This is a genomic window from uncultured Shewanella sp., from assembly GCF_947491715.1.
In the GTDB taxonomy this organism is placed as follows: domain Bacteria; phylum Pseudomonadota; class Gammaproteobacteria; order Enterobacterales; family Shewanellaceae; genus Shewanella.
On sequence record NZ_CANLKR010000041.1, the window covers coordinates 1 to 44,869 of the forward strand.

At 41.7% G+C, this 44,869-nt stretch carries 34 protein-coding genes and 4 tRNA genes; 7 read left to right on the forward strand and 31 right to left on the reverse strand.

What is annotated here, in order from left to right:
* The 26 genes from Q0779_RS20005 to tssB form a co-directional block, all read right to left on the reverse strand.
* Positions 1-77 (reverse strand) — tRNA-Met (locus Q0779_RS20005).
* A gap of 269 nt (positions 78-346) precedes the next feature.
* Positions 347-423: transfer RNA gene (locus Q0779_RS20010), tRNA-Met, on the reverse strand.
* A gap of 280 nt (positions 424-703) precedes the next feature.
* A tRNA-Met gene (locus Q0779_RS20015) sits at positions 704-780 on the reverse strand.
* A gap of 337 nt (positions 781-1,117) precedes the next feature.
* Positions 1,118-1,564 (reverse strand): Hsp20 family protein, encoded by a 447-nt coding sequence (locus tag Q0779_RS20020; RefSeq protein WP_298775410.1) that lies wholly within the window; start codon positions 1,562-1,564, stop codon positions 1,118-1,120.
* 409 nt (positions 1,565-1,973) lie between these two features.
* The gene (locus Q0779_RS20025; RefSeq protein WP_298775411.1) at positions 1,974-3,368 is read right to left on the reverse strand and encodes a sugar porter family MFS transporter; all 1,395 of its coding nucleotides are present in this window, start codon (positions 3,366-3,368) and stop codon (positions 1,974-1,976) included.
* A 442-nt stretch (positions 3,369-3,810) separates the two neighbouring features.
* The gene (locus Q0779_RS20030) at positions 3,811-4,782 is read right to left on the reverse strand and encodes a hypothetical protein (RefSeq protein WP_298775412.1); all 972 of its coding nucleotides are present in this window, start codon (positions 4,780-4,782) and stop codon (positions 3,811-3,813) included.
* Between the two features lie 57 nt (positions 4,783-4,839).
* A complete protein-coding gene (locus Q0779_RS20035) occupies positions 4,840-8,415 on the reverse strand; it encodes a hypothetical protein (RefSeq protein WP_298775413.1) in 3,576 nt (1,191 codons plus the stop codon).
* Between the two features lie 15 nt (positions 8,416-8,430).
* Complete coding sequence (locus Q0779_RS20040) at positions 8,431-9,138, reverse strand: DUF4123 domain-containing protein (RefSeq protein WP_298775414.1); 708 nt, start codon at positions 9,136-9,138, stop codon at positions 8,431-8,433.
* Positions 9,135-11,264: a type VI secretion system Vgr family protein gene (locus tag Q0779_RS20045; protein ID WP_298775415.1), complete on the reverse strand. Its 2,130-nt coding sequence runs from the start codon at positions 11,262-11,264 to the stop codon at positions 9,135-9,137. Before Q0779_RS20045 ends, Q0779_RS20040 begins: the two co-directional genes overlap by 4 nt.
* Positions 11,265-11,575: 311 nt before the next feature.
* Complete coding sequence (locus Q0779_RS20050; protein ID WP_298775416.1) at positions 11,576-12,124, reverse strand: Hcp family type VI secretion system effector; 549 nt, start codon at positions 12,122-12,124, stop codon at positions 11,576-11,578.
* A 435-nt stretch (positions 12,125-12,559) separates the two neighbouring features.
* Positions 12,560-13,867: a type VI secretion system ImpA family N-terminal domain-containing protein gene (locus tag Q0779_RS20055; RefSeq protein WP_298775417.1), complete on the reverse strand. Its 1,308-nt coding sequence runs from the start codon at positions 13,865-13,867 to the stop codon at positions 12,560-12,562.
* A gap of 94 nt (positions 13,868-13,961) precedes the next feature.
* On the reverse strand, positions 13,962-17,552 hold the full coding sequence (gene tssM, locus Q0779_RS20060; protein WP_298775418.1) for a type VI secretion system membrane subunit TssM: 3,591 nt from the start codon (positions 17,550-17,552) through the stop codon (positions 13,962-13,964).
* 9 nt (positions 17,553-17,561) lie between these two features.
* Positions 17,562-18,992: a type VI secretion system protein TssA gene (gene tssA / locus Q0779_RS20065; protein WP_298775419.1), complete on the reverse strand. Its 1,431-nt coding sequence runs from the start codon at positions 18,990-18,992 to the stop codon at positions 17,562-17,564.
* A gap of 108 nt (positions 18,993-19,100) precedes the next feature.
* Complete coding sequence (vasI, locus tag Q0779_RS20070) at positions 19,101-19,787, reverse strand: type VI secretion system-associated protein VasI (protein WP_298775421.1); 687 nt, start codon at positions 19,785-19,787, stop codon at positions 19,101-19,103.
* Positions 19,763-21,361, reverse strand: a complete 1,599-nt coding sequence (locus Q0779_RS20075; protein ID WP_298775422.1) for a sigma-54-dependent Fis family transcriptional regulator — start codon at positions 21,359-21,361, stop codon at positions 19,763-19,765. The genes vasI and Q0779_RS20075 overlap by 25 nt, the downstream gene beginning before the upstream one ends.
* Positions 21,361-23,952, reverse strand: a complete 2,592-nt coding sequence (gene tssH, locus Q0779_RS20080; RefSeq protein WP_298775423.1) for a type VI secretion system ATPase TssH — start codon at positions 23,950-23,952, stop codon at positions 21,361-21,363. Before tssH ends, Q0779_RS20075 begins: the two co-directional genes overlap by 1 nt.
* Positions 23,953-23,961: 9 nt before the next feature.
* Positions 23,962-24,750 (reverse strand): type IVB secretion system protein IcmH/DotU, encoded by a 789-nt coding sequence (gene icmH, locus Q0779_RS20085; protein WP_298775425.1) that lies wholly within the window; start codon positions 24,748-24,750, stop codon positions 23,962-23,964.
* The gene (locus tag Q0779_RS20090) at positions 24,743-24,904 is read right to left on the reverse strand and encodes a hypothetical protein (RefSeq protein WP_298775426.1); all 162 of its coding nucleotides are present in this window, start codon (positions 24,902-24,904) and stop codon (positions 24,743-24,745) included. The genes icmH and Q0779_RS20090 overlap by 8 nt, the downstream gene beginning before the upstream one ends.
* 105 nt (positions 24,905-25,009) lie before the next feature.
* A complete protein-coding gene (gene tssK, locus Q0779_RS20095; RefSeq protein WP_298775427.1) occupies positions 25,010-26,344 on the reverse strand; it encodes a type VI secretion system baseplate subunit TssK in 1,335 nt (444 codons plus the stop codon).
* 2 nt (positions 26,345-26,346) lie between these two features.
* Positions 26,347-26,877, reverse strand: a complete 531-nt coding sequence (gene tssJ, locus Q0779_RS20100; RefSeq protein WP_298775430.1) for a type VI secretion system lipoprotein TssJ — start codon at positions 26,875-26,877, stop codon at positions 26,347-26,349.
* The gene (gene tagH, locus Q0779_RS20105; RefSeq protein ID WP_298775432.1) at positions 26,877-28,238 is read right to left on the reverse strand and encodes a type VI secretion system-associated FHA domain protein TagH; all 1,362 of its coding nucleotides are present in this window, start codon (positions 28,236-28,238) and stop codon (positions 26,877-26,879) included. Before tagH ends, tssJ begins: the two co-directional genes overlap by 1 nt.
* A 15-nt stretch (positions 28,239-28,253) precedes the next feature.
* Positions 28,254-29,261 (reverse strand): type VI secretion system baseplate subunit TssG, encoded by a 1,008-nt coding sequence (gene tssG / locus Q0779_RS20110; protein WP_298775433.1) that lies wholly within the window; start codon positions 29,259-29,261, stop codon positions 28,254-28,256.
* The gene (gene tssF, locus Q0779_RS20115; RefSeq protein WP_298775434.1) at positions 29,225-30,988 is read right to left on the reverse strand and encodes a type VI secretion system baseplate subunit TssF; all 1,764 of its coding nucleotides are present in this window, start codon (positions 30,986-30,988) and stop codon (positions 29,225-29,227) included. Before tssF ends, tssG begins: the two co-directional genes overlap by 37 nt.
* Before the next feature lie 2 nt (positions 30,989-30,990).
* Complete coding sequence (tssE, locus tag Q0779_RS20120; RefSeq protein WP_298775435.1) at positions 30,991-31,422, reverse strand: type VI secretion system baseplate subunit TssE; 432 nt, start codon at positions 31,420-31,422, stop codon at positions 30,991-30,993.
* A 6-nt stretch (positions 31,423-31,428) separates the two neighbouring features.
* On the reverse strand, positions 31,429-32,904 hold the full coding sequence (gene tssC, locus Q0779_RS20125) for a type VI secretion system contractile sheath large subunit (RefSeq protein WP_298775437.1): 1,476 nt from the start codon (positions 32,902-32,904) through the stop codon (positions 31,429-31,431).
* A gap of 79 nt (positions 32,905-32,983) precedes the next feature.
* A complete protein-coding gene (gene tssB / locus Q0779_RS20130) occupies positions 32,984-33,472 on the reverse strand; it encodes a type VI secretion system contractile sheath small subunit (RefSeq protein WP_298775439.1) in 489 nt (162 codons plus the stop codon).
* 1,142 nt (positions 33,473-34,614) lie between these two features.
* Between tssB and Q0779_RS20135 the strand changes: the two genes are divergently transcribed.
* The 5 genes from Q0779_RS20135 to Q0779_RS20155 all read left to right on the forward strand — a co-directional run bounded on the left by Q0779_RS20135 (position 34,615) and on the right by Q0779_RS20155 (position 38,766).
* The gene (locus Q0779_RS20135) at positions 34,615-35,445 is read left to right on the forward strand and encodes a type II CAAX endopeptidase family protein (RefSeq protein WP_298775441.1); all 831 of its coding nucleotides are present in this window, start codon (positions 34,615-34,617) and stop codon (positions 35,443-35,445) included.
* A gap of 214 nt (positions 35,446-35,659) precedes the next feature.
* Positions 35,660-36,514: an alpha/beta hydrolase gene (locus tag Q0779_RS20140; protein WP_298775455.1), complete on the forward strand. Its 855-nt coding sequence runs from the start codon at positions 35,660-35,662 to the stop codon at positions 36,512-36,514.
* A gap of 269 nt (positions 36,515-36,783) precedes the next feature.
* Positions 36,784-37,635, forward strand: coding sequence for an alpha/beta hydrolase (locus tag Q0779_RS20145; protein WP_298775443.1), 852 nt, complete (start codon positions 36,784-36,786; stop codon positions 37,633-37,635).
* A 266-nt stretch (positions 37,636-37,901) separates the two neighbouring features.
* Positions 37,902-38,300 (forward strand): hypothetical protein, encoded by a 399-nt coding sequence (locus Q0779_RS20150; protein WP_298775445.1) that lies wholly within the window; start codon positions 37,902-37,904, stop codon positions 38,298-38,300.
* Between the two features lie 67 nt (positions 38,301-38,367).
* Positions 38,368-38,766, forward strand: coding sequence for a hypothetical protein (locus Q0779_RS20155; protein ID WP_298775446.1), 399 nt, complete (start codon positions 38,368-38,370; stop codon positions 38,764-38,766).
* 519 nt (positions 38,767-39,285) lie between these two features.
* On the opposite strand, the gene Q0779_RS20160 is transcribed toward Q0779_RS20155, so the two are convergent.
* The 5 genes from Q0779_RS20160 to Q0779_RS20180 form a co-directional block, all read right to left on the reverse strand.
* A tRNA-Ser gene (locus Q0779_RS20160) sits at positions 39,286-39,376 on the reverse strand.
* Positions 39,377-39,503: 127 nt separating this feature from the next.
* Positions 39,504-40,250 carry a pyrimidine 5'-nucleotidase gene (gene yjjG / locus Q0779_RS20165; protein ID WP_298775447.1) on the reverse strand — a complete coding sequence of 249 codons (747 nt, stop codon included), beginning with the start codon at positions 40,248-40,250 and terminating at the stop codon, positions 39,504-39,506.
* A gap of 117 nt (positions 40,251-40,367) precedes the next feature.
* On the reverse strand, positions 40,368-40,748 hold the full coding sequence (locus Q0779_RS20170; protein WP_298775448.1) for a hypothetical protein: 381 nt from the start codon (positions 40,746-40,748) through the stop codon (positions 40,368-40,370).
* A gap of 185 nt (positions 40,749-40,933) precedes the next feature.
* Positions 40,934-41,566, reverse strand: a complete 633-nt coding sequence (locus Q0779_RS20175) for a CatB-related O-acetyltransferase (protein ID WP_298775449.1) — start codon at positions 41,564-41,566, stop codon at positions 40,934-40,936.
* A gap of 11 nt (positions 41,567-41,577) precedes the next feature.
* Positions 41,578-42,198 (reverse strand): hypothetical protein, encoded by a 621-nt coding sequence (locus Q0779_RS20180; protein ID WP_298775450.1) that lies wholly within the window; start codon positions 42,196-42,198, stop codon positions 41,578-41,580.
* 265 nt (positions 42,199-42,463) lie between these two features.
* Between Q0779_RS20180 and ubiD the strand changes: the two genes are divergently transcribed.
* On the forward strand, positions 42,464-43,957 hold the full coding sequence (gene ubiD, locus Q0779_RS20185) for a 4-hydroxy-3-polyprenylbenzoate decarboxylase (RefSeq protein WP_298775452.1): 1,494 nt from the start codon (positions 42,464-42,466) through the stop codon (positions 43,955-43,957).
* 61 nt (positions 43,958-44,018) lie between these two features.
* The gene (fre, locus tag Q0779_RS20190) at positions 44,019-44,729 is read left to right on the forward strand and encodes an NAD(P)H-flavin reductase (protein ID WP_298775453.1); all 711 of its coding nucleotides are present in this window, start codon (positions 44,019-44,021) and stop codon (positions 44,727-44,729) included.
* The last annotated feature ends 140 nt before the right edge of the window (positions 44,730-44,869 follow it).

The following is a 44,869-nucleotide window of genomic DNA, read 5'->3' on the forward strand; positions in this document are numbered from 1 at the left end:
TGGTTGCGGGAGCTGGATTTGAACCAACGACCTTCGGGTTATGAGCCCGACGAGCTACCAAACTGCTCCATCCCGCGTCCGATTTTTATTTTTACTTTTTGTTATCTAGTTTCATAACCGACATAGAGATATGAGTAAGATAAGTGGTTGCGTGAAGCTGGATTACTCTCTATAAAGTGCTTAGCAACGACCTTCGCCACTTTCTTTATAGATAGTTGAGCCCGACGACTTATTCGTTAATAAATAGTCAAACTGCTCCATTCACACGTCCGATTTTTATTCTAATATTGCTATTTTACTTTCATTCTCTTACTGGTTTGCTAATAGCAAGTAAGAGTTAAGAAAGTGGTTGCGGGAGCTGGATTTGAACCAACGACCTTCGGGTTATGAGCCCGACGAGCTACCAAACTGCTCCATCCCGCGTCCGATTTTTATTCTAATATTGCTATTTTACTTTCATTCTCTTACTGGTTTGCTAATAGCAAGTAAGAGTTAAGAAAGTGGTTGCGTGAAGCTGGATTACTCTCTATAAAGTGCTTAGCAACGACCTTCGCCACTTTCTTTATAGATAGTTGAGTCCGACGACTTATTCGTTAATAAATAGTCAAACTGCTCCATTCACACGTCCGATTTTTATTCTAATATTGCTATTTTACTTTCATTCTCTTACTGGTTTGCTAATAGTAAGTAAGAGTTAAGAAAGTGGTTGCGGGAGCTGGATTTGAACCAACGACCTTCGGGTTATGAGCCCGACGAGCTACCAAACTGCTCCATCCCGCGTCCGATTTTTATTTCTATGTTTTACAACCTTATTAAATGACTTATATAAAGAGTTGAGTTCGACTAACTTGCTACCAAACTGCTCCATTCACACGTCCGATTGTAAAACTGAATCCGTTGTTCTCATTAAGTTAATGAGGTTGCCTTTGAATTCGTGCTGCAATATAACCATCTCCCCCCCAATTGACAAGCGATAATTATAAAAAAACGTGTGACTGCTGCTATATTAATCGTTAACAGCCTCTTTGTAGGTTAATCATACTAAATTAACGTTTTGAAAAACTAAAAAGGGAGCCATCGGCTCCCTTACATATGCATGTAAATGTCATTCTATTGACTATTTCTCGCTTGAATTCACTATTTTGCCTTGGTTAATGGCAATTTTTCTCGGCTTTAACGCCTCAGGAATTTCACGTTCAAGATCGATATCCAGTAACCCATTTTCAAGATTTGCTCCCACAACTTTGACGTGATCAGCGAGTTGGAAAGTCCGCTCGAACTCTCGCTCAGCAATACCTTGATATAAATAGTTACGCTCAGTACTGGCCTCAGGTTTAGTGCCTTTAATCAGTAATTTATCACCTTCATTGGTAATATCGAGTTCATTCATATTGAATCCTGCTACCGCCATAGTGATGCGATAATGATTTTCATCAATTAATTCAATATTATAAGGGGGATAACCTGAATTCGCTTTTTTCGATGCCGCATGCTCAGCCAATTGAGCGAAACGGTCAAAACCAATGGCACTACGGTATAGGGGGGTTAAGTCATAATTACGCATAATAATATCCTCATGAATAAGCAATATTTAAATTGTTAAGCCGACATTTGCCGCACTTAATGGCTTACCCTTGCACTCACTATCACTAATATGACACTAACACAGTAACAACATAGCAATCATAATAACAACTGGAATGCTTGCAGCCCTTTCGGCACTGCTTGGTAAGTGGAAGCCTCTCATCGGCCTCATTACTGATATAGGGACAGCTCAAATAAAGTTCAAGGGGAAAAGATGAAAATTTTTATAGCACCATAAAGAGAAACACCTAAAATCATGATTATGAATTAAAAATTTAAAGGTCGGTTACCAATCACTTGTTTTCACAAAGTAGACAAGAAATACGCTAGCCCAAAAACACAAATTCCTGAGTGCCAACACCATGAGTCATACCTATACATTTGATTTATCATGACATATCGATTGAACTGCGACTCTTATCCTGTAGTGCCGTAGAAGGTGTCGTGCCTAACTTCTTCTGTATTTCCTCTAAAGAGATCCCTTTCGTTTCTGGCACTATAGTAAACACCCAGATAAGTTGCAGTACCATCATCACGCAGAAAAAACCAAAAACATAACTGGGAGGGAAAGTCGTGATAATAGCAGGAAAAACTAATGTTAACAGTGCTGCGCACACCCAATGCACTGATGCTCCTAAGGTCTGGCCTTCTGTTCGATGTTCAATAGGAAATATCTCGGATATAAAAACCCAAATAACCGTTCCTTGCCCAATAGCATGCGCTGCGATAAAAAGGAAAATACAAAAAGGAACAATAGAGTAGATATTATTAGCAAACGCCCAAGAACAAGTCCCCAGAGCCACAATATAGCCAAACGAACCAATGTAAAGTAACATTCGACGGCCAATTCTATCAATAAGCCAAAGGCCTATAAAAGTCCCTATAAGGTTGGTCACACCGATACCCGCAGATTGCAATAAAGCAGCATGAGCGCCTAACCCTGTCATTTCAAAAATGCGAGGCGCAAAATAAAGAATCGCATTAATTCCAGACAATTGGTTAAAAAAAGCAATGAAAAATGCCAAAAAGATAGGATACTTGAGTCTATTACTCCAAAAAGGCGTTCTAATACCAGTGACCGAAGCCGCATCGATAAGATTATCACTCATCTTATTAATCATATCAGCAGACATATTAGGGTTAATAATCCCAAGAACTTTCCTACCTTCAGAAACACGATTACATTTACCAATAAGCCAGCGTGGACTTTCTGGAAGATAAAAACACAATAAGCAATAAATAGTCGCTGGCAAAACTTGAACACCAAGCATCCAACGCCAGGCATCTTCTCCGATATTAGCTAATAGCGCATTAGATATAAAGGCAATAAGAATGCCAAACACAACATTAAATTGAAATAAACCCGTTAATCTTCCTCGCTTGTTAGCGGGGGAAATTTCAGAAATATAGAGGGGTACGGCAATAGTAGACACTCCGATAGCCAAACCACCAATAAAACGTGCAATGATAAAAGTATAAGGGTCGTGAGCGAGCGCAGACCATAGTGCAGAAATAAAATAAAGAAAACCGATCATAATTAAGGTTTTTACCCGCCCAAAACGATCAGTAGGCCAACCACCAATAAGGGCACCTAACACTGTACCCCACAACGCTGAGCTCATCGCTACACCATGCAGGCTTGGAGACAACCCCCATAATGCTTGAATCGTTATTTCAGCCCCAGAGATAACAACTGTATCAAAACCAAAAAGAAATCCAGCAAGCGCCGAGGTCAGTGCCCACAAAAATAGTTTGTTATTAGACTTTGTTGTACTGTTCGCCATTTACACTATCCCTCATTACAGTAGGATCTCTGCTCAAAAGATTACGCTCTGCCAAATTTGCGTGCATACATCAAATTTGATCAAAACTAAAAACGATACTGTTTGAAGATAGAGTCTATAACAAGCCAAATCAAATTAAATCGCTTCATATCAAGGAGCACATTTTGTAATTGATTAATGGATTGCACTCTATATCTAAGACATAGCTACCCTTCTTCACCTGCGGCTAATCGAGCGATACGGGCTTGCATGTCCATGGCTTTATTCTGGATTTCACTATCTTGTGTATCGCTCATGTCCCGCCAGATGGGTATTATGCTAAAACTACACCTCTTCACCTGCGGCTAATCGAGCGATACGGGCTTGCATTTCCATGGCTTTATTCTGGATTTCACTATCTTGTGTATCGCTCATGTCCCGCCAGATGGGTATTATGCTAAAACTACCCTTCTTCACCTGCGGCTAATCGAGCTATGCGTGATTGCATGTCCAAAGCTTTGACTTGGATTTCATCGTGAGTCATGTCCCGCCAGTAGCGCTCTGGGCGGCCACTTTGTTTGTCATGCTCACGGGTGACAGGATCTTGCTGACGATAAGCTTCCAGCAGCGGGCTGTCAGGCAAAGGTTGACTAATGTCCATGTAACACTGAATAAAATCCCAAAAAGCCATGGCATCACCGCGAGAAATCACATTCACCATACCAAAGGAACCAAAACTTAAACGACGAGAGTCTTTATGCATCATGATCATATTCCAACCCGCATTGGTTCCCGCTCCTGTTGTAATACTTTGCAGGTAAGGCACAAACTCACTAAAGGGCTTAGAGATAGTGCGGCGCTTAATGCCCGTCAGAGGAATATACTTCCAGCGGGTCAACATGCCCGTGCGGCGATTAAACTCAAAATCCCTGACTCCACTGCCAAAAATGATTAATCCGATGGACATGGGAAGTTTTGTTAAAGCGACCAGTAATCCGCCTACTAGCAATCCTCCACCGCCAAAAAGAACAGTAAATTCAATTAAATATTCGAAAAGTTCATTATCATTTCTAAAAACCAACATTAACAACAAACACACGGCAGTAACCCCCGCTCCAAAAATCAATGTCAGATAGCCACCCAGCGTACAAATTATCCTAAATAAATCTCGTGTTCCTTTGACGGTACAGATTTTTTCATGATCGAAACTAAAGGGAATGTGGGCCTCATCAGGGTGCATTGGGGCATGGATGATCTCATGGGTATCATTAATATAGCCATGAGGGATCACATGGCGTATATCACTAAAAGACATAGCAAACATGCCCGAGAAAGTATGACTTTTATTGGGTGATTGCTGCTTCCACATCTGACTGCTATAGGCCGTATTGGCATAATATTTTCGATATTCTTCTGTGGCACTAAGCATACTCATCTGCTCTCCCTTTTATTTTAATTGTTCTTATATTTATTCTTATAGCGTGATCAAGCATTAGGTCCATTCTTCAAATAGCCAAAAGTCTTGATCAGCTTGTTCAAAATCAACAACCCGATCGGCTAACGTAAATTCACCATCCGTGCCAATCGGCGGCGCTGGAAACACCCACGCTTGTTGCTCACTCTTTCGCGCGATTAATTGCAGCTTCAATTGCAGGCGATATTTAAACATCTTAGGGCCACTGAACCTACTGGGATCTTGCGTTATGATATTGGGCTTTTGAACAAAAATATCCAAGCCTTGAGGTGTCTGTTGATAATATGGATCAAAGCTTGCTTCTTCAGTTTGATCAGCCTTATAAAAATAACTATCTTTTTGACGATAATGATAAATATCCTTAATTAAGCGGACCTTCACTCTGAAATCATTGAGACGAAACCAGCTGGGAAATTGAGTCGTGACACTCACTTTACGATTCACCACATTGCCTGCATCAGCAATAGCACTATTTGTCGGCACATGTTGTTGTATTAATGGTGTTAAGTGGCGTAGTTCATTATCTGATAATTGGCTGAAAGTCAGTTGTGGCTGAGTTAAATAACTCACTAAACGATAGTAAGCTTCGTTAGGCTGATGTAAATAGCCATAGCGAGCTTTATTAGGCTCCAAACCTAACGGGCCATTGATAAGCAGTAACTCAATATCATCATCATCGAGCCAAGCGGCAATGCCGGCAGCAATGCCGCCCAACACCAAAAATACCCAAAAGACAGGCATGGCAAACCCTACACTAAACATACCTAAAAATAAGGCGCTCGTTGAGGTGGCGGCGCAAAAGGCCGCAATCCCATTGGCAATCGCCGCATCAGTATCGCCTTGTTTGATATCATTAGCCATATCGGCTAAGTACACTCCCACGGTGATCACCCCAGATACAATCCCGAGTGCATAAGAGGCCGCCACGCGGCCCACCATACGTCCAGCGACACGGTTAAAGAGACTACCGCTTCTGGTATTAGCCTCTAGCCAAGCTTTGCCTGTTGGGATCACTCTGGGCGATAATGAACGGGTTAACACATTTTTTTGATTAATTAAGCCCAACACTTGCTCAAAGGTTAATAGAGTATCAAAGGTAGCACCAACAGTTGAAAATATATGTCGGCCTCTTCTAGTTTTATCTGTTTGTAATCCCTCCACTGCAGCCTGTAAATTCCACAATTCCAATATTAATAAGCCGGGCATGATTTTTTGTAAACCCACTTCAAATCGACCCGCAGCATGCATGTCTTTAATGACTTGTTGCTGGGACATTTTTGCCACATCAGAATCAGCGGGCGCAGTAAATATCGCAATGTGCTGTCTGGGTGGATGCTTGAGGCTATTCGAGCTATTTTGCTTTAGGGTTTGTTTATGGTTAGCCGCGGCCAGATTATCACTACTCTCGCCTATGCCATCCACTTTGACATTATTTAAGGTTGTGATCTGTTTGCTGCTGGCCGTTATCCCAAAATCTTGCTGCTGAAAACTTGCTCCCACTAACACATGACCGCTAGGAATATCGCCTGAGATAAAATGAATGTCGGCAAAGGCTTTTGCGCTCAAGACTTTTTGCAATTCAAGCGTATGCACAAACACTTTAGCATCACTTTTGATCAGTTCATTACTCCCTTTTAATGTCGTCATGTAAGCCTGCCCCGCCACGGCTAAGCCACCCATAAAGCCACCGAGATCATTAAAAAACCGCTTCATGCCCGATAACACACCTGTTGCTGTATCAACTTGCTTTGCTTCTGCTTCAGCGAAACTATTATCAACACTGGCGGCAAAAATGACATCCAGCGTCTGCAGCGGTTTATCGCTAAGCTGATCCCCTTGAGCCAATGTTAATAACTCATAAATTCGACAATGACCATCGCCCTTATTTTCACTCGGGCCTTGCTGTAAACAGGCTTGATAATCCCATACACCATCCGCAGGTACTTCTCCCTCAGCAGGATATAACATGGGTGTCAGCTCATGGTCATTACTTAGTGCCTTTAAAAACCAGAATATTTGACGAGTATATTTGGATTTATTGGCTTTTTTAACAAAACTGTCTTTACCCTCTGCGCTATAGAGCAAGCTGTCGGCAAAACGGCTAATAAGTAAGTGGCCAGCGAGATAATCTTCATTATTGAGGGTAAATAAATCCAGCAATGCGGCATGACCATAATCACGATTAACCAGTTTATTGCTCATATACTGAGCTTGTTCAATGGCATCACGGGCCACCTTACGCAATTCGGGCAGGATAATGCGGGTTAACGGCGCGTTATCTTTCACTGACACCTTATCGCCGTAATCGTCATACAATTGCCTCAATTTGGGCTCATGTTTAGCTAAAATCACATGATGGACAAAATTGGCTAAATTAAAATGTTCATGTCTGCCAATGTATTCTTGCAGCTCAGTTAAATAGGTTAATCCTTGGGTCGTCTGCTCAATTTGGTGACGCAAGTCAAATAAGGGATCGCTTAAAATAAGACCCACATACTGGTTTTCACGACTGGCTTCGAAAATATCACTTTCGCTACCATGGCTTTGCCATAACTCATCATCATTAGGGATCACCGCATTATCTGGCACGGGTCGATGTTTGCTTAAATGCAGCGCCCTGAGTCTTGGTGCCATATCATAACGACCTAAACTTATCTCACCCGGCTCAGGTGTTTTTTGATGCCTTAAGCTATCGGAATGGAATCGACCAAAGGGGCCATCGGTTTCTAATTGAGTTAATTCCTCAACGGCTAAATCGGCAATGCCTTTAGCGTAATCACCGCTTAAGTCTTGTAAATAAGCAACGGGATCGGCGTACATCATCTCACCTACCGACTGCTTACTGCGGGCTCGTTGTGGCGCAACTTTATCTAATTTATAGAAACGGCCAAAACTGGCATGATCGCTGGGCAGGTTAAATGAAATACGCTCGCAATGATCGCTTAATTGCTTTTTATCCGCCTCTAATACCCTTAAACGCTCGGCGCTGAGTTGCACCTCACTGTAAAACACTTGAGGCTTTTCACTCTCAAGCAAACCGCCCCAAGAGCGATAGTTTTTAATGGGAAGATAAATCGCCTCCATGGGCTGACCAATGGCAGGCCTATCATATTCTGATGGAATGTCGGCGTTTTCATCTTCCGCTCGTAATTTGGTTAATAAAGTGTCTTTGTAAATGGGGGTGCAATCATCCTCAAAGCTGATCAAGATTTCACGCCAAATCTTTTGCCCCATAAAGATATACAAAAAACCGTCTCTGGCATGAATAACCCCAGTTCGATTATTCTCAAGCTTAACCAGAGGCACTATGGGTGCAACCACATAATCATGGCTACCTTGGCAGCGATCGGACGTCCAAAAGCTGTCAAATAAGGGCAGCTCTACTGGGCCTTTCTCGGTTTCAATTAATAATGTGGCCTTGTCTCGCACCCCATCGGCCTGCCACACATGTAGCTGGCTGTTATTCTTGGTATCAATGACTTCATCAGCAGGTTTTTGCCCTGTGATGACGACTTTTTGCGTATCTGACTCTTTTATCCCTAAAATTTCAACAAGATATTCTTTTTTCTTACATGTTTCTAATTCACTCGCCATGATGAGTTCCCTTTATCATTGACTGAATACGGATGGAATTAACTGTTTGGGAGCTTGCACAAATTCTGGCTGTGCTATTTTTGATGCTCGCAAAAGAGCCTGCTTATCTTGTTGCATTCGATTTAAGCGCTGCATTTGCCCTTGGTTTAACCTGACGATTGGCCTTGCTGGCAATGCCCCGTCAAGATGGCTCGTTGAGTGCACAAACTCAGGATTATGACTATCGCTATCGTTAAAGCAGCCCCACCAGCGATGACCTTGTGTTTCTAATTGCCCATAGGTGTTGCCAAACCAATAAATTGCCGAAAAACCATGAAACAAATTGTTTAAGTTTTCATGCTGAAAAAAATAACTGGCAACACGTTTATCGAAATAGCGAAAAATGCCTTTTCTATTTTCAGCGAACATCACAATAGTATTCGCTCGCAGCTTAGCCAGTACTTGCTCAGTGGTTAATGAGGATGAAATAATCATTAGACTCATTTTGTCATCACTTTGGGCTTTTTCATTGAGCCAGACTAGATCCGCATCATTGTTTAATGCCAGCACTATCGGCCCCACTTGCATGACATCAATCAGCTCAGTGTCATCAAACAAGTACTCGTAATTCGGCGCAGGATTATTTTCATAAAGCCATTTAAGGTAATGATCGGCTCTGTCTATCATCGCCCAACGCTTTTCATTTGGAGCCAATGCTATTTGATCAAAATCGATTGGTGTCATGCTTGCGCCCCCAAACAAGGGCAGTCTTCCCTTGGGCAAGAGCCATCACTTTGACGTTGGCAGAGGGTAATAATCGGCAACTCCTCCGCTGCCGCGCTCACCAAACTTTGCTCAACAATCGCAGGTTCCACTTCTTCTGCCACTACCGCTTCCATTACCTCTTTGGGCAATATGGGTTTCTTGCCGCCATAGCCGCTACCGCTGCCTGCGCTACCGCCTGAATTTAAATTAATGACCGAACCGTTGATATGCACGCCAGCGGGGTCGATTTTGACAAAATTGCCCCCCACTTTTAACGTGACTTCGGCGCCCGCGTCGATAACCATTTTACCGCCGGACTTAAGATGAACATCGCCGCCCGCTTCCAGTAGATATTTTTTACCGACTTTTTGGTGTTGGCTGCCTTTGATTTGAACGGACTGGTTTTTAGCAATTAAGGTGCGGCTTTCCCCTTTAACGGTAAGGTGATCATGCCCCTGTACTAAACCAATGCGATCGTTGGCCACGCTCAAATGTTGGGCATTACGAATGACATTGCGCTGAGTGTCAGTGACTTTGATGTTCATGTCTTTTTGGGCATGGAAATAAATGGCTTCCTCCCCCGCTTCATCATCAAAATACAGCTCGTTGCTGCCTTCGCCTCTGTGAGTTTTGGTTTTCAATACCGTGCGCGCTTGATGCTCAGGTAAGCTATAGGCAGGGGAATTGACCGCATCATGGCTGCGACCTGTGATAATGGGCTGATCCGGATCCCCTTCAAAATAAGACACTATCACTTGATTGCCAATGCGCGGCACCGACATCATGCCATATTGCCCGCCCGCCCATCCTTGACTGACTCTTACCCAACCACTGGATAGATCATCGCCATTGCTGTATCTGTCCCATGCAAATTGCACTTTCACTCGGCCAAATTCATCACAATAAATCTCTTCCCCCTCTGGCCCCACAACCGTGGCGATTTGCTCACCATTAATAAGGGGTTTAGGGTTGGGCTTGGCTTGCCATGGGCTATTAGCTGGAATAAAAGCAAACTCATTATGATAAGTGGTAGGCGTGGTGGTGTTGGTCTCTTCGCTCGCCGCCCCTTGGACACCAAAGTGCGTCACGCGCGTTAACAGCCAATCACGGTTACACTCCACCTCTAAGTGATCCACTAAATCAAATTTATACCCACTGCTGGCCGCCATGATATGACTCTTGGCTTGGCCCTGTTTGGCGTCACGACGTAAATAATCTAATCTGGCCTGAGTATAAGGCATGCCCGTATCATCACTTTTATAACGCCCAGGAAAATCAAAATGCTCATAGCGCCCTTGATCACCTTGGTCTTGCTGATGCTCACAATCGCTGGCCATCGCCTGTTGTAAAAAACTGTACTCGGGCTGCTTAAAACTGCTGTCTTTGAGAGTGACGACTGCTGGACGCACTTTGTGGGTGAAAGAAAACTGGCGCACAAAAGGCATGTCAGACACGCCGCCATTGGTGGCATTATAGGGAAAAGGCTCACTTAATTTCGCCAGCTTTAGGGGGCTGTCACTCAAGATGAGAGTGTGACTGGTTGCAGTATGCTCAAAATGATAAAACAGCCCTTCTTCGGCTGCTAATCGCTGAATGAAGTCCAGATCCGTTTCACGATATTGAACGCAATATTCCCGCACTCGCTCGCTTAAGCTTGGTTCACAGTTAAAGGCGAAATCAGTGATCCCCATCTCAGTCAGTAAGGTTTGAATAATGGCAAGGGCACTTTGCTCTTGGAAAATACGGCTATTATGCCGCAGGGATAAACGCGAAAAAGCAGGCACTAAGGTGAGATAATATCGAGTATGATGATGGCCCGTATCCCCCTTTGTAAAACGGCTCACGATACCGTGTACTTGGCGCTGAACCACCCCATTAACCGCCCATTGCATTAAACCGCTTAAGTCCACCACATCATTGGGGTTAATATCACTTCGACGGCTCACTAAACTGAGTTTGACTTCAAAGGGGGTGGATAAGCTCTCGCTAAAGCGAAAGTCCACTAAATCGAAATCGCTTTCATCGAGCCCTTCTGCGCTAAAATGATAACGTAAGCCTGAGCCACTTAATACTTCACTGGCCGAGCTCCCTGTTTGTGACGACATGATAAATTCCTTTTTGTATTTTATACCTTAGCATTTTGATACCTCAGTACGTTAGCTAACGTGTTCGCTTGGCTCACTTTATTGCTTTGCTATAGGCCCTTAACAGACAAGGCACATAGCGAAACAGATATAAGCTGACGTCACCACATCGCATAAGAAAGGCGATATGGTGACGTGCTTATTTAAAGAGCTGCTCAGGGTCATTTGTTTAAAAAACCGCTCAGGGTCATTTGTTTAAAAAACCGCCCAGGGCTGTTCTCTTAACCCAATAAAGTAAAAGCCGCTCAGGGCGATTTATTAGCTCAGGGCTGTTAGCTCGCAGCGCCCGTCACCGCATCCAGCAATGACTCATTGGGTTTACGCCAATCATCACCACCTGTTGTCCCTGCCGTCAGGTGATCCCAATTGATCTTACGATAAGCAAGCGACACTTTAATCAATTGAGTGAAATTAGATTGCTTAGGATCTTGGCAATGAGGCATTTGACACTCAATATTGACTATCGTCGCCCCCTCCAATGAAGTCACAAAAAACTGCTCTTGCTTGCCTTCAGTGGAAGTGCGATACCATTTAAGCACTACGTTGGTTAACTTTTCCCCTGTCGACAAGGCGTTGTACATTAACGGTACGGCTTTATTCAAGGCGACAGTGAAAGTAAAAGGTCGATGTACTCGCTGCCCCGAAGGCTGACCCGATTGCGGATCCGTCGGTACATTCACAACATGGCTAAATTCTTGTACTAGCATTTCATTTTCATGGCCTTCAACAAAAATATCACCCACTGAATCGGCAGTAAATGCACCTGCAGTGATGAGTCCCTGAGTTTGGCCTAAGATAGAGATATAACATGGTGTTGGCACAGCTTGATTCCTTAACTATGTTTGTAAGTAATGACTTACTTGAGTCCCTAGAGCTAACATCATTTCAATATTCATAAAGGCTGTTCATACATTCTCTTCATAAAGGCTATTCATAAAGAGGATGCCCTTTGAAACTAGAATATTGATAAGTGTTATCAGTGTGTTAGTGACATTTTGCCATTATTATTTTTCATAATGATGTCACTAACCGCCTTAGAAGAATGCAACTCACATGCCAAGTTTTAATACACTGTTTTTAAAGAATAATGTTTTCACCTTATTACAGATTGAGCAATAACTTGCTCAAATTAGGCAAGTTATTGCTCGGTTCGGGCAACTTTTTGCTCGACTCAGGCTCAGAGCTGGCCCAAGAAAAGGCTTTTCTGATTGCGCAGCTAAAGGCTGCCCCCAATAACAAGGCACTCAAGGCTTCTGTTATAACTGCTCAAGGCTCTCATTACTCTCAAGGCCCTCATTGCGCTCAGGGCTGCTATCCACAAGACGATCAGCGTCCTTTATCCGCTCAAGGCTGTCATTGTGCTCAAGACGCTCAAGGCTGTTCTGGGTGAGTGCTTTATTAGCCCATTCTTGCTTTAATAACATACGCTTGATGAGTAAAGACTTTAATTGCCCATCCAATAACATCAACTCTTGCTCAGCGCGATCCAGTTGCGCCGTATTTAACATCTCATCAATATAGTAAGCCCTTCCTAACACTGGCGATAAACTACTGGCATACTGATCCAGCTCGGTCGACATCTGTTTTAACTGAGTAATTTTTGAATTATTACTCGATAGCTGATTAATTTGCTGGCGAATGTTTGCCATACGTGTACGGGCTTTGGAAAAGCGCTGATAATATTTATCTAAATCAATTAAAAACTCAATTTGCTGAGGATAAATCAACATATCTTTATTCGCAGGCGGCACAGCTGAAAATAACGCATCAATTTGGGTATTGATAGGTGTAACCTCTCGCGGCTTTGGATCGACTAACACCTTAGTTGCTGAGGTTTGTACCACTAAAAAATCCACAACATTCTGTGGCGCTTTATATAAGGTGCCTATCAAGAAGACAAAAGTGAAACCCAACACTGCCAGACAAGAAAAAGACAAGCCTCGCCAAAATAATAATTTACGTTGTGAGTCCTTACTCTTGCTCTTGAGGTTATTCAAGGTAGGGACAACGTTATGAACTTGATTCACCGCATCAAGCTTTTCAAAAATTAAAAAACCTAAAGTATCCAGATTCGGCACTAAATTCGGTGACGCATCTTGCTGATAAGATTGCACCAATTCAAATAACTGCTGACAAGCATATTCACAGCGATACAAGTCACGCACATTATCCATGGTGCCCAGCAGTTCTTTCAGATCCGGCGTCACCCGCGTCACCATCCAATTGATGATCTCGGTGGTTTTTTCCAGCGACGGACTCGACTCTTTACTGGCATGAGCCAGCACCGCTAACATTAATTCCAAACCTGTCGCTAAACCCGATACACCATCGGTTTTACACACCGCCACACAATAATAGGCTGAGGTTAATAAGTCCGCTCCAGCATCTGTCGCAATACTTTCAGCCAAGCTTTTGATTTTATCCCAATCAACACGACCACTTAACGGACTATAACGCCGATTTATTTCTGTACGCATCGCTTGATAACGACTGTCATCTCTGAGCAAGGCCGGTTTTTGTGTTACCTTAAAACGGTTAACTCCGGTGAGAATTTGCTCTGTCACAATATAATACCACCTTTCAAAATGGCTAAATGTGCTCCCCTAATACTTCAAGGAACCTAAAAGTAAAAGGGAAGGTATTTAGCAAATAAGTCAATCAATATAGGGTTTCAGGAATGCTGTAATCGCTCAGCAAACGACTGGTAAATGGATTAGCCGTATCTTGCGTATGCAAACGATAGGTCACATCGCCTTTATCAATGGAAAATTGATAATCAATGCTAGTGCTACTTGAGCCTGTCATTCTTGCGGTATCCAATAAACGGAAGAATGCCCATGGTCCATCGTAAGCTAAACTGCGAGGCGATTGGTTGGCCGTACTAGGCACTAAGGTCAATTTACTTTCAGCCGACTTTCTTAAGGTATTAGGCCAAACCAGTTCCACACTGCGTTGTGGGCCATGAGAGTACTCAACATATTGGCCATCAATATTAATCACACTACGACGCTTATTTGGGCTCATTTGCAAGGCTTCCATGGTAAATTGCACATCTAAATTCCCCTGGCGATTAAAGAAAGCTTGTTGAATTTGTTTCGCCTGCTTAAGTGAGTCCATCACTTCTTGACGAATAAGGCCAGATTTGCCCCCATCTTTGCTGTCTTCTGTTTGTGCAAACTGCTCTAAAGTATTGATATTCTCTTCTATAAACATCTTCATTTGCTGCTCATAAAACACATTGATGGTGCCGTCTGGGCCAAAGAAATGTTCAAAATCCGCCAAGGAAACTTGCTTAGTTGTCTCGGTATTAAAAGGATAACGTGACGCCAATTTTTGCTGATATTCAAGGTAAATATCATTATGCCAGCGGACTTCAAGATGTTTGATAGCACTTTGCAGAACCACCTTCCAACTTTCGTTGGCCAGCTTCACCATAATACTGTCCATGGGCTTAGGTAAATTACTGGCAATACGTTTCAAGGCAAAAATAGGATCGGCATCATTGAGTGTTAACCTTTCTTGTGCCGCCTGTAAAGCGGCTTTCCCCACATCTGGCGCATCTTGAATCGCTTTTAAATAACCATGAAGCTGAGTCACAGAATCCATCACTTCAGCCATGTAGTTAGGCTGAGTGCCATCCACCTTTTCTAGCTGGTTTAGCTTGGCAAAATTACCATCAATTAATGCCGCAATTTTATATTCAGGCGTCGCCATTAAGGCCGTTTTAGCATTATCATCATCGGGTAAGGTCGGAAAAAGCTCTGTATTATCCGATAAGGTATTCAATATACGGCTAATGGGCTTGCTGCCCGAACTGATAGTATCCAGCACGAATACGCCGTGATTAATGTCTCTAAAAGCTTTGATATCAAATTGATTCAAGGCACCTCGCCAAGTACTGTTGTAATCACTGATATACTGATCGCGAATTTTATTGCGCAACACTTTTTTATCTTCAGCACTGAAATCACTGGACTGTGACTGCCCAAGCACCCAGCTATCAATTAACGCTAATTCAGAAACTGAATCGGACTTAGGAATAAAATACCCTTTAAATCCTTGTTTAGTGAGTAATCTTGGTACATTTAATGAATCTGAATCGCCATGAATATCGCGATCACTGAACACAAGTTCAAATGCAGGTCCCGTGGTCAGTTTTAAATCCAGTGCTCCACCCAGCTCAGAGGATGCCGTTTGCTTTAAGTTACGGTACACCCGTTGCTCAATGGGCAAATGACTCAATTCTTGCTGCGTGCGCGCGATCAAACCATCATAAGGACTAATGGCATCAATGGCCTCTTCATTACCCGCTTGGCGCATGGCCTCTAAATTGGTATGTTCAAGAGCATAATCAAGATGCGCCATCAGTTGGGCCTGTAGCTCACGATTACCTTCATAAGCTTGCTGCCAGCGCGAAGCGAAATAATCGGTGACAAACTTATTTTGGCGACCACTTTGATCCACCATCATTCTAAAGACTCGCAATAAAGACAGCTTTTCATCGCTGGCTTTTGAGGCATTAAGCATATCCGTGGCCACTTGCTTCAGCAACGCAGGAATATAACGGTAAGCTAATAAATTAAGGTAAGTTTCTTCTACTTTCGGGCCTATCACATGGCCTTGATATAATCCCAGATCAGAGACAAAACGCGGTTTTTCATGAAAAAAACCAAACTCTAACGTTGCCGAGCGAATAGTATTTAACGGCGGTACTATACTTTTAGCCACTTCATCAAAACTAAACTGATGATATTGTTCATTAAAGCTATTTACTTTACTGAGAACTGCATCAGCTTGTTTGTTATTTTGCAAATAGTAACGATGCCAACTGCCCACCAGTAATACCGACGCTATCGAGCAAGCCACAAAAGATAACGCCATCAAACGACGCTTTTGCTTAGCAACCTTAAAGTTATCAGAGGCTAAACCTGCCTCAGGATAAATAATGCGTTTAAACAAAGGCTGAGTAAAAAATGCGGTGGAATTTTCACTTTTTTGTGCACTGTTAATGGTTTCGCTTAAGCCATATTTGCGCGATGCACTGTCAACATAGGCATTGGTTGGCACCCCTTCTTGATACACAGAGGTAAAATACACACCACGAACTAAAGCCGAAGTAGAGAACTGATCCGACGCTAAAGCCTCGTTAAAAAAGTTACGCAATACCCCATGGGCACCGGCAATTTGACGAGAGAAACTGTAAATTTCAGCCCGCTCTTCCACATCACGGCATTGCAGCAAGGCTCGAGGTAAACAGGCATTAATGCGCTCAATAAACACAGCAAAGTCAGCATCAAACTCTTCTAACCAACTGTCTAGGTTGTCCACCGAGTTCAAAGAAAACGTAAACCCTAGAATTTCATCACGTTGGCTCTGAGTATAATGGCGAAAAAAAGGCTCAAAACCTTGTAATAAATCCAACTTAGTCAATGAAATATATACAGGCAAACGGGTCGATAAGGTTTCCATCAACTCCCGTAAACGGGTACGAATAAGCTGACCATAAGCCTTTCTGTCAGACACAGTGCCACTGACCATATCGGCCACATCAATGGCTAATACCACGCCGTTTAGCGGGCGACGGTTACGGGTTTTCTCTAACCATTGCACAAAATGAAGCCATAATCGACGCTCCATCTCCCCACTGCCTTCGACTTTTGTTTGCCTCTGAGTTAATAACTCACCATCAGGATCGATAAGCACGGCATCACGGCCGACCCACCAATCAAAAGAAAAGGGATTTTTGCTTTTACGTCCGGCGCTACGACGGGTCGTCGAAAACATAAATTGTTGACCCGAGCGGTTAATCAGGCTGGTTTTACCCGCATTTTCTAACCCTAACACCAAAAACCAAGGCAAAGTATAAAGATAATTACGCTTATTTAAACTTTGCTTGAGGTGCACCATAACTTCATCAAGTTCCACCTCTTGTCTTTCAACAATGCCTTGAATGGGATCTTCAATCAGCTGTTGATCTTTCATTTCTTGCGCGGCATAGGCTTTCACTTTACGCCATTGCAATAATCCCCATAAGGTAAAACAAGACAGTGAAAAAATTGTACTGAATAAGGCACGAGCAGCCACAGAAGCAAAAGGCTTTTGATCGTCAATTTCAAGCCAAGGTCCCGCCCACCAAATCGCCACATTGACCAGCACAAAAATCACTGCCAATAAGATCGGCATAGCCGATTTTAACTCAGGTAAGATTTTCTTTAAAAAACCTTTTATTATAGACAATATATTACTCATTCCCTGTCCTTAGTTCACCGAGGTGACTTTTTGTAGATGTGACACCAAGGTTGGTTCCCAATCCGTTAAACTGGTCTCCATCGCCTGCGTATGCAACTGATGATATTCAACTTTAGCCATGGCCGATAATTGGTGGCTATCCATTAATTCTGCGCTTATTAACCTCAAGTAAAACTGCTCTCTCGGCTCTTTAGTACTGCTCATTCCCTCATTTAACATAGCTAATGCCACTGACAAGCCACCTTGATCCGCAAGCTCTAAGGTTTCTTGACGTTTTTGCTCCCAGCTACTCATGACTTCACCGCCAGCCATGCTGGCACCGCTAGCACTGTCTAACCACTGGCGAGTCTCACTACTGACAAATGGCACCGCTCCTTTAAATGACATATCCATTAAACCTGGCACGCGATTTAAAAACGAATAGGTTTCTTCTCTAATGGCATTGGCCCACTCGGAATGCCCTAACGACTGGCAAATTTGCGCACTTAAATGATGACCATCAAACCAAAAAGGAGCCAGAGTTAAACTTTGCTCGACACGCCTAAGCAGCGCCATATCCGCACCTTTACTCAACAAGGTTTGGTATTCATTGACTCTATCTACCGCAACGGGCATCAAACGTGTCTCACCACTGGCGGTTCGCTCAGGCGGACTGATAATAGAAAACCACACGGCAAATCGTCTTAAACGCAAACTCAGCTCAATGCCTAATTCAAATTCACTCAAGAAATCAGCCACTTTTTGTAATGTTTGTTTTGTGGCCTTATCATTACTGGAGTCGATATTTAAGCTAGGTGGCGTTGGCGAACTGCCTTCAGTACTTGCCTGAGGTGTATTTTGAGTCGATGAACTGGCATGCAGCTCAGCTGTTTGAGCTGCTTGTTTAGGTTTAGACTCTCCGCTTAAACGCCGTTTTAATGCTGACTCTAAACGGCTTAACTCATCAAGAGGCAACTCAAACTGCTTAGCAATGGCCATTAAGGCGGCTAATGCTTCAGTAATAGATTGTTTTTCGTCTTGGTCACAAAACTCGGTATCTAAATTTTCCGCCGCTTTAACCAAACGCTGCATGATTTGCGTAAAGAAACGACGCCTTGGCAATACCCCGCGCGCACCCGGAGCAGGAAAACAGCTTTCCCAAAAACCTTGCATAAAACCATGTAAAATAAGCAAAGATAACGTAAAGCGCTCAATGCTGGCTTGATGCTGTAAGCATTGCAGCAAATACGCTATTAACTTCAAATCTTTTGACTTGGTTTCCAGTAAAGTCACAATCCCCGTTTCGACTTCACGCCATTGAATATCGCCGTGAGACAGTGATCCCACTTTGATCATTTGCGATTCAATAAAATCAAATAAGGGATCGTCAAATAAACGCTCGCCCACAGCATTATCGGCACTGATGGGCTGGGTAATTTTGGTTAAATATTCTTTAGACATTTTCGCTCCTCCAAGCCACTGTATTATTCAGCGCTAAAAGGTTCTCTCCATTAATAAGGACAAATCTTGGCCTCATACACGCTTTGAACATGATCATTCTCCCTTGACCTACCAGCTGCATTCACGGCGCAATGCCTTTAAGGATTGCTCCATTTGGTGAGTATCAAATTGCAGCCCATCAATCCATTTGTGCTCCGACCTCAAAACAAACTCTTTATCCAACAACATAGCCTTCATTGCAACAATCGCCTGTAAGCCTCGTCCTGTGCGTAAAATGTAGCCTGAATTGTCGACCATCCAATCTTGAGTCGACTCCCCTTGAGACGTATTAATGCTAATGGCCGCAGTGCGAATATTAATGGGATCGGCAAAAATCAGCTCAACACGGCTGATATTATCAATACAGCTGAGCATCATGATAGGCCTTGGGGGGATCGCGCCTATGGCCTGCGCCGTTGCCCAAATATTTGGGTCATCATCTGGCGTTGTGAAGGCATCACTCAGTAAAAAACCTCGCTGATGTTCCCGCTTAGCTTCGTTGTCAAATGCGCGCTTCCATTGCTTAGTATGAGGATCATCAATGACTTGGATCTGTGCTGACTCACTCATCGTGGGCGTGACAAATACCGTATCAAAACACAGCAGCCGCTCTAACTTGCTGGGCACTTGTCGACACTTAAGGGCATCTTCAAGTAAAGTGCCCTCAGCATGAACAAGACCTAGCGGACAAAACAACAAGGCCAGTAACATTCCTTTGATCTGTGCCATCATTAACTTATCTCCAATTTTATACATTTATGTGCCAAGGTTCGTTTAGGCAAACCTAAGCTAGTCGCCGCTCGGCCTCGATCGCCAGAAAATGACGTCAATCTCGCTTCGATCACCGCACGCTCAAATTGCAACACCGCCTCTTTAAGATCATCGATTTGGTCAAACTTATGTGTGATCTCATTCAATAAACTGGCTGGAAATGCGGCTTCTTCCTGTTGAGATGTCTTATCAAAGGGCGTTTCAGGTTCAATATCCAATGTCGGCAAGGCACTCAAATCAATTTCTTGGCCATCTAACGTCAAGGCACAAGCATATTCCACTATGTTTCTCAGCTCACGAACATTACCGGGATAATCATGTTTTATGAGTTTATCGATAGCCGAAAAGCGCACCCCTGGCACTTGCCTTTTTTGACTTCTATTAAAGCGATGAATAAAGTGTTCAACTAATTCAGGCACATCGCTCACTCTGTCTTTTAATGCTGGTATGCGAATGGGGAACTGACATAAACGATAAAACAAGTCTTGCCTAAATGCGCCAGTGCGGGATTTTTGCTTTAAATCCACATGGGAGGCGACAATCAACCTAAAATCAGATTGTGTTTCTTTCGCTGCACCTAAAGCTCTAAATTGACGGCTTTCCAATACCCTCAACAACTTAGTTTGTAACAAGAGTGGCATATCGCCGATTTCATCGAGAAACAAGCTGCCACCATCGGCTGCAGCAATTAAGCCTTTTTTGGCACTCTCTGCGCCAGAAAAGGCGCCTTTTTCATAACCAAATAACTCAGACTCCAATAGATTATCTGGAATAGCGGCGCAATTAATGGCAATAAAAGGGGCATGTTTTCGCTTAGAATAATCATGAACACCACGGGCAACCAACTCTTTACCTGTCCCCGTTTGTCCTTGGATCATCACCGCTAAATCAGATTGCCCGACACGCACAATTTCTTTACGCAAGGTTTGCATTAGTTCACTGCTACCGACCAAGTCATGACTCAGGGCTTCAGCTTGCTCTTTATCAAACTTTTCTTTGCGAATAGAGACGATGGAATCGGACAGTAAACTTTGCTGCCTATCTTGATGACGAATGGATTCAAGTAACTGCCAATGGCGAGTAAACACCGCCACAAAATTTTGCCAATCTGGACGCTCCACTAAATCCGCTGCCATAGCGGCTGGCAAAGCCAGCACGAGAATACCAACAACGGCACCTTTATCACTGTTCAATGGGTAAATAGCCAAATGCTGATCTTTTTTCATGTTCAGCGTTAATGCCATAAACCCACTGTGACCTTGCCAATACAGCAAGGTCTCATGATCCAGCACCATGGTTTTTTGCGATTGCAGCGCATGAGAAAAAGGATGTTCAAAATCATCCACTTCCCACTTGACGCCGCTGGCAATGGATTGAAAATAATCAGGCTCATTGGCCACCACAGTCAACTCACGTCCATCTACTGTCGGTAACAGTAAAAAAGGCAAGTCAGAAGGCAGTTCAACCCGTAGGCCATCCAAAAACTCATTGATGAGTGGCGCGACCTGACGACACGCCAATAATGCTGATGCTCGCTGTAACCATTGCTGGGATTGCACTAGATAACCTCACCCACAAATTCGCCGTCAGTGAAACCTAAATGAATTTGCTCCACCTCTTCTTTATTAGCGAGCTTGTTCAATAACGCCAGTGATACAGGCGGTAACATTTGGCCATCAATAATAGCCTCCAACATACGAGCACCATTTTCAGCGCGAGTCGAACGCCTGTAAATCTCATCCACTAAGCTAGGTGCTATGCTCACCTGCGCCTTATAACGTTCAACCAACAGGCTCTCTAATTTAGCAAGCTTATAACCGATAATGTCTTTCAATACCGTTTCACCTAAAGGTAAATAAGGCACAATTTCCATGCGCGCTAATAAGGCAGGTTTGAAAAATTCGACAAGTTCGGGGTAAAGCGCATCATCAATATTCTCAGGCGTCTCGGCGTTATCGACGATACTTTGATACCCTAAGTTAGAGGTTAAAAAGAAGATAATATTCTGGCAATCAATCAGTCTTCCTTCACCATCGGCAAGCTCACCTTTATCAAAGGCTTGATAAAAAAGATTCAACACGTCAGGGTGTGCTTTTTCCACTTCATCAAGCAGAACAATAGAATAAGGCATCTTACGTATGGCTTCGGTTAATACTCCCCCTTCACCAAAACCCACATAACCTGGCGGAGAACCAATTAAACGCGATACCGTGTGCTTCTCTTGATACTCAGACATGTTAATGGTGGTCAAAAATTGCTTACCGCCATAAAGCTGCTCCGCAATTTGCACCACAGTTTCAGTTTTCCCCACACCACTTGGGCCCACCAGCAAAAATGCCCCTTTAGGGCGACCCGCTCGGCGTAGATCGGCACGAGCCGTCAACATATTGCGATGAATACGCTCTATGGCCACATTCTGACCTTTTAGAGCTTCCCCTAAAATAGCGGGTAAATGGGTGATCTTATGCAGCTCGTCGGTGTTCATTTGCGACACTGGAACACCTGTCCAGTCAGCAATAACCGCCGCCACTTGCTCGGCATCAACCTCTGGATAAACCAGTTTTCCTTCTTGGGTGAGCTCTTCAATGGTCAGGTTCAGCGCTTGTACTTGAGCACGAATGTCATCAAAATTGTCACTGTTATCCTCATTCAACAATTGCTCACGTAGCGACAACATACTTGAGACTAATTCTTGTTGTTGCTTCCAATTAGCTTCTAATTGCTCATAGTCATGGGCTTGTTGCTCTGCACTGGCTTTAAGCTCGCTCAACCTAGCTTCATCAATGTCTTGACCTAAATGTTGCTGGCGCTCTAATAAGCTGATTTCTTTTTGATGCTGATAGCCTAAGCTTTCAAGTTCAGCCATGCCTTTTGGTGGCGAGCTTAAATTAATCGCAATCCGCGCACAGGCGGTATCTAATACATCAATAGCTTTATCGGGAAGTTGACGATTGGCCACATAACGCGCCGACAAACGAGCGGCAGCTTCTAATGCCGAGTCATTGATTAACACTTGATGGGATTTTTCATACACATGGTGTAGACCACGAAGAATATCCACCGCTTGATCCACACTGGGTTCATCCAATTTCACCAGTTGGAAACGACGCGTGAGAGCAGGATCTTTTTCAAAATACTTTTTATACTCTTTCCATGTCGTCGCACCAACAGTACACAACTCACCACGAGCCAACGCAGGTTTGAGTAAGTTGGCCGCATCACCGCCACCTTCTTGATTACCGGCTCCAATCAAAGTGTGTGCTTCATCGATAAATAAAATAATCGCTTTAGGTGAGGCTTTCACTTCATCAATTAACGCTTTCAAGCGTTTCTCAAATTCGCCTTTAACCGATGCGCCCGCTTGCAACAAGCCTAAATCCAGTGACAGCAAGCTAACGTCTTTTAATCTATCAGGTACTTTACCTTCAACGATACGTCTGGCTAAGCCCTCAACAACGGCGCTTTTCCCCACACCCGCATCACCCACCACAATCGGGTTGTTCTTACGGCGACGACATAAAATATCAATCATCAAGGCGATTTCATCATCGCGGCACAAAACAGGATCCAGCTCGCCTTGCTTGGCCAGCTCAGTAAAATCAGTTGTGAACTTAGCAAGAGCACTATCAGTATTGTTCACTAAAGCCGCTTTGTTGCCTTCGAGTGAAGGGCTGGCAGACTCCGCTGAGTTTTCTGTCAGCGCGACAAAGTGCTTACGCAAGTCTTCACGATTAATCCCCTCAAGCAAGGTAATTAAATTAAAGGGCAAATACCGCTCGGGTCGCATCACAGCAGCGGCAAAAATGGCGCCTGAGCGTAATGATAATTCTTGTAAGTCTGTGGTGGATAATAACCAAGCATCTTGCAGTAACTCCACCAGCAAAGGCGAAAACCCTGGGCGGGTATCTAAGTCTGCTTCTCGAGGCAGCGAATCCCCTAAGTATTGCTTCACTAACTCATGATCGATATTAGCTTGCTTTAACAGCACACGCATATCGCTTAACGGGTTATCCAGCAAGACAAACAACAAGTGCGCTATGGTCACTTCGCTGTTTTGACGACTAATGCATAAAGAAGCAGCTTGCTCTAATCCCAGCTTACTCTGTTGATTAAGCTTGCCGATCAGAGTCGATAATTCGATACGGATCATAAAATTTCCCTATTTTAAAATCTGAAATAATTGATTCAGTACACCAGATGATTTCTGATTTAATGACACTGAATAAAAAGTAAAAATCACGCTAAGCAAACAGAAGAAACCTGCAAAAATGGTCCACAAAGGCAATTGATGACCAATTTTATACTTAGTATTGACCACGTGTTCGGTGGCACTGGTCAGCTGCTCAGGCTCCTCATCGGTTAAACGGCGAATCGTCTCATAGAGCTCGGTATAAATTTTATCGAACTCTTCACGGCCATTCGCCATCACCTTATAGCGACCCTCAAAGCCCAAAGAGAAACATAAAAAGATAAATTCTAATAAATCTTTATATTTGTGTGGTTCACTCTCAAGTCTTTGTAAAATAGTGAATACTTTTTCACCACCCCAAGTCTCATTATGAAAACGAGTCAGTAAAGAATGTTCCGCCCACACACTTTGAGAGCCCCATTCGGTGCTCATAACCGCTTCATCAATAAAGCAACATAATAAATAACGATAAGCCAGCACTATGGCATGTTCATACCCTGCTGTTACCAGCTCAGTTTCAATGGCAATAATGTCTTCCAAAGTCTGCTGATAAAGCTCGGGCACCTCTTCATGAGCCGTGAGTTTTTTCACCCTTAGTGCCATACCCAGCAGCGGTGTGGCCGCATCAATCAGTAGATTAATACTCTCGCCACGCAACTTGAACCAATATTGCTGATCACCGTCGATTTGTTTAGCATGATCAAACAAGCTGCCGTCTAAACTGGTATCAACCTGTTGTTTTTGTGGTTTATCATCCATTGCCATTAGTTCCTCTTATCGCGACCAGATGAAACCCATATTGCAGATCATCATCGATATTATTTTGCTTGGCATGTTCAAAGAAATTCCCTTCTAAACTGGTATCGACTTGCTGTTTTTGTGGTTTATCATCGATATTATGTTTATCATCCATTGCCATTAGCTCCTGTTATCGCGACCAGATGAAACCCATATTGCTGATCGGTATCGATATTATGTTTGTCATCCCTCACCATTAGCTCCTCCATTAGCTCCTCCATTAGCTCCTTATGGCCCAAAATTGCAATTCAAGCTCTGAAAAATCACCCGCAACATGAAAAGCAAAACCCGATGAATTACTGAGCATGCGCCACTCAGGGCTTGCGCGGTCAAGCTGGAAGTAGGTAAAGCCTGCATGATAAGGTAACTGACGTGGGGCAACTGGCAGCGGTGTTAACGGTACGCCCGGTAATTGTAATGAAATCAGCTCGCGTATTTTCTCAACCGAGGCCACTTTGGTTTGTTGGATAAATAATTTGCGTAAGTCATCCAGCGGCATTTTGGCTTTCACCGCCAGAATAAACGTCGCCTCTTTGACTAAATCAGGATCTTGTACCGGCGCAATTTGCAAGCCGTACTTGCGTTGATGTAATTGCAGTGACACCGCTTTAGGCTCAAGCACAATACTGAGCGACTGACGAAGTAATGTCATGATAGGCGAGAAAGATTCAAGGGGCAGTTTATGGTTATAAGCCTTAAACTCCGGCGCCGTTCGACTCTCATCGGTAAAGGTAAATAGCTCGCCACAGATACTGACCAGGTTTTCATATAAACGCTCTGGGTGAATACGTTTTTGAGTGGCCATGTGCTGTAAAATAGGGTGCATGCGATTAAGTGATTGTAGCAACATAAAATCTGATACATCTGCCACTCCACCTTGACTTGGCATACCAATGCGCTGCGCAATGTTTTTGGCTCGCTCTTTCATCAACCCCGCCATTTCACCGATGAAACGATGCAATCTCGGCACACCCGTGACATTTAAATGACAAGGAATAAAACTGTCATCCAGCATGACACTGCCATCGGGACGCTTTTCTAAAATGCGAGCAATAGCCAATGAGGTATACGCACTACGATCGTCTTTTTCAAGCATCAAACGCATACGCAACGGGCTCACATCAATGGTGGTCAAATCCCCTTGCTCGGTATGCACATCACGCACTTCATAGCGTCGTGACTCATAACGACTGGCGTCCATTTTATCGGCATGAGAAATCTCTGTCACCGAATCCCCTTTAATGGGTAAAGCCAAATACACAATTTGGTTAGCTAAGGCACTGTCTGTCACTTCTAATGCATCAGGTAACACATCTTCTTGAGGCATATTAAACACAGTGCCATCGGGCATCACACCCACAGCATGTTCAATGGCAATACGGCCGAAACTTAAATATTCAGGATTTAAACTCAGCTGAGTAATACCGTATAAGTAGCCTGTTGATTGAGACGACTTTGTCTCAACAATGTACTCAAAATAACGTTGTTGCTGTTGAAAATGCTGAGGTTTAATGAATAAACCTTCATTCCAAATGACTCGGTTTCTCGATGACATAATTATTCTACTATTTCTAATTTGAGCTCATGCTCTGTAAAGAACATGAGTAAATGATATTCTCGGCCAATCGACTTTACCTTGACGACTTTTTTCCACTGCGCCACATTGGGGTCGCTATATTGCGCCATCACGCCAATATAGTGGGTGTCAGGTTTCAGCTTTAAAGGTTCAATAAACTTAAATTGATCCGGGAAAATAATGTAATCACTGTGCTTAAGGTAATTGGACCCTAAGGCGGTTTCATGATCTTCAACCAAAGCATCAAAATCTGCCGCCATAAACAATGAATCGTCTTCAAGTAAAAACACCTGATATACCACAGGCGTCGACTCGCCATTGGCATTAGGGTTAAGCACGTGATCCCCTACCATGCTATAAGTCACTTGGGTGGGTAGGTGTTTCGGCGCGCCCACTGGCGTATCAGGATCCCAGATCACCTGACCGGCTTTTTGTGTGGCTTCCCATGCCGAACTACATGCTCCCAACTGAATTAGCACGCTTAAAATGAGTCCTAAACGTACATAGCTCATTAGGCTAACCGCTGTAATTCACGTAATTTTTTATCGTAGGCTTGATCGAAAATTTCCCAGAACAGCTTTTCAAAACCTTGTTGGCGATTAGAGGTGAGCTCTTGATAATAACTTTCATACATATTCCACGCCCAATGCTCAGTTGATTGATTTTGAACATCACTCGCGCGGCGATATTTTTTAAAGCGTTTCATTAAGCCTTCAGGTGAAAAGGCTTCTAAAATATGTCCAAGGGATTCTGTAATGGCCGTTTGTACCGCTTCATTATGTAATTCAATGGTTTTTAAACTTTCCGCAATCGCGGCTTGAGAGGATAAATGCACCGCGCAAGACTGATTATCAAACAAGGTTTTCATGGTATCTTCGTACCCTAAACCGAGTCTCAATGGATTATCTTCTATTGGCTGTAAGTTCTTATTGATATGCGCATAACGGCTATTATTAACACTTTGATGTAATGACAGTAGGCCTTTAATCGTGGCTTGCAAGGATCTCCCCATGTCCATTGCCACCGCTTGCATTTGATTGGAGTCATTTTTATTGCCCACTTGCACTCCAAGGCCTCTAAAAAGTGGCCCCACGGCTAAGTGATTCATGCCCGTACCTAGCTCATCATTCCAATTGCTCCCAGCATCACTGCTCAGCTCAGACTCAAGTAAATCGAGTGTTTTCTCATCCATAATAAATTTATCCATACTGGTTTTTTGTTTAAGCGCTATTGCTGAATCGGTATCAAACTCTGAATCCGCTTGAACAATAAAATCTTGACCTTTCCACTGCTGATCTTTACCTAATAAATAATCATCTTCAGGTGTCTCAGCTTTAGCGACTGGAAGATCATCGTTTAGTAAATCTAACGTCTCTATCTTGCTGGTTTGAAGCGCATCTAAGGCTTCTAATGGATCATCTTTTATCACAGCAGCGGGGGCAGCAACGATAGGTTCAAACAATTCATCACTTAATAAATCCACATCATTTTCGGTTTGAGGAAATAAGTCTTCTAATGCTTGGCTGCCTTGATGCTGTTTTCCCGCAGCATGCGCAAAATTAACGCGAACATGATACTGACCCAAAATAAGGGTATCGTTATCTTTGAGTTTGACCTTTTTTTCAAAGCCTATGGGTAAGGTTGCCCCATTGATATAAACGGGACCCGCCAGCTCCATTAAACAAAATTCGCCATCCACTTTAAGCAACTGACAGTGCTGAGGCTTAATATTGTATTCACTGTCATTAAGCACCCAATCGGCACTTGCAGCGGAACCAATTACGCCGCCCGCTTCGTCAAATTTATGTGTTGTCGCCAATCCAGATTCCAATAACTGGGTATTCACAACTTGAAATGTAATTGATTTATGCAATGACTTGCTCCTTATCTATTGCCTGATCTGGATCAGCACTTTCTTTTTTTGCTGGGTTTTACTTAAAAAAGATGACCAACCCAATTGCCCACCTTTCTCATCACCAAGGGTTAACATCGGCGTCGCTTCTTTCGCTAAGGTCAATTCTAAGTCGTAAGCCATTTGCTCTCTTAGCACCACTTCCATCACCTTACACAAGGGTTTAAATTCTTTACCTGAAGGTAAAAAATCTTGAAAAGTTTCAAAGGAAAGATTGTCAATACAAATCACAAATTTCCCCATGACATCCGTCACTTTCTCACCAATCACCGTGTCTTCACCTAAACTGGCATTCGCTCTGCCAAGTAAAAATTGCTGTGTCTTGGGGACACGGACTTTTCTTTTTTCCCATTCGCGAATAGACACATGCTTTAAATCGAAACAGTGAGCAATAATGCCCGATACGGTTTGTGGTGAACGACTTCGCCCAGCCAACATGCCCGCGTAAGCCAACATTTTGCACCAGTTTATGGATGTTTCACCGCGTAAATCTTCGTTTGACAACCCCACAAGTGAAAACACTTGCTTGGAAAAGGTATCACTCGCATTATCTTGAAATCGAACGTAATAACGATATTTTCGCCAGCTTTTATAAAATAAGGAAATAAGCCTATGATTGAAAAAATCCAAGAAATTACGCTTCATGCCCTCATCTTCAGGATCGGCAATTTGATCGAGAAGATAATTGGGTAAAGGCGACTGCGCCCCATTTAATCCTAAAAAAGTGGTATCTAACTGTAAGCGATTATCAAGCCGTCTCGTTAAATTTGAGACATCACTACTGGCAAAACCTAAACTGGGATCGGCAGTAAAAAATAATTGGCCCTGATTTTCCCAGTCACGACTGTCCGCATCGTTACCTTCGAGACGATGTATCAGCTCCACCAATTGAAAAAAGTTATACGAGCGAACTTTTTCAGGCATCCTTGCCTGCCATTCGGGTGGCACTAAATTAACGGCTGCTGCCCGATCTGTATATTCCATGTATATTTTTCCTGATTATCGGCATTCACCACCACTAATTCATGAAACGAATTAATACTGGCATACAAAGAAAAGAACCGGCTAAGCACCGACCCAAATAAAAACAGATCCCCTTCACTACCAAATGCAGACTCTTTAAGCGTCACTTCAGACTGTAATCCTCTAACGGGTAAGCCTTTTACGATACGCTCCGTTGGGCCTGAAGTGATATTTAAAATGCCCGCTAAGCGTTGTTTGGCGACCATTTCTGCCTGCCTGTCCACCAGCGCTTTAAAATCATAAGCACGAATAACAGAGCTCAAGGCATCTTTTGATAAGAGTGAGAGGTAATTCAATGATAAATTAGAAATTAATGTCCATAACAAGCCCCCATCAAGCGGTGGACGCAGTGACGCTGAAGGTTCTGTAATATTTTTAAAGGTCACAAAACTGGGGGTTTTATCTGTGGCAATGCAAATATCCCCTTTGCCCAACTCTCTGGGTAACTGCCTGTTGGTACAAGTTAAACGCAATGACACCGCTTCAGTCATATTCACCATATGGGTCTCATCACTGCGCACAAAAGACATCAAATGCTCAAAACCATCATGACGAATACTGCTGCGCACTTTAATACGATAATATAAAGCTAAACGATGACGGGTACGTTCAATTTCATGTTGAAAGCTTTCAAAAGGGGTGTAAACGCGATTTTGTCCACGAATTCTGCCCGCATCAGAATCAATCCAACCTTGCACATGATCAACACTAAAGATTTCATAATGTCCGCCTTTACGACTCGACGGAATAATGGGGTATTCGGTTCGACGGCCATTGAGTTCAATGGGATCTGCATCATGCTCAAATAAATTAATCGCAGGCACGCAATAAAGCTGCATGCTCCCTTGATTAATGCGTACATCGGAAGGCAAGGTTTTTGAAAATTTAAAGCGTAATGTAAAATCACCCGACACATAGGCGGGGATCACCTTATCAATGTTGGTGACATCAACAAAATGAAAGGCCTCAGGAAAGGTAAAATACTCCTGTAAAATACGGTAGCCTTCATAAACGTTTTTAGGATAAGGCAAAATGGCATCATTGGAATCAAACCCCACCGCTTTTAATGAATTGCGCATCAGAGTATAAGCTTGACCATCGGCTATCAGTTCAATACTTTGAAGACAGTTATTCAACCACAAATACAGAGTCTTAGCACTATAATCATCGTTACCTAAATAAAAACGAAGATCATTTAATCCAATCTGTTGCAAACTGGTTTTAGCTGAGGAATGCAACGCCAAATCAATAGTTGAAGACTCACGTGAGTGAGATGAAATAATGTCATCAACCGTAAAAGGATAAATGTCCACATCACGACAGGTTCTAAATTGGCAAATGGTATCGGCAACTGGGTGACTCTTCATTTCACAGCCACTTAAGATCAGCTGTTTCTCATCCATCCCTTCATTCGGGGAGAAAGCCACTATGGTCGTACTGGGCACTGGGCGCAAATAATTCGGCCACAGCATATTGATCATTGAATGGGTCAGCTCTGGAAAGTCATCATCAATTTTTTCACGTAGGCGCCCAGTTAAAAAAGCAAAGCCTTCCAATAACCTTTCAACATCAGGATCGGTACTCTTGCCGTGTAAATAACGGGCCAATTGAGGATGCATATCCGAAAATTCTTTACCTTGCTCTTTTAAAAAAGCAAGCTCATCCCTGAAATATTTATTTTGTGACACGACTAAATCACTCTATATTTTCGGTTATTATCCAGAAAAAGCTCAATTTGAATTTTTTCATCCATGTTTGCTACGACCAAGGTGCCAAGAATATTAAAAGTGAGATTCATTGGATTGTTTTCATCATTAAAAACAGATACTTCAACATTCTTTATACGAGGTTCAAACTGTTCAATACACTGTTTAATTGACAAGCGGATCTGTAACCCTAAGTCAAAGCTGCTCAAAGAAGTATCATTAAAATCGAGTAATCCATACTCTGGGCAGCTTTGTGATTCGCCTATACGTGCATTCAATACTCGAGTAATGCTACGTTTAATAGAATCCATGGTCTCATCCACTGAAGAATGATCCACCGATACTCTCGGCGCATCAGGGATTAAGCGCTCAAAGAAACTCCTGCCTCCTAATCTTTTTTCTTCAGTGTCAAACACCTGTTATTACTCCTGATCCAACTTACCAACCAGTGATAATTCGAAGTTAGCACCCATATATTTGAAATGAGGTCTAACCGATAAACTCACTTGATACCAACCTGGATCGCCTTCAACATTTGAGACCGAAATGTTAGCGGCGCGTAAAGGCTTACGGCTACGAACTTCTGCAGGCGGATTTTCTTGGTCGGCTACATATTGCTTAATCCAACCATTCAACTCTCTTTCAAGATCTTGACGCTCTTTCCATGCACCAATCTGCTCACGTTGTAGCACTTTAATGTAGTGGGCTAAACGGTTAATGATCATCATGTAAGGGATCTGCGTGCCTAACTTATAGTTAGTTTCCGCTTCTTTACCTTCTTTGGTCGCAGGGAAGACTTTTGGCTTTTGAATCGAATTCGCTGAGAAAAACGCTGCGTTATCACTGCCTTTACGCATAGTTAGGCTGATGAAACCTTCTTCGGCTAATTCATATTCTTTACGGTCGGTGATCAAGACTTCTGTTGGAATTTTTGACTGCAATGCGCCCATGGTCTCAAACACGTGCACAGGTAGATCGTCCACTGCGCCACCACTTTGAGGACCAATGATGTTCGGGCACCAACGATAACTGGCAAAACTTTCTGTTAAACGTGTCGCTAACGCAAAGGCCGTATTTCCCCACAAATAATCTTCATGGCTTTCACTCACATTTTCACGGTAGTTAAAGCTATTGATTGGGTTATCAATGGGGTCGTAAGGTACACGTAATAAGAAACGAGGTGCCGTTAACCCTAAGTATCTTGCATCTTCAGATTCACGTAATCCGCGCCATTTCGTATATTTAGGTCCTTCAAACGTGGCTTTTAGATCTTTTAAATTAGGTAATTCTTCAAACGACTGAATGCCAAAGAAATCAGGTGCCACTGACGACAAGAAAGGCGCATGAGCCATTGCGCCCACAGCGGACACGTATTGCAACAACTTCATGTCTTGAGAAGATGGCGTAAACGCATAGCTGCCAACGATTGCCCCGATTGGTTCGCCACCAAATTGTCCATAACCCGATGAGTAAACATGTTTATACAATCCTGATTGCGTCGTCTCAGGCGCAAATTCAAAATCATCTAATAACTCATCTTTAGTGACATGTAATAAATCGATTTTAATATTTTCACGAAAATCAGTACGATCAACGAGAAGTTTTAAGCCTCTCCACGCAGATTCAATCTGCTGTACATCTTCATGATGTAATACTTCATCCATTTGTGCACTGATCTTCTGGTCTAACTCAACCAGCATTTTGTCAACCAATGCCTTATTAACAGGCTCAGATGTTTTATCCGATCCTAGAATATTTGAAATAAATGCCGCCACCCCTTTCTTGGCAACATCATAACCTTCATCAACAGGATCCATACGCGTATGCGCCATGATCTCATCGAGTAGATTACCGCCTTCTAAAGCGGCATTGTCAGTTGTTTGAACTTGACCTTCCATGTGGTGATATCCCTCTAATAAATTTTATATGTCAACATTAGCTAAATCCAACAGTCACCTTTTAAAGTGAGTGACTCATTTAGTCTTGAGCGTCTTGAAGTTCGCGTAGTAATTGCTCACGTGATGCTTCTTCAGAAAATAACTCTTGCAAGCGAACACGGAAGGAAGGAATGTTACCCAGCGGACCTTTTAGTGCCACAAGAGCTTCACGAAGCTCAACCAGTTTTTTGATTTCTGGTACTTGTCTTGCCACTTCATCTGGTGTGAAGTCTTTCAACGAATTAAACGATAATTCAAAAGGCAGCTCACTGCCTTCTTCTTCCACTAACTTATTGGCTACACTACCTGAAACAGATAATTTGCTCTCTTTCATCACAGAAGAAAAATTCGTTTTATTGACTGAAACGGCTTCTCTATCTTCAAGCTGAGTGGATTCAGCATGCCCTTTAAAATCGCCTACAACTAATAGTTTTAACGGAAGTTCCATTTCCGCTTGCGCGTCCCCAGTTGCAGGAACATATTTAATATTAATGCGCTCTTTAGGCGCGACGGTTCCATCTTTAGCCATTACAATCTCCATATCATAGATAGTATCGAAAAATTATTTTTGGGCGCGGCTGTCAACAGAAAACATTGTATTACGTAATGATACAAATATTTCATTCAGTACTCATCTAGATAGTAAACACTCTTAAATAGCGTTTACTAATAAAAGATAAAGGTTAATTATTGCCTAGCTTAAACCCGCTTATTAAGGAGGTATCTTACTTCAATGATTTTAAAAATCAACAGACCCAATACTGACTAAGCTATAGAACATGAAAGAATAAAAATAGAGATAAGCACAACACCAAACAAGCTTTATAAAGCAAAAAAACATGGCATATTCAGAACACAACACACTATAAGTAGACCACATTTATAGCGGTATAAATTAATAATCATAAAAATCAGCACTTTAAAATAAAGCCTTCAAAACACACAAGTAAGGTTTGCTATCCATTAGCCTAGTACAAGAACAATGATGTAAGCACCGGAGAGTTCGATAAATAATAAACAAGGCAACACACTAGACAAAGGTATTAAAATCCATCTTAATATAAAAATAAAAAAGCACCTAAACTAAATGAAAGTTAAAAATAAACCTTGCAAAAACGTACAATTAGAAAAACTGAAATATTTATTAAAATAAATTCTGTACTCTTTAATTTAACATAATAAATAAAATCACGATGATTAATTGCCATAAAACCAAATGAGAATGAACAATAAAAAAACAATGACAAGGCTTAAGTTAATGGGTTAGCATATAAAGGAAGCTCTGCTTTATTCCTCTATTTAAACTGAACACCCTCTAAAATAACTTCATTAGTTTATTAAATTAGCTATTATTGATGAAAACAAATAGACCATGATTACAATTAAAGTCAGAGATCTCTTACAAGAAACAGCAAAGATCTCTATTTTATACCCATGGCTATTATTGGCTTAACCGCTATCGTTAACGACCGAGTCTATCCTCGCCAATCAAAGATTGCATCATTTGGAAAATCTGCCACATTATTTTCATCAACAAGCCGTTGATAAAGGCAAAAAGAGATGATTATCAACAGCAGCAAACAAACTATCAATTATTCAAAAACATAATATGTATAATCACCTATATTTATACCCGTGATACTCATAAAACCAACACATAAGGAGAGACCAATGACGCTCGATTTATCAATGTGGATTTTCTTCCCGCTCACGCTCGCCATCATTGCGATTTTATTGCAAGAATCCAAAGCCGCATTCGCTTTACTAGCCCTTTTCTTTATTGGCGCCTTATTTGAACAGAAACTCAGGATATTAGGGCTAGTGAGTATTCTGATCGGATTATCTTTAGCCTACAAAACCCCATCATTTAGGCCATTTTGGCGCTATGTGAGTTTAGCCATCATCAGTATTTGGGCACTAGCACTATTTTTCCACTTTGTGCCTGGCTTTAACAACCTACAAGTCTTAAATAAAGTAACGGCAAGCAAAGACAGTATGCCTTTTTCCATATACCTCAACATTGATAAACCTATGTTAATATTTACCTTGATATTGGCTTACCCTCCTCTTCTTGGTAAAATTAAGGCCGTTACACTAAAGCCAATAATATTCACTTTAATACCTCTATTTGCCTTATTGCCCATCGCAAGCCTTTTGGGCGCACTCAAACCTGAATTGTCTCTTCCAGGTTGGTGGTGGCTATTTGCATTTAATAACCTCATCTTAGTGTGTGTTGCCGAAGAAGCGCTATTTCGCGGCTTCTTCCAGCAAGTGATCAGTGCAAAATGCGGATGGATAATAGGACTTCTGATCGCCAGTATTCTTTTTGGACTCGCCCATTTTGCGGGTGGAGCATTATTAATGATATTTGCCACGCTGGCTGGTATTGGATATGGCCTTATTTTTCATTTTACTGGTCGACTATGGGCCGCTATTCTCTGTCACTTTGCATTTAACTTTGCACACTTAGCCTTTTTTACTTACCCGATGTTGGCAAGGTAAAATAGATAACCATTGAGGCTCCAAAGCTTTAATGGTCATCTTTATTTAAAGAAGAAAATGTCCTTATCGAATATATTCATTTAAATATTTATGCCCTAAAAATAGATTAACAAACGCTTACATAATACTTGCCATCAAAGGGGGGGATTATCATTACTCGCTCTCAAGTGATGTTATAATTGTTAGATTCATTTCTCTCCTAACATTATTGATGATGGTAATAAATACGAGTAATAGTCATTACTTCACAACGAATGATGGCGTATATTTACATTACCTCGAAAAAGGAAAGGGTCAGCCTCTAGTCTTATTACCCTCATGGAATATTTCTTGTCAGATATTTAAATATCAATTGGAATCTCTTAGTCATCAATATCGAGTATTAGCGCTCGATATGAGAGGACATGGTCTCTCTGAAAAAGTTTCCCATGGGTACACTACATGTCGCTTTGCTTATGATCTTCATGATTTCATAGAACACTTGCACTTAACAAAAGTCATATTACTCGGCCATACCTTTGGTGCTGGCGTTATTTGCTCTTATTTAGAGCTTTTTAATTCAAGTTCAATAGATAAGCTCATACTTATTGACAGAACAGCCGTACCAATAATTAACTCAAATTGGAACCAAGAGGACATCAAGAATTATGGTCCCACCGCTGATGATAAAGCTATTTACAAACTATGCGGCTTAATTTCTCAGACTGAAAATGACTATTATATGGAAGTATTTTTTCACACTTTAGTCAATAACCTCACGAATAATGATAAAAAACAATTAATCCTCGAAAACAGTAATACCCTACCTAAGAAAGCTGCGGCATCTTTGCTCCATGATACTTTCTACCAAGACTGGCGTAATGTGTTTCCTGCCATAGATAGACCAACATTGGTGGTTGGTGGCCAAGCGAGTTTAATATCAGCATCCTCACAACTCTGGACCAGCAAACAAATCCCCAATGCTAAATTAATTATATTTGAAGAAAGTGAAGGAGGTAAACATTACCCTTTTATAGAAAACCCAAAAAAATTTAACCAAATTGTTGACCAATTCATAAGAGGAGCTTGATGTAAATAAAAGCCATAAGTATTGAATCAATTCAGTCAACAATGTAAGAGGTCACCTGTAATGATCCTACATTATTGACAACTCTGACTAAGCCCAAAACATCTATAGCACAAGGAATAGAAAACGTTGCCCAGTAACTTAATGCGAAGCAATAATCAGTGTTAATCAAAAACACAATAACCTATATTTTAAATTAATTATTTTTATTTCATGTCCAAATAGAATTTTTGTTATAATGTGGTGTTTAATAATAACTAATTGAATATATTATGGCTATTAATGCTTCTTACAGCCATTATTTTACCACTAATGATGGCGCCAAATTACACTACTTGGACAAAGGTAAAGGTCCATCTTTACTCATGCTGCCCACATGGAATATCAGCTGTCAGGTATTTAAATATCAACTTGAAGCATTAAGCAATCAATATCGTATTTTAGCACTCGATATGCGGGGGCATGGATTATCTGAAAAAGTCAATTATGGCTATAAAGTGCATAGATTTGCCAAAGACCTTCATGAACTTATTAAACATTTACAACTGCGCGAACTGAATCTTCTCGGCCATAACTTTGGCGCAACGGTTATTTGCAGTTATTTAGAGCTCTTCGGTTCCTCCCTTATCAGTAAGCTCATTTTTATCGATAGGGCCGCTGTCCCCATGATAAATCCACTCTGGAGCCAAACAGAAATTCAACATTATGGGCCAACATCAGATCCCAAATCCCTTGAAAAACTCTGCCATCAAATTACAACCAATCAAGGCGACCATTTTATGAACATTTTTTTTAATACTATGGTCAATCCCCTAGCCAAAAATGAACATAAACAATTAGTCCTCAAAAGCAGTGACACTCTGCCTAAAAAATCGGCTGCGGCCTTACTTCATGATGCATTCTATCAAGACTGGCGTAGCCTTTTTCCAAAAATAACATTGCCGACTTTAGTCATTGGTGGACGCGCTAGCTTAATCTCAGCCTCTTCCCAAATTTGGACCAGTGAACAAATCCCCAATGCCAAACTCATCATCTTTGAAGAACATGAAGGCGGTAAACACTTCCCCTTTATTGAAAACCCCAAAAAATTCAATCAGGTTATAAATAATTTTATACAATCATAAAAACCTTACAAAAGGGTACCTTGCTCCCTCACTATATCCACTAATGAACAGATAATTATTCACTTTACAGCAAACTCTCACCCACAAAATTAGCATTAAACCTTCACCTGAAAGCCTCTTGAAAACCATCAACAAACTAAACAATAATTAATTTACATCAATCAATTAACAATGGTACATTTTAATTAATATCGAGAAGATATTTCACAAAACGCCCGTTAAGCTAATATTAATAATGAATGATGATTTAATCAAGAAGGATAAAAATGCAAACCAAACTCTATCAATATGGGCAACAAGTGATGGCTATCTTAATTATCATTTCAGTCATACTGCATTGGGAAATATTGGCAGGCGTTAGTATGACATCATTAAGTGCGGCCTATAATCTCGTCGCTATTCCATGGTTTATCCTCTCTGTTTGTACCGCATGGGCTTTATGGCTTAAACACATTTGGGGGTTCTGGCTGCTTTATTTCTCACTGATTTATAGCACTGTTGCCTTATCCATTCCCATTATCCCTTTTATTACAAACCTATTCCCATTAACCGCTAGACCTTGGATAATGATTAGCCTCAATATTACTGTATTACTCATCAATATTTGGCTTCATATGAAGCACAAAACCATCAAAAACAGTCTACACGGAGGAAACAATCAATAATCAAGCCCAATAATAAAAACAATACAAAAAGTTAAAACTGCACATAAAACTATATTTGGAGTCTCCATTGATTAAGTATTTGTTTGTCTTATTATCATTAATCTCTTTTTCAGCAATCTCAACAGAAAGTGAAGCACTCAATGTCGATCAAGTCTCTGTACCCGCCTCAGATTTATCCTTTCCAAACGACAGAAACACTCAACCCACTCGGAGTAATTTCTTTATTAAAAACTATGTCCTGATGAGTAATGACCTCGGCGAGCGCTGGGCGGTGGTCACAATAGAAAATAACAGTGCCGGTCGACGTACCTTATCAGAGAAGCATATTTTAGCGTTACTTGCTGATGGAAAACGCATTTTTCCACATGATTTTTCTCATTCTTTTAAAGCACATGAGACCTTATCCATCACCATCGCCTTTGGTCAAAATAAATTCCCGATATTATCGGTTTACACACAATATTGACCTATGCAGCAAAGAAATGGGACTTTCCGCCTACATAGTCGCGCTACAAACCCATTCCATACCCACTGAACTACTAAGTTTTAGATACAGAGATAGGGATTTAAACCCAACATAAGTGTGCTACAAACCCATACCAGTTTCATTTTTATTCCAGATGCAAAAAAACGCCCTTAATTTCTTAAGGGCGCTTCTCTAAATTTGGCACAGAGATAGTGATTTGAACCCTACATAGTCGTGCTACAAACCGATTGTTAAATTACAGGCATAAAAAAACCTATCTTTAGGAATAGGTTTTTTTATTTTTTATTTGGCGGAGAGATAGGGATTTGAACCCTAAGTAAGTGTGCTACAAACCCATTAGATTTTAGACACAAAAAAGGCAACCTGTTAAGATTGCCTTTTTTGTTTTATTTGGCACAGGGATAGGGACTTGAACCCTACATAGTCGTGCTACAAACCGATTGTTAAATTACAGGCACAAAAAAGCCTATCATTTCTGATAGGCTTTTTCGTTTTATTTGGCGGAGAGATAGGGATTTGAACCCTAGATGGGCTACAAACCCATGCCGGTTTTCAAGACCGGTGCATTCGACCACTCTGCCATCTCTCCAGTGGCGCCGATAATAGGAGGTTATCATGACCTTGTAAACCCTTAGCAGACCTAAGCGAACAAAAAAACAACCAAAATAATTCTTCCGTATAAAAAAGGAGCACATTGCTGTGTTTTACATCACTATTTAACTCACCTTGCTTTGAGCACTATTGACATTTTCAACAGCCTTATCACTTGGCACAAGCAGCTCTTTCAATGCTAATAATGAACTGACTTGATAAGTAGGGTAAATTCCCTCAACTAAGGGCTCTTTAAAACGATTAAGCCAGCAAGTATCAATACTCGAATTCATACCGCCTTGAATGTCAGAATACTGATTATCACCCACCATGAGGATACGATTCAAATCAAGGATCCCTTGCTCTTTTGACTCATGTAAACTCATACGCTCAAATGCATATTCAAAAATACCCACGTGGGGTTTGGCTAATCCCACCTCTTCTGAGATCACCACTAACGAAAAAATATCCAGCAAACCCGTTTTTTGTAATCGAATGGTTTGCAGTTGAGTAAAGCCATTGGTAATAATCCCTAACCGCACTTTACCGTTCAAAGCATCAAGCAATGCCTGAGCCCCAGGTAATAATTGGCAAATATCTGCCATGGCATGCAAAAAACCAGCATTCAACTGTTGAGGTGATACATTGAGTTTTTCAGCCCAGAGAATAAAGCGTCTTTCTTGTAACTGCTGAGCCGTAATTTTGCCATCTTGATAATCCCCCCATAATGGCAAATTGACGCTTTGGTATGCTTTGAAATCTTGCTCAGTAAAAATCACATCATAATCTAAGAATAACCTTTGTAAGCCTTTGAATGAATTAAAATGAAACAAGGTTTCATCCGCATCAAACAAAATCCATTGGTACTTCATGAATATTCCTCAATGAATGGGAAAATAGAAGGAAAGCAAGATAAGAAAAAAAACACAAATTGGCAAATAAAAAAGCACCACTACTCAATATAATAAATGGTGCTTTTAAGAAAAATATCAATCAAAAATCAAAAATAAAGAGGCAATGACTCCTAATAAACCTAAAGCCGAGAGATCCACTGTCCAATCAAAAATAGACTTCTTGGGTTCAGCCCCTCGAGCCCCTCTAATACAAATGCCCTTTTTGCCTTCAAACGTCGCTTGAATTTGCTCCATTGTTACTTTCATTTGTCCAATAAGCGCCTTTTCAGGCAAATGCACTAAATGTGGAGAAGGCTGAAAAACCTTACCTCGATATGCTATACTCCCCGAAGATATCAGCGAATCATAAACATCGGCATAATTAATTGCACAATAATGTTCGTTATCATCAAAATGAAACACTGACTTTATTGCTATCGCTTTAGCATATTCATCTAATTTATTTTTCGTCACCATTCTACCTCTTATTACATGGGCGTCATTAGTAGGTAACAGTTAACTTCCTATTTAAGCAGTTGACTCACAAATATGACCTTACAACTTATAAACAATATACCATATTAGGCTACATTTTTTAAAATCATCTCGTTATAAAATAGTGCATATTGAAGTATCACGGGAATAAACACACTCAGATTGAATTAACCTTTATACGCTTTGCTCGCTTGCTCTAATGCTAATATATCTGAGTTACATATAAAGGGTCTTAATTTCATTAACTTAGATTCACACCAATCATACATTTTTAAAGCAAGCAAACGTTTAATCACATCTTGAGAAAAACGATAACGAATATGAGTTGCAGGGCTTCCGCCCACGACACTGTATGCAGGGACATCTTTTGTAACAACACTATTCGCTGCAATAATGGCTCCTTCTCCTATATGGACGCCAGGCATTACCATAGCCCGCATCCCTAACCATGCTCCATCATCAATACAGGTATCCCCTTTACCCAGATAACTCTCTTCGATCATATCCATAAAAGGATACAAACAAAACCAATCATCTCGATGAGTATGGTTCCCCCCCATCAAAATAACGACCTCAGCACCAATACACACATAATTACCAATAATAAGTTGATCAATATGCCATTTAGCTTGCCACTGACTACTCACTTCGTCTCCGTGTAAATACCTGACAACTGAAGCTTCAAAACCTTCATCATAGGCATCACTATAGTAACTGTGTTTCCCTTTTAAAATAATATTAGGATTGCTCACAACATCATATAACAATTGCACTTTAGACCAATGTTTATTGTTCTTCATTATTCAATACCTTACTCTTTAGTATTGACGGTTTGATAAGTTTGCGTCTGCCAGTCATAACGGTAAAGAATGCCTTGCCACTCGTATTGTGTACCAGTACTGGTTTGTATCACTTTTGCATTATCCGGTAAACGAGTCAGCCCTTGACTATATTGTACACTGGTGGTTATTTGCTGAGGCGGTGCAATAACTTTGGGTTGACTAGGTCTAACAAGCGGCCTGCTCCAACCAAAAAGGGGAAAAGCAGAAGCACCATAATAGCCCGCTCTGCCCCAAGGGTATCCCCAACGGGAACCATAATAACCACCATAAGGATACCAGCCATTATTCCAACCTGACCCAATGCCGATACTCCAACCAACTCTACTACCATAACCTGAGTGATAGCCATAGCGACTGTTATAACGCTGATTATACCGATTATTATAGTAAGCTCGATTATAAACATACTGATTTTTATGTTGAACTGAATGATGACTTGAAGCGACTTTATGCTGTGATTTAGATTGATGATTAGACACTTGCCTCTGGTTCTTTTGCTGTGCGCTTTTCATCGTATTAGAGTCAGCTAACACAGAAACACTAGGCAACAGTAGCATAACGGCAATGATATGAGTGGTTAAAATACGCATGTTAATCTCCGACTACTAAGCTAAACGCTAAGCGCAAAACTAAATGGAGTACTCTTGATAAGAGTTTACACGTAAACCCGTATCAATCACTCGAAACATAAATAATTTTTAATGTTATCACTGGTAAATTAAGAATAGGCGCCATACTTAGTGCTCCTTAACCAATAACAATACAAGTTTATATTAGCAAGGCAAAGATGACTTAGCCTTAGGTAAAATGCTATAGTGCCGCGCATACAAGCCTAACATTAGAGAATATTTCCATATGAGTTTTAAGGATTTGCGGAGTTTCATTGACCACCTTGAACAAAGTGGTGAATTAAAACGAATTAGCTATCCCGTTGATCCTCACTTAGAAATGACGGAAATTGCTGATAGAGTCCTCAGAGCTGGTGGGCCAGCTTTATTATTTGAAAACCCCAAAAATCACTCTATTCCTGTTTTAGCCAACTTATTTGGCAGCGCTAAACGTGTCGCAATGGCACTTGGAAAGGAAGACCCTCTTGCCCTGAGAGATGTTGGTGAACTGTTAGCTTTTTTAAAAGAACCTGAGCCACCAAGGGGCTTTAAAGATGCAATCGCTAAACTGCCTAAATTTAAGCAAGCCTTAAATATGCCCCCTAAGACCGTGCGCAATCCAGAATGCCAGCAAGTGATATTAAAAGGTGATGATGTCGATTTGACACAACTGCCAATTCAACACTGCTGGCCTGGTGATGCAGCCCCTTTAGTCAGTTGGGGCTTAACAATCACAAAGGGTCCCAATAAAGAAAGACAAAATTTAGGCATTTATCGCCAACAATTATTAGGTAAAAACAAACTCATTATGCGTTGGCTTGATCATCGTGGCGGCGCATTAGATTTTAAAGATTTTAAAGAACAACATCCTGGCGAGCCTTATCCTGTGGTCGTCGCACTCGGCAGTGATCCCGTTACCATTTTAGGGGCAGTAACCCCAGTCCCCGATTCAATGAGTGAATATGCGTTTGCAGGATTATTACGAGGCGAGCGCACCCAAGTGTGTAAGGCGATCAGCTGTGATTTAGAAGTGCCCGCCAGCAGCGAAATCATTTTAGAAGGGTATATTGATCCAACCGAAATGGCTGAAGAAGGCCCTTATGGGGATCATACCGGTTATTATAATGAAACGGATGAATTCCCAGTCTTTACTGTTACTCATATTACCCATAGAAAAGATCCGATTTATCATAGCACTTATACTGGTAGGCCACCCGATGAGCCCGCTATGTTAGGTGTGGCACTCAATGAAGTTTTTGTGCCGATTTTACAAAAGCAATATCCTGAAATTATTGATTTTTATTTACCTCCTGAAGGTTGTTCATATCGAATGGCGGTCATCTCGATTAAAAAGCAATATCCAGGCCATGCCAAACGCGTCATGATGGGCGCTTGGTCTTTCTTACGCCAATTTATGTATACTAAATTCATTGTCGTCGTTGATGAAGATGTTAACTGTCGTGATTGGCAGGATGTGATTTGGGCCATCACAACTCGAATGGATCCCAGCCGTGATACTGTAATGATCGATAATACGCCTATTGATTATTTGGATTTTGCTTCACCCGTCTCGGGACTGGGTTCAAAAATGGGATTAGATGCCACCAATAAATGGCAAGGGGAAACCACTCGAGAATGGGGAACCCCGATTATTATGGATGAAAATGTTAAACAAAAAGTTGATGATATTTGGCAAGAATTAGGTCTCGATGAGTCAATTCATTCACCAAAAATTAAATAATAAAACCCCTGATATTAGTAGTATACGCCATTGAGATAGATGGCATACTCAAGGAAGTTAAATGAAGACCATTCGCTGTAAAATTGAACAAGTTTCACCTTTTAACGATGCCGTTTTTCAAGTGACACTCAAACCTGAGACGGCCTTTGATTTTAAAGCTGGGCAATACTTGTGTATCGTCATGGGAGAAAAAGACAAACGCCCTTTTTCTATCGCCAGCGCGCCAGATGCAGAGCACATTGAATTACATATAGGTGCCGCCGTAACCGAAAGTTATCCCATGCAAGTGGTCGAAAAGCTAAAACAATGCTTACAAGACAATACTGATATTGAAGTTGAAGTACCAGGCGGTGACGCACACTTTAGAAGTGACAGCCAACGCCCCCGCTTACTCATTGCCGGCGGCACAGGCTTTTCTTACATTAAAAGTATTGTTGAGCAACAAATTGCCCTTGGACAAGCAATAGAAACCCAACTTTATTGGGGTTGTCGCACACAAGAAGCGATGTACTATGAAGAGATTGCTAGACAATGGCATGACGCCCATCCTTGGCTGCATTTTATTCCTGTAATTGAAGAAGCTACTCAAGACTGGCAAGGTAAAGAAGCCAATTTATTAGAACAAATTAAAACAGATTTCACCAGCCTTATTGGCTTTGATATTTATATTGCAGGCCGCTTTGATATGGTCGGCGCCGCACGCGAAGTATTTCGCGGCATGGGCGTTGACGAAGAACATCTCTATGGGGATGCCTTTGCTTTTATTAAATAAAGCGATTTGAGCATTGTGTCTAGTCCTAAAATAGGTTGACGGTTTTTATTAAGCCAGTTGGACCCCCCGACTGGCTTTTTCATGTACTTCGTTTGGGGTTTTCATCCCTAAACTAAGATGTGGTCTTAATTGGTTATAAG

Coding starts and splice junctions, on each gene's coding strand:
- Q0779_RS20020 (WP_298775410.1), bottom strand. CDS start 1,564: ATGCGTAATTATGACTTAACCCCCCTATACCGTAGTGCCATTGGTTTT.
- Q0779_RS20025 (WP_298775411.1), bottom strand. CDS start 3,368: ATGGCGAACAGTACAACAAAGTCTAATAACAAACTATTTTTGTGGGCA.
- Q0779_RS20030 (WP_298775412.1), bottom strand. CDS start 4,782: ATGAGTATGCTTAGTGCCACAGAAGAATATCGAAAATATTATGCCAAT.
- Q0779_RS20035 (WP_298775413.1), bottom strand. CDS start 8,415: ATGGCGAGTGAATTAGAAACATGTAAGAAAAAAGAATATCTTGTTGAA.
- Q0779_RS20040 (WP_298775414.1), bottom strand. CDS start 9,138: ATGACACCAATCGATTTTGATCAAATAGCATTGGCTCCAAATGAAAAG.
- Q0779_RS20045 (WP_298775415.1), bottom strand. CDS start 11,264: ATGTCGTCACAAACAGGGAGCTCGGCCAGTGAAGTATTAAGTGGCTCA.
- tssM (WP_298775418.1), bottom strand. CDS start 17,552: ATGAGTAATATATTGTCTATAATAAAAGGTTTTTTAAAGAAAATCTTA.
- tssA (WP_298775419.1), bottom strand. CDS start 18,992: ATGTCTAAAGAATATTTAACCAAAATTACCCAGCCCATCAGTGCCGAT.
- vasI (WP_298775421.1), bottom strand. CDS start 19,787: ATGTATAAAATTGGAGATAAGTTAATGATGGCACAGATCAAAGGAATG.
- tssH (WP_298775423.1), bottom strand. CDS start 23,952: ATGATCCGTATCGAATTATCGACTCTGATCGGCAAGCTTAATCAACAG.
- icmH (WP_298775425.1), bottom strand. CDS start 24,750: ATGGATGATAAACCACAAAAACAACAGGTTGATACCAGTTTAGACGGC.
- Q0779_RS20090 (WP_298775426.1), bottom strand. CDS start 24,904: ATGGATGATAAACATAATATCGATGATAAACCACAAAAACAGCAAGTC.
- tssK (WP_298775427.1), bottom strand. CDS start 26,344: ATGTCATCGAGAAACCGAGTCATTTGGAATGAAGGTTTATTCATTAAA.
- tssJ (WP_298775430.1), bottom strand. CDS start 26,877: ATGAGCTATGTACGTTTAGGACTCATTTTAAGCGTGCTAATTCAGTTG.
- tssG (WP_298775433.1), bottom strand. CDS start 29,261: ATGGAATATACAGATCGGGCAGCAGCCGTTAATTTAGTGCCACCCGAA.
- tssC (WP_298775437.1), bottom strand. CDS start 32,904: ATGGAAGGTCAAGTTCAAACAACTGACAATGCCGCTTTAGAAGGCGGT.
- tssB (WP_298775439.1), bottom strand. CDS start 33,472: ATGGCTAAAGATGGAACCGTCGCGCCTAAAGAGCGCATTAATATTAAA.
- Q0779_RS20135 (WP_298775441.1), top strand. CDS start 34,615: ATGACGCTCGATTTATCAATGTGGATTTTCTTCCCGCTCACGCTCGCC.
- Q0779_RS20140 (WP_298775455.1), top strand. CDS start 35,660: ATGGTAATAAATACGAGTAATAGTCATTACTTCACAACGAATGATGGC.
- Q0779_RS20145 (WP_298775443.1), top strand. CDS start 36,784: ATGGCTATTAATGCTTCTTACAGCCATTATTTTACCACTAATGATGGC.
- Q0779_RS20150 (WP_298775445.1), top strand. CDS start 37,902: ATGCAAACCAAACTCTATCAATATGGGCAACAAGTGATGGCTATCTTA.
- yjjG (WP_298775447.1), bottom strand. CDS start 40,250: ATGAAGTACCAATGGATTTTGTTTGATGCGGATGAAACCTTGTTTCAT.
- Q0779_RS20170 (WP_298775448.1), bottom strand. CDS start 40,748: ATGGTGACGAAAAATAAATTAGATGAATATGCTAAAGCGATAGCAATA.
- Q0779_RS20175 (WP_298775449.1), bottom strand. CDS start 41,566: ATGAAGAACAATAAACATTGGTCTAAAGTGCAATTGTTATATGATGTT.
- Q0779_RS20180 (WP_298775450.1), bottom strand. CDS start 42,198: ATGCGTATTTTAACCACTCATATCATTGCCGTTATGCTACTGTTGCCT.
- ubiD (WP_298775452.1), top strand. CDS start 42,464: ATGAGTTTTAAGGATTTGCGGAGTTTCATTGACCACCTTGAACAAAGT.
- fre (WP_298775453.1), top strand. CDS start 44,019: ATGAAGACCATTCGCTGTAAAATTGAACAAGTTTCACCTTTTAACGAT.